The following is a 57,671-nucleotide window of genomic DNA, read 5'->3' on the forward strand; positions in this document are numbered from 1 at the left end:
CGACGGCGGTGACCGCCGCCCCAACAACGGAGGCGGCTACGACGTCCACCGCCCCGGCCACCCCGTCAGACACTCGGGCGACACCAACGAACCGATGGCACCGCGCTACCCTGCCCGGTTCCCCCGAGAAGACCTCGGGACCACCAAGCAGAAGCGCACCATCTATCGCCAGATCCTCCAAGACATGTTGCGGTACGCGCACGACAAACCAGAAACAGCGCGAGAGACACTGCAAGCCCAACTGGCTTTCTGCTCCGAATTCGAAGATGACTCCCTATGCCACGTAAATAAGGGTCTGTCGCTCCACGACGAACTAGACATCCTAGGAGCGGCAGGCGTCGACCAGGCCGACGCCGTCAATGCCTTGTACTACCTCGCCGAAGGAAACTGGAAGAACGCACTCCTTTCCGGAATTGCCATCGTCCCCTGGCTCGGTACGCTAGCCACCAGCAAGCGAATCGCGAAGGCAGCCAAAGCAGGAGCAAAAATTGGCTGCAATAGCTTCGTTCCTGGCACGCCTGTCCTCTTGGCGGACGGTACGAGCAAACCCATCGAAGACATCAAGGTCGGCGACAAGGTCCTGGCCACCGACCCCGAAACAGGGAAGACCACAGCTGAGCCAGTCCTGGCCACCATCACCGGACACGGAGACAAGAACCTCGTACAGATCACCATCGACACAGGTGCGCCACAGCCCTCCTGGACAAGCAAGAAGCAACCCAAAGACAGCGGCTCCCTAATCCGCACCAACACCGGGCAGAATCGGGGCGTGGTCGTCGCCACTGACCACCACCCCTTCTGGGTCGCTGGCGACATCAACAAGTGGATCGACGCCACCGACCTCAAGCCTGGCATGTGGCTCCGAACCAGCGCTGGCACCTACGCCCAGGTCACGGCCACCAAACACTGGACCGCCCACCACCAACGGGCCCACAACCTCACCATCGCCAAGCTGCACACGTACTATGTAGAAGCGCGCAACACGCCGGTCCTGGTCCACAACAGCGGACGGTGTGATCACATTGCACTCGGCCTAAGTGAGAAGGTTCCGGGTTTCAGCCAGCAAGTCGGTGCGAGGCATCTGATGGGATCAGAAAGTTGGATGACGGAATTGCAAACTGCTGCATATTTTGAACCTAATACCAGGTTCAGTGTCAGCCTCGACGGTGCCGAAGGTCTCGATACGGCCATCGAGCGAGGAGAGCTATACGCGGACGGCAATTTCAGAATTCGCAAAGGCGGTCGAGAGCCCAGTCCATTCGATTGGGAAATGTATACCTTGCGTGAGAGTGGGGCGATGGCTAGAACTACCTTCTACAAGAATGGAAAAGTCGTTCCCAACCCATTCAGTTAACGAAAGGCTATCTCGATGCGACGAATTCCGCCTCGACCAACGGTGGATAATTGGGAGCTGCCGCTGGTTCTTGATAGGCAATTCTATGTCGACTCGCTCGTGAGTACTCACAAGCAACTGCTGCTGAAGAGCCCAATGGGCGATGAATATGGAGATCGTGTAGACGTCCTGTTTAAGGGGGTGCGCGCAGTTAAGCTCGCATTTGACCTGCCGACGCTTAAGGTGCGCCTCCCGACAGACCGCGAACTTGCCGGGGTCATCGCTGAATGCGGCGAAGAAACCATTGGGGGTGGGCGGCCGGCAATGCAGGCATATGTCATCTCAGGGGGTCGCGCAGACGGATATGTGGTGGCGGTAACGGCATTCTTGGTTAAGAATCAAGAGCACGGCGCCAATACTAGCCAACTGCTATGGGACGTTTACAGAACTCCTCCTCCATCAACGATATACCGGCTGGTGTGAGGCCCTAAAGAGGGCTCTCTAATGTGAGGGCGAGAGCGGATGATCAGGGCCGGTCGGGACGAGTGGGTGCCGGTGTTCACCGGCCTGTCGGTGTGGCAGTTCCGCCGCCTGGTGCGGATCGCTGCAGGTCGGAGCGGTGAGCAGACCGGCACCGGACCGGGGATGGCCTGCGGCCGTTCGCCGAACTCAGCGACGGCGTGCTCAGTCCAGGACACAGGAAGCACGGTGAGGCCAACATGGCGGCCAAGGTTGAGGTCCCACTGGCTGATCGTCTTTCGGGTGATCGCCATGTCCTCGATGGGTACGTCCCCGGGTGCCGAGATGAGTAAGTGGAGCGCCAGGGTGGGATAGGCCATTGAGTCAGGATCCCTCTGGTTGTCGATGATGAGCGCCGAGGCCGGGGCAGTGCCCGTCGGTCGCTGCGCTGTAGGGAGAGAGGTCAGTCGCTGCCGATGAGACGCAGCACTGGGCGCTCGTCGGCCTCGCCCAGCAGGTTGCGCACCTGCGCGGCGCTGATCTTCAGGGCCTCGGCGAGCACGGGCACCGGCGCGCCATGGTCGCCAGCGAGCTCCGCGGCTTTCCTCAGCAGCGTCGGCATCTCGCCCGGGTAGGCGCTGGTCGGGTCCGCCTTGGCGTCGTAGACCGTCAACAGACGCTGGTAGGCCCGGCGCGCCGAGGACTCGGTGGTGCGACCGCGCTCGACCATTCGGCGGACCAGGGACGTTGGTGAGACGCCCCACGTGCGGCCGAGCCGGTCCAGTGCCGCCAGGTCGAGCCGCTGCGGGAGGGCTGCGTCCATGGACGCAGCAGGGGTGAGGAAAGCCGCGGCGAACTCGTCGGCCTCCTTCTCGATAGCCGCGCTGTGCTCGCCGGAGTCGGCGTGCAGCAGCACGTGCCCGATCTCGTGCGCGATCGAGAACCGGTGCTTGAACACGTTCTCGGTCCGCCGCGGCGTCGTGATGATGATCGGACGGTCGACGATGATGACGGAGAAGGCATCGACGGCGTCGATCTCGCCGAGAGGACGCACTGCCAACACGATGCCGTGGGACTCGGCTGTGGTGGCAAGGTGTTTGACCGGGCCGTCGGGCAGGTCCCAGTGCCGGCGCAGGAGGGCAGCGGCCTCGGCGGGTGAGCTGCCGGGGCGGATCTCTGGGAGGTCGGTCTCGGGGAGCCTGACGTGTCGCTCGAGTGCGAACGTCAGCTCCCACACCAGCGTCGCCGTGGCCAGCGCCTTCTGACGATCACTCACGCGGGCCGACCGCAGGCTCCGGAAGTGCGCGTTCAGGGTGTCGATGCGCGCCAGCGGCCGTCCGACGCTGAAGAAGCCCGGCTGGACGTCCAGCGCCTTTGCCAAGCGCTCGAGTACGTCGGGGCGGGGCGAATTGATGCCAGCCTCGTACTGGCCGATCGCGGCAGCGGACACGCCCACTTCGGTGGCCAAGTCGGATTTGGTCACCGAGCGGCGGACGCGGGCCTGCGTCAGCCTCGCCGGCTCGAAGCGGCCGTGCCTCTGCCCGGAGCCGGAGATGTCGAACAGGCCCGGGGTGTCATCGCGCATCCGGATCCGTGCCCTCCTGCTTCCGCGGCTCGATGGCGGGCGGAACCGGGGTGCCGCTGTCGAACGACTCGCCGTCCGAGCTCGTGTCGGCCGTGACAAGTTCCGGCTCCCAGATGGCCTCGTGCCCGGTCAGCTTGACCTTGCCCTCGTCGTCAAGATCGGCGACCGCCCACTCGATCGACTGCAACTGCCGCGGCGAGGAGTGGACCATGACGAGCACGACGGGCATCGAATCGCCGACCGCCCTCACCAGGCGCTCGACCGTCACCTTCTCGGCCTCGCCCGAGGCCTCGTCGTCCGGCTCGGGCTCGTTCCCAAAACCCGGCTCGAACAGCATCGGGTCGGGTGGCCGGGCAGAAAAGCCGTTCTTCCGTGTGGGGCTCGACGCGAACCGGCTCACCGCGTCGGGAGTGCCCGGCACCCGCCAGACGTAGATCAGACTGTCGTTGACGACGGGGAGTTCATAACCCGCCGGTGCCAGCTTGTGCGACTGGTAACCCCGGTCGGCCAGGGCCTCCAGTGCGTCGTCGAGGAGATCGCGCCACTGGCTGCCGAATCCCATCGAGTAGCGCGATCCCTTGGCCAAGTGCGCCTCGGCCTCCCGGCCGTGTCTGGACCGGATGACCTCGACGAGCAGGTCGCGGACACCGGGAGCATGGGAGCCGAGAGCTTCGGCGGGCGAGAGTGAAACCATCGTGGACCTCCTGAATCCGCGTCCGGAGCCGCAGATTCGGCCAGGACGGCGACTTTAGTATGGCACACGTTTCGCGCAAAGATGCTTCAGCTTCGTGTTGCACCGTGTCGTTAACAGGCCTGCTTCAGCCGCCCGCAGCGACCACGACAGGTGGGATCCTTGTCGAACCCCTCAAAGCGTGGAGACGGTGTTATGCCACTTCGGCCCTGTGCTGGGCCGTGGATGCGCTCCGCGCTTCTGCCGCCCGACGCTCGAACGTGATCGGGGCGAGCCCGTCGTTGGCGCGGTCTGTTGGCGTTGTAGAAGTCGGTGATCTAGGTCGCGACCTAGATGCGCGCCTCGGCCCGAGGGGCGAAGTGCCGCCGGTGGACAGACGGTGCTCACCAGGGCGCGGATGCCGAGGATGAACGCGGTGATGCCAGCGGGTCGTGTAGACCACCGAGTTGCACGGCGGGGTCGGTGTCGCCGAGGTGGGCGGTCGGTGTCATCTGGGTCCCGGTACTCGAACTCGGCCTGATCGAGGCGGATGGTGGGCGCGCCCAAGCCGCTGAGTGCCCGGGTTCTCGGCCAGCGTATCCGCATGCACTCGTGGGAGGACGTGGCGCCGGTTTCCAGATCCCAGGTGCTCATGGTGAACGCCGGAGGCGGGGAACTGGCAAACACGTGCTGGCTGTGACGTTCCCCGTAGCCAATCCGGCCCAAGCGGACAGCGCTGCGTCGTCCAAGTGCGAGGAGACAATGATCGCCGAAAGGCTCGCGGAGCTAATTTAGGTCCTCCCCCTTGTGGTTCGGTCTGGACGATGGCGCGCTCGGGCCGTGCTCGACCCTGCACTCCACTCGGACCGGATTCGATGAAGCGCTTGTGTCACCGAGGTCCCTGTGTCAAGCTACTAATCGCCAAGGCATCCGCGGAAGCACCCGGATCACCAGCGAATCCCTTCAGATCACCGACAAACTCATATCGGGTTACCCCCGGCTGACATCCGTTCGAGGTGTCAGTTGTAGCCCTTACGTGCAAGGAGAAGCCATGACCTCCTCCGTCACCGCTGCGAACATCTGTGCATTCGTCCCGCAGCATAACCCCAGCAAGAGCAGGGTGTTTGCGCTTGTAAGGGAAAAGGAGCGCCACAGCGGCTTCGCTGGACTCGAGGCTGTCGCCACCATCAGCGAAGCTGCTCGCGCCGATGCTCTCTCCGCCGCTTTAAACCAGTACATGTACGACAGGGACGAGGCGCTCGGCTTCCGAGTTCGCCTCCGTGCTGTGCTTGCCGACGAGCCCGAGAGCGTGAACGCAGCAATCCAGCAGGTCCTTGACCGAGTCAAGGCTTCCGAACCTGTGAACGCGGACAGTCCGGTAAGGGGTATCAGTCCATTCGGGTCATTCCCCATCAGTGCATGCCCTGCCGATGGCTGTCCCGCCTGCGGCGATTGTGTTGACTCCTGTAGGGAGTGCAGGGCCTGCGATGAGTACGCTGACTGCGACTGCAGCGTTCCCATGCCTCCCAGAACTGCCTCGCTGATCCATGCGGCAGCTGAAATCTACTGCGACGAGGTTCACGATCGGGCAGATGAGATCTCATCCGGTGCCCCGCTTCGACCGCACGGCGAGCTCTGGCCTATCCCTCATGTCGCGTCTTGGCAGAGCCGAAAATTCTATCGGCGCTTCGCGCGCGCATTCGAAGACATCGCTCGTGACATCGAAGGCGGAGACCTTCCCGAACCGCATACCATGGCAGAGGAGATCGCCCTGCATCTCGCACTCGATCGAGCGGCCGAGATGGTCGCCGAGGAGGGCGACGAGTTCGAACTCTTCGCGGGTGGTATGCCGGAGTCTCGCTTCGACTTCGACTTCGATATGCTTCACGATTCCTTGTTTGAGGACAAGGACTATGAATACGCCTACCTTGCAGGCCGAACCACTGTCGCGAAACCCGGTGATCTCGACGAGTGGTTCGAGGACTTTAGGTCCTCTGCGCCTAGATCGAAGTACAGAGGATTCCATCGCTGATGGCCTCCTCAAAGAAGGAGGCGTCACTCCCCAATGAATAGCTCTGTCTTGTAAAGATTCGGCGGATGATCTGATGATTGACCCTGAACTAAATGGCGCCTGGTGCGGGCTCGGATCTTGTCCGGGGTGCGCTGATCGGGCAGTTGGCTGGGGTGGCGAGGTGAGGGCTGCTGGATTGCTCGCTGGGTATGCAGGGAGCAGCGCATGCAGGACTGCGGATTCGCGTCCGCGGTTGCCCGCTCTGGCCGGCTCGGCTGCCGGTTGCTGCGAGCGATGCGCCCGATCTTGTGGGGCCTGGCGGTCCCGCTTCTCGGGCATGGGCGGGATGGTTGGAGGCCCGGAACGAGCCGCCGAGCCAACATCGAGCCAACGAGGGAACGAAGCGGGGCATCCCAGGCGGGAGGCATACCAGGACAATCTCGCGTTTGCCCTGGTCAGGGGTGGTGGGTCGCGTGGGACTCGAACCCACAACCTACGGATTAAAAGTCCGAAACTGCTGTATCGGAGCGGCCTGCTCGGTGTCGGCTGGTGTCGATCCGTCCGCATCGAGCCCGATTCGCGTGCCGCACGGTGCCGCCGCGTGCCGATCCGGTTCGGAACCGCCGAGCCGACAACGAGCCGACGGGGCCCATTGCCGGCTCCTGCCTGTTCGCTGTCGATCGTGCCACGCGCACAAGACGCCGGCCTCCGCCGCTGTGTGACACCCGCGCGCGGTGGCGTAGGTCACACCAAGGGCTGTCACGGGAAGCGAGTCGCCAGCTTCTCTTGGTCGAACCGCTACGGCAAGGAGCATGTGATGACCGCTCGCTCCAACCTGTTCGGCAACCTGACCGCGACCGCGGTCAGGGCCGCGGGGCACTTCGGCGCGGCGAGCAGACGATCCTGCCGACCCCGGCCACAGCCTTGTTGATCTTGGCTGCAGGCCGCGATCAAGGCCACCGATCCAACAAGTTGGATACCTCTCTGCTCACCGCCGCTTGACAGAGAGAGGTGCCGAAAACCGTACGGTCCCGACCAGTCTCCCCAAGGGAGCTGCACCTGTGTAAGACGAGCGAGGTGCCGTCGCGGTCGAAGTAGAAGTCAACGGTCGCCCACGCTTGGTGAGGTGGGCCACTCGTGCGGTCCAAGGTTAGTGGTGGGTGATCCACCAGGTGGCCAGACTGATGACGGCGGCGCCGGCGGCGGTGGCACTGCCGCGCACGAACGCGGTCAGCGCAACGCGGCCGAGCCGGGTACGAAGAGACGGGGCGGTCATGGGCGATCTCCTTCTCGGGGTGGTTCCGAGCCCTCTGAGTGGGCCGGGACAGCGACTCGATTGCACCTGTTCGATGGGTTTTCTGGCGTGAACCCGTCTGGTGTAGGACCGTGGTGACCTGGCCTCGGCGGGTTTTCTGTAGGGCTGGCGATCAGATCTGATCGCCTCCGTCTACAGCCGCACGACCGCCAGCAACCAGGACCCAGGCGTCACTTGGGGGAGCTCATGATGAGGAAGGCGCGGTGACGGAATCGGTGAGCGCGATCGAGGCCTTCGCCCAGCGGCTGCAAGAGCTGCATCAAGCGGCGGGGGCGCCGACCGGGAAGGCCATGGAGAACCGGGCGAATCGGCGCCAGCCGACGGTGCCGTTCAACCAAAGCTCTTTCAGTGAGTGGCGACGTGGCAAGCGGACCCCAGGCAGCCTGGACACCGTGCACTGGCTGGTGGAGGAGTACCTGCGACCGTTGGCTAAGGAGAAGAGCCCCGACACTGTCATCCCGCCGCCGGATTGGTGGCGCGACACCTGGACCAAGGCGCGCGCCGAAGCCAACGCTGGCGGCCGCCCGCCTACATCGCACCCGCCCGCACCGGCATGGCAGTCGCCGCCGCTGGTTCAGGTGGGACCGATCCCGCCCGAGGCTGACTGCTTTCAGCACCGGGCTATCGCTGACCGGCTGGAGCAGCAGGCCACAGCCGTCGGGACGGGAGTGGTGTGCCAGGTGTTGGCCGGCACGGGCGGGATAGGCAAGACCCAGCTGGCTGCCGCCTACGCCCGCAGCGCCCGCCAGCGCGGCGTGCAGGTGCTGGTGTGGGTCACCGCCTCCACCCGCGCTGGAGTTGTGGACGCTTACGCCAACGCCGCCGTCCGTTTGAAGCTGGCTGACCGCGACGACTCCGATTATGCCGCCCGGGTGTTTCTGGACTGGGCCGCCACCACCGACCAACGCTGGCTGCTGGTGCTGGACGACGTCCAGGCCCACGGCGACCTGCGCGGACTGTGGCCGCCGGCCTCCCCTGCAGGCACCACCATGGTGACCACTCGCCGCCGCGACCTGTCCCCGCCCGGACTGCACCCCGAAGTCGTGGAGGTCGGCCTGTTCACCGGCCAGGAGGCCGATGCCTACCTACAACACCGACTCGGCGGTCTGGCCGCCGACCCTGTTCAGCGGGCCGCGTTGATCAGCGAGTTGGGACATCTTCCCTTGGCTCTGGCCCAGGCCGCGGCCTACATGCTCCAGCAGGACTTGGACTGCGGCCACTACCGCCAACTGTTGCTCGGCAAGCTGCTGGCCGACACCGTCCCTGAACCCGACGACCTGGCTGAGGATCAGCGGATCGTTTCGGCGGTGTGGGACATCTCCGTTGACCGCGCCGATCAGGATCGCCCACGGGGGCTGGCGCGACCCCTGATGCAACTGGCCAGCGTCCTGGACCCCAACGGCATTCCCACAGCGGTGTTCACAAGCAGCACCGTCCGTGACTACCTCGCCTCCCACCTACCAGACCCGAATGACCTCACCGAGCAGACCATCGACCAAGGGCTGCGGTTGCTACACCGCTACAACCTGATCGAATACAACCGCGCCGCCGCCCATCACCAGGTTCGCGTCCACCAACTCATCCAGCGCGCCACCCGCGAGAACCTCCACTCCAAGCCCGACGACGGCCCAATCCACTTGGCCCAGATCAGCCAAACCGCCGCCGACGCCCTGCTGGATGCTTGGCCACAGATCGAGCGCGACGACCGCGGTCAGGTCCTGCGTGCCAACACCAGCGCCCTGCAGCGAGCCGCCGGCAGCGCTTTGTGCACCACCGATACCGGCGCCCACTTCGTGCTGTTTCGCGCCGCCAGCAGCTTGGGTGAAACCGGGCAGCCCATCGCGGCTAGCACCGCCTACACCAACCTGCACGCCATCTGCCGGCAAGAACTGGGACCCGACCATCTTCATACCCTGGGCGCCCGCGGCCACTTGGCCTCGTGGCGGGGCGAGGCCGGGGACGCCGCCGGAGCCGCCACCGCGTTCGAAGACCTCCTGGCCGATCGAATGCGGGTACTGGGCCCCGATCACCCCGCCACCCTGAGCGCCCGCACAAACCTGGCCTTCTGGCGAGGCGAGGCCGGGGACGTGAACGAAGCCGTCACCGCATTTCAGCGACTACTGGTCGAGTTCCTGCGCGTGCTGGGTCCCGACCATCCTCACACCTTGAGCGCTCGCAGCAACCTGGCCATGTTCCAGGGCAAGGCCGGTGACAGCGCCGGAGCCGCCGCGGCATTCGAGGAACACTTGACCGAACTCCTGCGCGTGTTGGGTCCCGACCACCCCCAAACCCTGACTGCCCGCAACAACCTGGCCGCATGTTTGGGCGAGGCCGGGGACGCTGCCGCCGCCGCGGCCGCGTTCGAAGAGGTCTTGGTCGAGTTCCTGCGCGTGTTGGGTCCCGACCATCCTCACACCTTGACCGCCCGCGGCAACCTGGCTGCCTGGCGGGGCAAGGCCGGGGACACCGCCGGAGCCGCCACCGCGGCCGAAGAACTCCTGGCCGATCAACTGCGGGTACTGGGCCCCGACCACCCCCAAACGTTGGCCACTCGCAACAACCTGGCCTTCTGGCGAGAGCAGGTCGGAGACGCCGCCGCGTTCGAAGAAGTCTTGGTGGAGTCTTTGCGCGTGTTGGGCCCCGACCATCCCCACACCTTGACCCTGCGCGGCAACCTGGCCGTGCGGCGAGGCGAGGCCGGGGACGCCGCCGGAGCCGCCACCGCACTCGAAGAACTCCTGACTGATCAGTTGCGGGTACTGGGTCCCGATCACCCCGCCACCCTGATGACCCGCGGCAATCTTGCCTTCTGGCGAGGTGAGGCCGGGGATGCTGCCGGAGCCGCCACCATATTCGAGGAGCTCTTGGTCGAGTTTCTGCGCGTGTTGGGTCCCGACCATCCCCACACCTTGACCCTGCGCGGCAACCTGGCCACGTGTTTGGGCAAGGCCGGGGACACTGCTGCCGCCGCGGCCGCGTTCGAAGAACTACTGGCCGAGTCCCTGCGCGTGCTAGGCCCCGACCACTCCCACACCCTAGCCACTCGCGACCACATGACTTATTGGAAGAAAGCGGCGAAGGGTGCGTCATGAACGGCGGATCCGATGATCAAAGAGATGCTGGTGGACCGTGCTGCCCTCCGGCGCCGAGCTGGACGAGCGGTGGCGCGCCACTGTGATCCCTTTCGGCCAGGTTGCCGCGGACTACTGCTGACCGATCTCCCGGTGAGCTTCCCCCCGGTTCCAGTGCCAAGTGCTGGGCTTTTCGCGCGCGCTCGTCACCGTTCGCTTCGAGGATGCCGACGTGCTCTACGACTCAGCGACGTCGAGGAGGTCTTGGTAACACCTTCCTACGTGGGTGCTCTGAGCACACGCCCGCTTGACGTCCTTGTCGGACCCAAGCTCGGTGAGGACCGTCCCGGCGATATCCGGGGCGTCCTGGATGATCGAGGCGATGAGCGGGGCTGTGCTTGCCGAAAAGTACGTCCGCACAGGTGAGAGCCCTAATGTCCGGCGGGTGGCGTCGCAGGTTGGGAACCGGCGCGGGACATGCCACGACGCTGCCATCGCCCGGGATGATGGCGGTTGTGCTGTTGCGACTGGCCTACTTGACCGTGGCGAACGCGTCCGCGGTGCTGTGTCCGCTTCGATGACCGACCGGGAGAAGGACGCCGGGATCTTGGTGCTGCGGCATCAGATCACGGTGATGGAGCGCCAATTGGACGGGGCGAGGGTTGCGGTTCACCGGTCCGGATCGAGCGCTGCTCGCGGCGATGCTGCACCGGCTGCCTCGTGGCGTATTGCGGCAGACGCGACTGCTCGTGCGGCCGGACACAGTAATGCGCTGGCACCGGGACCCTGGACGAGGGCACCGCGGTGATCTGTCGTCAGTTGCAGTCGAGGGACGGGCGGCTGATGGCATGCCCGCCCAAGACCACGCACAGCACCCGGGTGATCGCGCTGGATCGCACCACGATTGCCGTGCTGCGCGCGCACCGCTCCGGGCAGCTTGCGGAGGCGGACGCCTACGGCGGGCGCTATCGCGACAGCTATGTGTTCACCAACCGCAACGGCGACCCGATCTCTCCGGGCTGGCTCACCCATATCTTCCAGCGGCTGATCGCCGCGCACGGAGTGCCGCCGATCCGGCTGCGCGACCTGCGGTATGGCGCTGCCACTCTGGCGCTGGCGGCCGGGGTGGAGTTGAAGGTGGTGTAGGAGATGCTGGGGCATTCCAGCATCGTGCTGACCGGCGACACCTACACCTCCGTGCTACCCGAGGTCGCGCACACCGCCGCGGAGAAGACCGCCGCGTACTTGCTCCGCGCGGCTGGTGTAGTGCCTGGCACCACCCAGCGCCGGGGCCGTGCTCCGGCCCGGCGTCGACGGCTGGCGGCGTGCCATACCCGGGCGGGCCTGGTGCGGCGCCGGTCGACCGGTTCGCGCCGCGAACCGGCGTGGCACCGCATCCGGGCTCGGCCTGCTGTTCGGGTTTGCGTCGATAACACGGCTTCTGCGGCGTAATCGAGAGCATCCGCTCCCTGTCCTTGCCCGGCGACCTGCGAAGGGACTAACCGCATACCGGAGGCGCGGCGGCTGCGAGCAGCTCGGCGCGGGAACTCGGCCTTGCTCCCCGCCAGGATTGGGCGGACACGGGGTGTTCGGCTTGGCCTGTGAGCAAGGCGGCCTCAGCCGGGCCCTAGGCGTGATCACCGACGGTCTATAGAAACGGTGTTTTCCCTGGTCGGGGGTGGCGGGTCGCGTGAGACTCGAACCCACAACCTACGGATTAAAAGCAACTCCTCAAGGAGACCCGATGTCTGCCCTCCCGACCGTCACGCGCGGTGTGCCTGCGGTGGTGCAGATGTCGGCTGCGGTCGCCGGCTGCGGTCGCAGCGGCTCGTCGGCGCAACCAAAGCGTCGCGCTCGCCATGCGGGGCTGGCCAGTGCGCCGGCCAGTGTGGGGTAGGGGAGCGTGCAGGAGGGCGTAGAGGGCGGCCTTGCCGGTCGGAGACCCCTGCGCTGCCGTACCCGCCCGCCACCAGTCCTCGCCGTCGAGATCGTGCGGGTGGGAGGAAGCCGGAGACGAGGACGAGCCGGACTGCGTAAATCGGTGCCGCCGCCGACCAGCGACGCGCTATTTTCCGATAAGACCAATGGTGAAGCCAGCAAACATCCTTGCGGAGACCAAGTGACCATCGCTGACCTTGTAGCCGCGCCGGGCTCGCGGCAGGCGCCTTTGAGGACTTTGGCCCATGTTGAGTTCCAACTGCGGGTGCTGGGGCTGTTGTGCGCGGCCGTGTCGGAGCCGCCCTCGGCGGTACCCACACCGGGATCTCTGGATGTCTGGTCCCGCTACGTCAAGTTGCAGCGCATGTCCCTGGACTGTCGTCCCTGTCAGGACGCCGCGCTCCGGGTTGCTGAGTGCGTCGACGTGGAGGTAGCGACGGGCATGTCGCTGCGGCGGATGCGCAACCAGGTGTTCCACGGCGGTCCGGACCCCGAGGGAGTGGATCTCGACGTCCTTCACCGGCTGGTCGCGACCAACGCGGAAGAGATCTCGTCGATCTACGAGCACGGGCACGTCACCTTGCTGAAGCCGTTCTTCATCACGGTCAATGGCGACTTGGCCGCACTGAACGACTACTCCGAAGTTTCAGCTACCTACTGGCCCCGGTCCGGGCCGGCGACCGACGTCACCGACCCCGATATCCTCGACGCACTTGAGCGGTCAGAGCCACGCAGAGGTTACCGGCCGTTGGAGGACTTCGCGGTGGACATCGAACGAGACCTGCGAGGGTTCGCCCAGCCCGGTTCAGTCCAGGTTGTTGTCGAGCCGCCCGAACCGATCTTGGTTCATTGGGACCTAGTCACCTCCACGGGCACAATCCACCGCGTCGACCGGTTCGAGCTAAGTAACAACCACGCCCGCCTGTGGCAGTCTGCATCCGTCCAGCGGCCGTACCCGGAATTCCTCGCCGATGTCTGCAATTGGGAACTCCTCAAGGAGCGCCTGCTTATGGACCTCGAGGAGCAGGTCAGGAGCGAAGGTGAGCTCAGCCATGAGTTGTTCCCCGGGCTCAAGCGCCACCTGTCGAACGTGTCGACCAGGGTGCGTGTGAACAACGGCATTTCCGGTGACAACGGCGATGTCACTATCACCGAAGCGCTCGATCAGATCACTGCCGAGACCGTGATTTACCGGTCGTACACGAACCTTGTCACGCTCACCGGTGAGGCCGGAGCAGGCAAAACTCACAGTCTTCTGCAGTTCGCCAGGCAGACGTTGTCTCCTGGAGGCGAACCCACTCCTATTGCAATCTATCTCTCATCGAGCGGGGAGACCGCCAACAGTCTGGAGACGCTACTGGAGGCCCGTGCTGGGCGCACCAAGATCATCAATCGCATTTCCGCGCTAGCGCTGTGCCGCGCTGGCCTGGCGATCCTGGTTATCGATGGATTCGATGAGCTTATCGGCCTTCGCACCTACGACAATCCGCTGACTGGACTGAGTAAGATCCTGGACCCGTTGCGAGGTCAGGGAACGGTCGTTCTGGCGGCGCGGTCGAGTTATGCCGAGGCGAAACTCCGCCGTCACCTAGCCTCGCACAGCACGCTGGATTGGCCGCCATTCGTCACGACGATGGAGTTGCTGCCGTGGCGATCAGGGGAAATGCAGGAACTCATGGACCAGTTGTCGGTCATAGTGCCCGAAGACACTACTCCCGAAATTCGGCAGTTGTTGATCACACCCTTCTTCTGCTTGGCCTTCGCTGCCTGGGTCCGATCGGGGGAGCAGGCGGACTTCCTCCAGTTCGTCGTTGAGAACTACTTGCGGCGAGAGCGGCGCAAGTTGACCGACAAAAAGGGGGTGCAACTCTTCGACGGGCAATCACTGGCCGACGTCCTGTCAGAGGTCGCCGAACTGGCCGCCCGAAATGCCGTGCCCGAGATCTCACAGGAGTATCTGGAGATGGCGGCCTGTCAAGCCCTCGAACGCGAACTCAGCCCCCAGGAGCGGCGCCGACTGGGTTCACTGTGCGGCGTAAGCGCCGAGTGGGCGGAGGATGACCTGTCTTTCAAGTTCACACACCTCGCCATCGCCGAGCAGTTCCTTGCCCGGCAAGTCACCCGGCTGCCCATAGGCCTAGCCGCCGCTTTGCTGCGCGACGTATCGATCTCGACGTTGTGCGCGCAACTGATCGTCTCCAACTGGCGGACCGTTTATAGCGAACCGCCCACCGAACTGATCACAGCGCTGCAACGGGCGGTGGTCGCGGAGACGCCGCGCGCCGATCTTCCAGGTGCGATCAGCCTCGGTGAGCTGTGGGCAAAGGTGTATGGGACAGCGGACGGCTCGCGCGTTGCACGTCAGATCACCGTTGAAAGGCTCGAGCTTGGTGGCAGCGGGCGTGTTCGGCTCGTCGACGCGAAGATTCAGCGCCTGGTTGTGAGGCCGGGTGTCGAGTTGGAGCTTGTCTCTAGCCGAGTCAGACATCTGGACCTGACGGGCTCATCACCGGACGTACTTCTGGGTGACTCCTACAAGAATGTGGATGAGTTGATGACGCAGGGCATGTTGGTAGTCGGACAGCCAGCGATCAGGCGTGTGCTCGGGCTAGCCGTGGACACCGACGACAGCCTCCGCGAGAGGGATGACTACTTCAAGGCGCGTGTCCAGGATTTCTCCGGGCCGGTTATCGTGAGTTCACGTGACTTCGCTCCTGAAGAGAACAAGAAGCTTAACTGGATTCGAGAGTACGGCCTTGGTGCATGGCAGGATTTTGTTCGCAGGATGCTTGAAGAAGGAAAGTTTACTCGCAAGAAGATGAGTACAGCCGGGCGGCCTAAGGTACTGCTCATCCCGACTGAAAAATTTTTCGAATAGATATTTCGAGGGGCAATGAGCATCGATCTAGACGGAGGCGCAGGTTGGAGAATGCGGGCGGCCCCTGAAATTCGTTCGCGGAGCTTAAGGGCGTTGACTGGTGGGCACCGCTCCTAATGCACGGCCGCAACGCTGTGCTTGCCGAAAACTACACCTGATCCGCGACCGGGATGGCAAGTTCCCTGAGGTGTTCGACGCCGTCATGGCCGACGCTGGCATCCAGACGGTGCTCACTGGAGTGCGGATGCCGAGAATGAATCGCAGTGATGGAGCGGTGGGTGCAGGCCTGCCGCAGCGAGCTCCTGGACTGCATGTTGATCTGCCACCAGCGGCATCTGCTTCACGCGCTCCGCGAGTTCGAGACCTTCTACGACGAGCACCCGCCTCACCAAGGCATCGCCAACGCGCGCCCCTTGAAACCGCTGCCTTCAGTGATCGCCGAACCGAACCAGACCGCTCACCCGAACAATCGGAGAACGCAATGCCTGGTCAGGATCCTAAACGAGTACGAACACGCCGTTTGACCTGCTCGGACGCAATTTCCGGCAAGCGCAACGCTCAGGAAAACCAGCAGAGTCACCACTTGATGTCGTAAAAATCAGGTGAGACTCGCCGGTGTGTCCTCCGGCTCTTTCGTTTCCAGCGGCGCTTTTGTGTTTCGCTCCGTCGAGGGCGTAATGAAGGGATGCCCTGAAAGCGTCTTGTGGACCTCGTGGCGCCATCCATCCTTGAGATCGCCAACTTGCAGGAACATGTCGGCGACGACGCTGAGAAACCGTCGTTCGTCAGTTAGCGGGATGTCTGGAGCGGGATGGGGCCGGTGTTGCTTGACGACCGCCGGTCCGGCCGGAACGAGGTCGAGCATGAGGTCGAGGGTGCAGGCTCGCACGCCGCGCTTTGCGTGGTCGGTTTCGTTCTCACTGTGCACAATCTCGCAGCCCGCGGCGCGCAGGCCGGCGCTTTGCAGCGCGCCGAAGACGGCGGCCCAGGCGCGTGGGCTTCGGTTGGCGTAGCTGAAGATGAGGTGTCCGTCCGGTCGAAGTGTCCGGCGAGCCTCTCTGAAGATGCGGCCGAGTAGTGCCTCGTAGGCGCCGTCGTCGACGAGTTGGCCGGTGGCGCTGTTGACCACGGCTTCGCCGGTGAGTGCCTCGTTGGTGAGCTTCTCGTTTGCTAGGCGAGCCCACGCGCGCAAAGGGCCGGACAGTTCCGCGTACTGGACGTCGTCGTGATATGGCGGATCGGTCAGCACCAGATGAACCGAGTGCGACGGCAGGACCATTTGTTCGCTGCTGCCCTCGACAACCCGTACATCCCACTCGTTCATGGGGGTAACCGGTGTGTTGCTGATGAGGGGGCCTTGGACGTGCAGCTCGCGGCCTGTTTTCTCATGGAGCCAGGTCGCGGATTTGACGAGTTGGTTGAGGCGTCGCAGGACGGTTCCGCGGCCGCGGCCGACGCCGCCCCAGACGTTGGGCTCGACGGCGAGGGTCGTGAGGTTGAATCGATGGCCTGCCATCGATTCGAAGCTCTTGAGGTAGAACCGGTCCCATCGCGATAGGTGCCCGGCCATCTCTGCGCTGCCAACGATGGCGAGTTCTGCCGCACGCACGACTGCGGGATCTTCGGAACAATGGCTCGCCAGGTCGAGCATTCGCTCCAGCATGTGGCGCTGCCGGTTCGGGTACAGATCCTGCCAGCGCTGGAAGCCGTGACGGATGAGCACGCTTGTTTCTTGACCGGGTGGAACTGGCCCGAGATCGTGAACCGGCCGCCATTCATCCGAGTCGGCCTTCTCTCGTTCGGCGTCGGTGGGAATGTCGACCTCACGGGCAGTACGGCTAGATCGATCGACGAGGATGATTTCCCATCGCCAGGTCTTAGCGCGATCGGCGAGGCGGTCTGCCTTGCCGCATTCGCATGTGATCGTTCGCATCGGCGTGTAGATGGCGGTCGGCTCGACGAGGACGTGGCAAGTCGGACAGCGTCGACGCTTGTCGGACTTGGCCGAGAAGAGATGGCCCCGCCGACACGCCATCCACGCGTCGGGATTCTTGCTCTCTTTGCGGACCCGCAAGGACACGAGCGCATGGGGGAACATGCGTGCCCGCCTGCCGCAGCCGGTGCATTCGCCCGTCGCCACCCGGATCGTGTGGGAGACGACTCCTCTGGTGCCATCGGTGAGAGTTGTGCCGTAGGCGGCTTCAACCTCGGTGTGGATCCACTGCTCGATCGTCGACGCCGCCTCGCGGAGTTTCTCCGGCGCGGGAAGGCCGAGCATTGCTGTGAGTCCGGCGGCCGGCCAGGGGTTGAGGTCCTGTGCGTAAACCTGATGGCCTCTCGCGACGGCTGCCAGCGGGATCACACCACCGCCGGCGAACATGTCAGCCACGAGGAGTCGACCGGGCGTCATGTCGTTGAACGCCTCGATGACCGCACCATTGACGGCGCTGGTCCGCCGTGCCCACCAGCGGTAGGTGCTGACCGGGGGAAGATGGATTTCCCGGTTGCGGCTCTCGGCTCGCGCTTCCGCGCTGACCTTCAGGTAGTCGAGCCCGCCGAGAGGGCTGCGAAGTGGTTCATGCTCCGGAGAGGACGGGACCGACGTTGGCGGGTCGGTCGTTGGGGCCGTCATCGCGGTCATGGTCCTATGTTCGCTCATTCAACCGTCGGTGTGCGTGTTTCATGCACGTCCGGGAACGCGTGTCGTGTACCCGGACAACCGATCATGTTACAGCGCTGTTTGCCCGATGGGGAGTCGTCCTAACGGCCTACCGGTTCAGCCTGGTTCGTTCGGTCTTCTCAGCGGCAGGCCGGGCCGCAGACACTGGGCACTGATCGTGATCCGACATGACGTCCAGCGGCCTCGAAGCTGGCCTCCGTCTACTGGCGGGTCTTTGGGAAGTGCCGCGGCGAAGTCGCTGTGGGTGAGCCAGCCGGCGACCCGCATGAACGGTTCACCGATAGTGGGGTCATAATCCCGCCGGGTGACCACCAGCGACCAGCGCGGATCACATTGGGCGACAGTGGCCTCGTTCCGGCTGATGAAGAACTCGACCCAGTCCGGTGGTGCCGAGGTCGCCTTGACCTCGAGCCGGTGACGCTGGCCGGTGGCGTCGGGACTGGCAATGTCGTAGCCCAACGTGTCGTCGATCAGGCTGACCTGGGCTACATCGGGGAGCATGTGCGTCATGCCCGCGCTGCGCAGGTGGGTCCGGCATGCCTCGAGTACCGCCTGCTCACCTTCGTCCCCGAACTCCTGCAACACCTGGAGATCAACCTTCCGGGCGGCGGCAAGCAGCAACGCGTCGCGTTCACGTACGTCCTCGAAGGTCGAGGCAAGCGTCGTGGCGACGTCGTACGGCACGAGTTCCCAGCGGACCTCGTCGGTTGTCGCCATTTGAGCCAGCCACACCTCGCGCTGGTCAGTCAGAATCTTGAAAAGCAGAGCCTCTACAAAAGTGTCCACCGGCAGCTGGGCCATGGCCAACAGATCACCGGCCGGAACGACGAGGTGTCCCTGCGTTGCGAGCAAGCCCGCGCGGGTGAGCAAGCGTTCACCCTCGGCGAGACTGCGGTGGTCGTGCAGTGCGCCCGTTGGGAGGCTCCGGTAGCTCCGGTCAAGGGCGTGCCGGGGCTCGCCGTCCCGCTTGATTAGCCGCGCAACATAGAACGCCGCCTGGAGATGACGGTGACTCGGATGGGCCGGTAGCGGTTCGGGCGGCACCGTTGCTCACTGTTCCTGGCCGCTGATATGGGCAAGCAGTGCGGCCATGTCCGCATCGGTCTCGATCGGTGGTCCGTAGTCTTCGTCGTCAGGCAAGGACATCCGTACAAGTTCTTTGTCGTCCAGGGCGCGGGCAAGGTTAGTGGCCTTGTCCCGGATCCGGGTGTCGACGACCTGATCGACGGTGTCACCCGTGATCATGAAGAGTAGCGTCGTGCGCTGGTTAGGATCCATACCGAGCCGATGGATGCGGTCGATGCTCTGCAGATAGTGGCCGGCGTTGAAGGTTCTATCGAAGTAGACCGCGTCATGGCAGTCGTGGTGAAGGCTGACGCCCTCGCTCATCGCTGCCGGGTTGGCCAGGAGTACCTTGCAGTTGTCATCCTGCCGGAAGCGCTGCAACTCTGACTCGCGGGTGATCGTCGCGTTCGGTGCGCTCGTGACGGATGGAATACCGCCATGAATTATGGCCGGCTGGTACTCGGCCAGCCACCGTTTCAGGCCTTCCAAGTTCGAGACGAAGTTCGACCACACCAGCGTCTTGCGGGGACCGGATGGTTCGGCGACGTTCTGAGCGATGATCTCCCGCAGGCGGGTGAACTTGGGGGGTGTCTCATAACGGCCGTAGCCGACGATCATCTCCCACAATCGGCTCCCGGGCTCGACGGGCAATGGTGGATGGGCGAACTCGCCGGGCAGGTCACGTGATCCGACCGCGAGCAATTGGGGGTTGCTCGCCGCCTCGAGCAGGTACATGACTACGGTGCCCATGCGCGCCAGTTCGACGCGGTCGTTCATCGACATGCGCAGCATGCCGGCATAGCGATCGCGGAGACTCGAGTAGATCTCGCGCTGCAGACCGCTCAAGGGGACCACAACTCGTCGCAGATTAGGCGGCAGTAGCTCGAGTTCCTTCTTCGTCGTGCGCACGAAGAGCGGCCGGATGGCCCGGTTGATTGCGTGGAGCGCGTCCGGCTGAGGGTTCGTCTTCAACGCCTCGGCCGGAAGGATTCGCCGTGCCTGCCCGGGCCATAGAAACTCGTACAGGGCGACGAAGTCCTGCACCGACTGCGGGGCGGGAGTGCCAGTCAGGACGTCCCGCCGGGTGGCGGAGAACGCAAGGTCGAGACACGCGCTGCCGTGCTGGCCGACACGGCCCGCCTTCATCCGGTGTGCCTCGTCGAGCAACACCAAGGTCGGCCGTTTCCGGACCCACTGTGTAAGATCTTTGAGGTTCCCCGCCAGGCGGTGATAGTTGACCAGCAGGATCTCGGCGTCCTGGCTGTTGGGCGTCCCGAACACCTTGACGAGTGGTGCCCGGCCCGGCGCGAAGCACTCCTCGACTTCGGTCTGCCAGGCGTCGAACGCCGATAGCGGGGCCACGACCAAGAGTTGGTCGATCTTTCCGGCGTGGTGCTCTGCCTCGTAGACGGCGTATGCCACGGTTGTTTTGCCGGCACCGGGCACAGAGAAGTTCGCGCCGTGCGCGAGACCGAGCAATTTGGCGGCGTCGCGAAGCTGGAACCGCTTCAGTGACCTGGCGAAGCGACTGCCGTCAAGGCAGCGCTGCAGGTCATTCTCGGACATCCGTGCGTTGACCTCGCGGCGCGCATGATCCAGCTGCCTACGTTCCAGCTTGATCATGGAGATGATCGCTTCGGCAGCAGGCTCCCACGCGATGGCAACGTTGTAGCGTTTGCAGGCCGGACCCAGCCACCCGATGTTTTCGCGGAATCGTTCGAGCGGCACCCGGACAGAGCGCGCAGGATCGCCGTCGTAACCCCACTCGACCCGCAGTTGGCCCCAGAACACGTCCGGGACGGTGCCGACCTTCTGGGCGACGACTACGTTCGCCGCTGGGTCGAAGTCGAGAGAGATGGCGGGGCCGTCGGTCACCGTCGATTCTCCGCGGCGGCGAACCCACGTTCTGCCAGATAGTGCAGTAGTTCGTCGTGCGAGCGCAGGTAGGCCTCAAGGGCCTGTTCGAGTGCCGCCCTATTAGGCTGGTCGCCGTCGTCGTCAAGCTCGTCGTACGCACGGCGTACTCGGTCGCATGCGGCGCCAGCAGCGTTCAACTGTCGCCGTGGGACGTCCAGGGCATTCTGGCCCTGATCATCTTGTGCTTTGCTGTCGGCCGCCGTCTGCATCGCAGCCTTGACCGCGTCGAAGAATGTGTTCTTCGGCAATGTCGCCGTGCCCTCGCCGGTCGGCACCTCCACCTCTGCATCCCAGTCGGTGTCACCGTCAGCCTTGCCATAGCGGACGAGCACGTCGAACAGCGGCTGAAGAGTGACCTCACCATGTTGATCAACAGGCGGGTCCTCGTCGAGATCATCGAGGATGGAAAGCCCTCCCAGGTCCGCGCGGGGAGCCACCTGTTGCCCAATCGCCAGAGCCTTCGCGGCAGCGCGTAGGTTCGGCTCTTCCTCGAACGCCGGGAGCACGTAGTCGTCCAGATACGACTCATCAATGTGCCGTACCCGGCGGTACTCCAACCCCGCGAGGAGGCCGGCGAGTTTCGCCTGCTTGACGCGGCGCGCTGCATCTGGTCCCTTGCGCGCCACCATCGCCCGGTACGACTCGTCGATCTCGATAAGTCTCTGCCGGTCGCCGTCGAAGTCCGGCCAGCGCAGCGCTCCGCTGCTTGCGGCGATCAATTCCTCGATGATCTGCCGAAGCCGGTCCTCAGCCTCGACCTCCTCGGCGGCTGCACGTCGATCCTTCGACGATGTCGGATCGTAGTGCGGCTTCATCTGCACCCCGATTTCGTCCGGTTTGAGCCCGGAGTCCAGCAGGTCCTTGATGAACAGCAGCTGATTCGTGAATGAGTACGGCTGCTGGTAGTTCAGACGCATCTGGAAGTTGAACTCGAGCTGCATGATCTCCGTGCTGTCGGCGTTATCCGGCAGCACTTGGACCTTGATGAATGCGAAGGTGCTTTTGTGCGGAAACTCCTCATGCAGGTCCCGCAGCGCGACCGCCCGCGTGTTGGCGTTGACCAGCACTCCCTCGTGCGTGATTAGCCCTGGCTCGCGTTGCGTCTCATTGCGGATCAGGGCCTTGACGTCGTGGTACCCGCTGGTCTGCCGAATGAGGTCAGCCAGCAGCCGCTGTGCCTCGTCGCTGTGCGGATTGGTCTCGATGATGGCGCCGCGGGTCCCGAGGCTCTCGACTTGGGCGCGGACGCGGTGCGTGCGGTGGTTGAGCAGTACGTCCCCTACCGGGATGGCGACCACTGGCAGCATAATTTTCTCGCCGCGCCAGTCAAACGGTCTGCGCTCATTTTGGTCGGTGACTGCCGCCTTCGCTGCGGCAACGATCTCCCGCCGGGCGTGCTGGGTCAGCGGACTCATTAGCGGACCTCCAGTGGATCATCACCCGATGCGGCTGGCTGTGCATCGCCATTGTGACCCGTGGGTATGACACTTTCGCCCGACGCGACCATCGCGCTGAGAGCGTCGGCCAGCTCAGGGACTGTCCGCTCCGTGTAGATTCGCCCATGAAACGGACGAACGAGTTCGGCCGTGGTGTTCCGTTCCGCCCACCCCGGTCCCACCAACACGACACTGCAGGCGATGCCGAGGCGCGCCGGAAGCGAGCCAAGCCTCGCTCCGCTCTTCCTGGCCGTTCCGCCGTCGCGCGCGACCGAGACGGCGACCGCGTGTGTCAGCGTTGCCGACTCCACCAGCACAGCGAGTTGCCCGCCCTCGTTGCGTCCATCCTCCGCAGCAGCGGCGGGGTTGGCACCCACTCGTGTCAACAACTCCCGGGATACCGCGTTCATCGAGAGCCGGTGATAGGGCACCGACCGCTCGTCAAGTAACTCACACAGCGAGGTCGTTACGGCAGCTTGTAGCTTCTTGCCCGTGCTGCTCCTGTGGGCAACCCATGCACTGCCTACCGCTCGCTGGGTTAGCAGAAGCTCATACGGGACGCCGTGGACCCGCATCTGCTCAACCAACGCCCAGCCGCGCTGCCGTCCCGGCACCTCGTCGACGTCAGGCAGCAGGTGTTCGACCGGCCGGGCCGGCTGGGCAGCCGGACTGCTTGCCGTCACTCGACCGGTGATGACCGCGTCGATGACGTCGAACACCGCCTTCAACTGGTCGTTCTTCCACTTGCCGCGTAGGTCGGTGGGGACCGACGCATCGCGGACCCTGGCCCGCAGATCCCGGTAGGACAGGCCCGCTGCTGCACAGAGTGCGGTCACGACGTTGCGGTCGTCCTGTTGCGCAGCAATGACGGCGGCCAGCGTCACGCTTGCTAGGGTCCGAGTCGCGGTTCTGCTCGCCAGCGCGTCGAGGGCGGCCCTGTACTGCGCCGGCCGCAAGATCTCGTCCAGCCCGAGAAGCTCCTGACTAGGATCGAGCTCCGACACCACCTCGGCTCGGCAGACCTGCCGAATCACCCGGCCAGCCAGCCCTTGGACGTCGGCCGTCGACGCCTGATCCTCGATCGTCAGCAACGAAGCCAACAGGTTCGGCAGATGGATCGGCCGAGACACGGCGCGTTCCTCGCTAAGCCACGCTAGCGCATCCTTTGTCGACGTTCTGCGGGTGACATGCCTGACGTACGCCTCGGCATCTTGCAGCTCCAACCTAGATCCTCTCAAACGCACGAGACGGCCACGAAGAAGCCCACCCGACAGCACGGCGATCGCCGATGTGAGGATGACGATCGACAAGGCCGCCCGGCGTTCTCGATCCTGCCGTACGACGGCGAATACGTCTCCCACCGAAGGAAAGCATCGCGCCAGTCTACGAGTCTGTCCAATTAATGGCACCTCTCTGTGTCAAGCGGCGGCGAGCAGAGAGGTAGCCAACTTGTTGGATCGGTGGGGTTGATCGCGGTCTGCCGAGATCAACATGGCTGTGGCCGGGCACCCCTTCTTCGGCTGCCTGCAACTGCACCGTCAACTTGGTGATCTGTGCGCGGAGCAGGTCGGTTTGGGCGCCGGTGTGGCCTTCGCGGTCGGCCAGATGCCGCACCAGTTCACCGGGTACCGCCGGCTTGGCGCTGGGCCGGCCGATCCCGTCGCCGGTCACGCCGCCAGGCCCGGCTGCGGGCTCGACCGCTACGACGGAGTGGCGGTCCTGGTGAGCCGTCGGGCCATCAGGCCGGTCATCGACCAGTAGACGGTTGACTGGGCTCATGAGGCTTCCCTGCTAACAACTCCGGGCAGTATTAAGACTCGCGGTAACGAGCCAAAAGGCTCGTATCGAGCCTAATCTTACCTATTAGGCGCCAACTTCGGCGTTCATAAACGAGATCACCCGTGATCGTGAGGGGTAGCTTTCGACGATAGGCTAAGATAGCCCACTCGTGATTTTCGCCACTCAAGTCAACGTGGACGTTGCGGAGCTTTCCTTTGACGTCCGCAAGTATTGTTACTGATGCGTGTTCTCCCTCTTCTGTGTCGTCGTTCTCTCGTGAGAGGGATTTCACTATTCCAACGAGAGTTTCGCGCTGGCGGGTCCCTTCTCGTCGGATGAGTTGCTCCCGCACGTCGGCCAAGGTGTCAACGGCCGAATGCTGTAGCTTGATCGGGCGAGTGCCGACTTCGGGCTTTTCTTCAGCGGCAGCCCACTCGAAAGACAAATCAAGCGAGTGTAGTGTGTCCGGTCGAGTTAGCTCTTCGAGGGACTCGATGAGTTCGGCACTCAGCCCCCATTCTTCGGGGAAATTCAGTGCTGCATTTCGACGCCCTCGCGTAAGTTCTTGAGTTGTCTCCAGGCCCTTGGCAAGAGTTTCCATCACTTGCCGCCCAAAAGCCTTTTCGATCGGACTTTCCGGTTGCGCGTCTGACGGCATGGCGTTGCGATCCCCAAATCGGGAGACCACAGTGAACACGAAGCTTCCACGCTTCGTATGCCCCAGGCGCACATCCTCGTCCAAGTAATCAGTAACAGTGGACGGTCGTCGCCCTCGATGAGAATGGTTCGGGTTGGCTGCTGATGTGGCAGCGGACCTCAACATCTTTTTGATGGCCGAAAGAGAAGCTTCAGCCTGCAAGAGGGGAATTGTGCCATCGGTCATATCCTGATCGAGGCGGATAAAGAACAAGTCGGCGCGTACTGCGCTGATTTGCTCTTGCAGTTGCTGTGCATCCCAATCATTGATCTTGCCAATGGCTCGAAGTGCATCGTAAAAGCGCTGTCTAAAATCTTCGAAGTCCGTGGCGAGGGGTAGCATAATGCGCCCTTGAAGACGGCCGTGGTCATCGAAAAGGCGCCAGATTTCCCTGATATGGTCGCGCCTGGACTCTAGTTCCCAGTGTTGAGTGGCTAGGTACTGAGAGACTGCCGTCGGCGCTAGCGTGTCGACTACTTCTCGGTAGGAGACATCTTGAGTGAACCCGTTCACCAGTCGCCTCCCTCGCCCAGCGTCTTCATGATGCCAAGGAGCTGGGGCACGTCAAACAGGTTACTCCTGGGTACGCGCACCGTCTTGCTCTGAGCATCCTCACCTATCGTCTCCAACGCTGCCGCGCTCTGCCAGTACAGAGCGCTACGCGACAGGAGGGACTGTTCGTCCTGCTCCAGCCACAGCGATGGATCTTCCGGCACTACCAAGATGCCCAGAAACGCCGGCAGGTATCGCTTCGGGTTCGTGAGCTTCCTGTACGGCTTGCCTTCCATTGACCACGCTATGTGATCGTCGCGGACAACGTTGCGCTGTGAGGTGCACTTCAACTGAAGCTCGAACTGGGGGCCAAAGAAGAGTTCGTGATCCTCAGAGGAGGCCACTGTGATGTCCACGCCGTCGTAGTCAGTTGTATGAGGCTTCAGCCAACAGCCTGCGGCTGCGGCGACCATGTGGACGTAAGCAAGGCTGACCTGCTGCTTCATCTCACTCAGAGGTAGCCCGAACTGCCAGGCGCCGCTTGCTTCCTCGCGGCCGCCCCGCCTTGCTTCGTCAGACATCAGACTCCCTCGCCGACCGCGCGGCGGATTGATCTGCGACCCCCCGCCGACGGTATCGCGATCACCGCCGGGACGTGACCACTTCGCCTGACAATGCCCCTTTCGGGCGGCCTGATCCGGCCGTCAGAACACAGGGCGTGCCGCCTTGCTCCTGGCGTGGAGAGCCGCTACGCCATCCGACTTCCAGTCCGAGCGACGTACTGTAGGCATCCAGATGCGTCTGCGGGCCCGGCGGCTCCTGTCTGTGTATCCAGTTCGATCCTTGATGCCGTCGACGAGGGGTGAGAGCTGGCTCTGGCATACGGTGTGTGATCGTGTCGGGCGGTCAGGTCACGGCTCGGATGTTCTTGTAGCGGCAGAACTGGCGATCAGGAGGTCGCCGCTGTGTCGATCAAGGGTCTGCTGATCGTTCCGGTCCCCCGCACCTGGCACGCGCGTGCATTGGCGGGGTGTCCGGCTCCAGGGCCTGTGTGCGACTCAAGTCAGAACTGCCACCGCTCAAGGCGGTATATCAAGTTATGGGAGCCCGTTACGGCGCAGAGTGGCGGTTACGAACAACATCTGTATGAACGCGGCCAGCTTCACCTGCAGATTTACCTGTAGGTTCACCATCTCTTCGGCCGCGACGGCTGCGACTTAAAGACGTTCGTCGAGCAGGTCCCTGGCTTGACCGTGCGCTACGACCACTCGGCAGTGGTGGTTGGTGAAACCCTGGGGGCAATCGCGCTGGCGCTGGCCAACCGCCCGCTGGCTGAGGGCCTGATGATCGCAGCGTGCCGAATGATGCTGTTGCTGGCCGCACCCTGCCAGATCTCGAGCTCACGATCACACGCGTGCTGAGCATGGGCGACTTCGCCCTGCGTCGCGGCAGTATCTATGCCTCGAGCCCTTATCGACGTCACCATCGACAAGCCCCATGGATCTTCTGCTCAGGGTCGGCCAGTGGGCGACCGCCGGGCGGGCGACGCCGCCGGGTGGGGCTTGATTCTTGTCAACTGTGGGCCGTCATGCTGCGTGTAGGAGGCCACCGAAGACCCGCTCCATGGCTTCGGCGCCACCGCGTACCAGTGGTCGGATCTGGTGTCGGTACACCGTCTCGGTGATGTGGGTGGAGGCGTGCCCGACCAGGTCTCTGATCGTTTCTGTGGTGACGCCGTGGTCGCTGAGGATCGACACGAACGTGTGCCGCAGCTCCCGCGGTACCCACACGGTGCCCAGGCCAGCCGCGGCGGTGATCACCCGGAAATCGTCTCGGACGTTCTGGCCGGTCAGCGGACCTCCGTCTGGCCGGCAGAACACCAGCCCGTGATCGTGGTAGTTGCCTCCCGCAGCGGCCCTTTCTGCCTCTTGCTTGGCTCGGTGCGCTCGCAGTACCGCCAGCCCTCCCTGGGGTAGTGCCAGGCCTCGCCGACTTCTAGGTGTCTTGGTGTCTGCGGTGTGCCGGGCCGCGCGGGTGACGTACACCGCGCCGACCTCCAGATCGACCTCGCTCCACTGCAACGCCCGCAGCTCTTCCGTGCGCAGCCCGGTCAGCAACCCAAGTACCGGGTACGCGCCGAGCCGGTGACCACCATGAGCGGCCTCGGCCAAAAGGGCGGCCGCCTGCTGGACATTCATCGCCTGGGACCTTCGCCTCGGCAGGCCATGGGGAGTGTCCACGAGGGCGGCCACGTTCCGGCTGACTTTGTCGTGCCGTTGAGCCCGTCGAAGGGCACGCTTCAACAGCCCATGGACGATGCTCAACGAACTCGAGGACAGGTGCCCGGCGCGGTCGTGCAGCCACGCCTCGACATGGTCAGCGGTGAGGGCCTGCACCCGTATGTGTCCGAGTTGGGCGATCAGGTGGTGGCGTGCCAGGCCTCGATAGGCCTGGATCGTCGATGGCGCCCGTCCCTGCTTGGCCAGCTGGACGAGGAACTCTGTGACCGCACGCTCGATGGTGTAATAGCGATCGGCGCGGACTCCGCGGTTCAGGTCGTCGACGGCCTGGACGAGCTTGCGCATCAAGGCCTTCTCCGAGGAGGCCTTGCGTTTGAGTCGGCGCCGCGTTCCGGTGGGAGAGCGGCCGAGCGAGATCGCGCCGGTCCACCCGTCTCCTTCCCGGTAGATCGACGCCCGGTACTGCCCCACCCACACTCGCACAGCAGCCTCCTCATTCAGCAGCGATCGCGTCGCCGATCATTCATTCCGTGCGAGCACCAGTCCGGGTGCCGTGACTGGGGAGCGGCGTCAGATGCCTCGACGGCGTGCCGCTGACACCCCGCTCGTTCGACGCCTCCTCGATCTGGCCGACTACACCCGGCTTCTCTCGTTGAAGGGTGAATGAGCTTGAGTCAGGCCATTAGGGGCTCTGGTCGATCAGCCCTACCAGTTGGAGCGACTGTGCGGGATGCGCCCAGGTAGGGCGCCGGGGGCAGTGGGTCACGGTCGAACCGTAGGGACCTCTTGCGCAGGGTGTGCGCAGGATGTAGCTCCGTGTATGCACTCTGCTATGGCGGTGTGGCTTGTCGGTTGGCTCGTCTGTCGACCTCCGTCCAACTCCTGGTTCTGACGGATTTGGCGGTCAGAACGGCATATCCAGAGGGAGCCTCGCGCTCCGCCGGGGGTCGGGAGGGACGATGCATCAATGGGCTTGGGAGTGGGTTGCCCCAGTCGTCACCGGCGCCTCCGGTGCGATCGGAGTTGGCTTCATCTGGCTGGCCGGCACCTAGAGCCGCAGCCACGTCGAACGTGTGGTCGAGCTGAGCCACCTCGGTGAGGAGCGGGCGTGTGACGCTGGGTTGATCTTGGTGCACCTGCGGCGTACTCCAGGGGCGGCCGGTTGCTCGCCTTCGATTCTGAGCCCGTAGGAGCGCGGGGGACCTGGACGGCGGCTCCGCCGTCCAGGCGTCACGCCCTCCCGTCCACGATCGCCCGCAGGCCGGGGCCCCGCCCCGTATCTGGGCGGACGCTTGAGGGGAAGAGCCCCCCTTACCCCGGAGCCTCCCGACGTCGCGACCGCGATGTCCCGAAACTGCTCCGCTGGCTCGCACACCCGAATCCGCCTGATGTGGCCCTGCTACTACGGCAACTCCAGGCGCCCTGCACATGGCGAGAAGGCGCTGGTGGCCCGCCTCTTTCGGGGCCCGGGGGACCTGAGGGACGAGGCAGCGTGCCGTAAGGAATGATGATATCCCGGCCTCGTAGCGGGGATTGGGGGCCAGTGGCTCCGTTACCTGGCTGTTCTTTTGCTCAGGGTGTTGAGGCCGATGAGTCAGAAGAGCAGGTAGCGGAGCCCGGTGATGAACAGCGTGCAGATGACGCCGCTGGCGACGCCGGCGACGATCGCGCCGGGCATTCGGGTGACGTCGGTCCAGTGCGTGCGCTGAGCCCACTGGACGATCCTCGAGTTGCTCACGGGCTCGCTTTCTCCTTTCGCGTGTGGGTGCGTGTGCTGTTTCGCGGGCCGGGGGAGAGGCCGGGCGGGCCGGGCGGCAGACAGAGGCCACTCACTTGGCAGTGCCCTTGCCGCCGGTTGTGCGGTCCGGGCGCTGGCCGGCTGGGGGACGGAGCCACCGCTTGAGGTTGTACTGGTGAAAGAGTGTCGACCCGGTGGGGGTGAGGGGCGCCTCCTTGTAGGACTCGCGCCGCTCGGCGAGACCGAGCGTGAGGAGCTCGCGCAGGCCGCGTTCGGTGGTGTCGGCCGACCAGCCGTACCACTGGGGCGTGCGTTCGGCCGGCAGGGACACCCAGGGCTTCTCGGCTAGGAGAACCAGGAGCATCGCCAGGCCGGGGAGCTTCAGCTGGCCGTAGGCCTTGCCGTTGGTCCAAAAGGCCGTCGGGATTCTCAGGTACCGGTCGGCGGTTCCTTCGTACTCACCCGGGGGCGTGTAGTCGTTGCCGGAGCCGTCTTCCCGCAAGAGGGTCACCCGGATCTTGTTCGGCTCGCCGGAAACGCGAGCGCACAGGACCAGCTTGCGGGGGTCATCGAGCCGGGCCAGGGCGCGCCACGCGCCCCGACGAGCTGCGGCCCGGGTCGCGTGCAGGTCAGCGTCCATCAGCGCGCCCAGACGAGGGAGTCCAGGGTGGTGCTCCATCCGTCTTCGTTGGCGCTGCCCGTCGCCGCGACGGCGATCAGGTACGCATTCAGGCCGCGCACGTCGCCGTTCACGACGAACTCGCGCAAGGGGCCGGCGCGGTTCTCCGATCCGGGCAGCGCCTGCACGAGCGACTTGCGGAGAGGGACGGTCTGTCGAACGTTGCGGTTCAGCAGGTACTTCCGGTCCTTGGCGCCGGATGCCGCCGGACGCTGAATCGTCCCGCTGGTCTGCGTATGACTCATGCGGAGCATCCTGCACGAAGCACCCGACGCATGCGCCACGCACAGGCTGGAGAGGCAGTCACCACAGCGGGTGCTCTGAAACAACCATGTAATTCCCTTATGTAAGGACCAGGATGCAAGACCAAATGAGAGCACCCTTGAAACCGGTGGGGCAGGGACAGGGCGTCAATCGAGCGGGCCGCCTGACATGGCCGAGAGCTTCCGCCGAACCTCTTTGCCGCATCCCCCCCCGCCGCTGCCGGATATGCGGTATTTCGCGTCAATATTCGCATGTGACGGCTTCGCTCCGGTCGCATCCGGGGGTGTGGTTCTATGCCAGGGCACGGACGGCGGCCACACGAGTCCACCACGTGTCCTCCGCGATCGCGTCGGAGGCTGACCGAGGTGAACGGGCCAGCGCAGCGCGGTCCGGTTGGCAGGATCGCTCCCGGTTGCCCGCAACAACCGTCGGCTCCCACGCTCGTGCCACTCGACGGTGCCGGCCGGGCGGCCGCGATGGCCGATCAGGCGGTAGCCGCGGGGGTCCCGCTCAGCAGCATCTGGACCAGATGGCATCCCGGTAGGTCCGGCGCCGCGGCGTCGGTGGCTGGGATGCGCTCGCGGTACCGACGCACCGCTCGGCGTCCACACCCCTCAGTCGACGTGGACGCCGTAGGCGCGGGCCAGTCCGTCCAGGCCGTCGGACCAGCCTTGGCCTACGGCGCGGAGTTTCCACACCGGGGCGCCGTTGGCGGTGTGTCGGTAGAACTCGGCCATGACCATGGCCTTGATGGTGGGGTCGGCGGGCACGGGGAAGTGCCATGCGGCGCCGGTGATGCAGCTGGCTTCGAGGTAGGCGTTGGTGAGGGCTGCGCAGGTGAGGCCGGTGTCGACGTCCATGTTGACCGAGACCACCACGCGGTGGATGTGGGGTGGCAGGGCCGCCAGGTGCAGCGCGGCTCGTTCAACGGTCTCTGGGGCGGTGGTGTGTTTGCCGAGCAGGCGGGCGGCTCCGCCCGCGGCGGTGGGTTGGTTGTAGAACACGAAGTCCTCGTCGTCGGCGACGAGGCCGTTCTCGCCGACGAGCAGGAGGGTCAGGTCGGCGTCCGGGCCGGTGAAGCCGAACGTGACCAGTAGTCCTTGGTGAGCGGCTTCCGGCAGCACCACCGTCTGCCCTGGTACCAGCGCCGCCGGCGGTTGCGGCGCGGGTGGCTGCGGCACTTGAGCTTGCGGCGCTGGAAGCTGCGGTTGTGCGAGAGGCGGCAAGGGGCTCGGCGCCGACGGCATCGGGGAGGGCTGCGGGTGGGGCGGTGATGGTGGTGTCGTCTGCTGCTTCCACTGATGCCACTGGTCGAAGGGGGTGAGCTGGTAAGGGTCGGCGGGTGGCTGCGGCGGTGCCGGCGTGGCGGCCATGTCGGTGTCGATGCGCGCCAGGGACGCGGTGGCGGGTTCGGCGTCGTCTTGGAGGCTTTCCAGCAGGGTGCGAAGTCCTGTCACCTTGTCGGTGTCCAGGGGCTTGACCTTGGTGGACAGGTTGCCGGACGCGGTGGTGGTGATCGAGCAGGCCACGTCCTGCCCGATGTCCAGGAACCGCAGTGCGTCTTGCGGCTGGTGCCAGGGGGTGGTGTCAACGGCGTGGCGGGTCCAGCGGCCGTAGGCGATGATGCCGAGCCGTTGGGTGTCGGGGATGCGGGTGAGGGCGGCCAGGTCGATGGCGGCGATGGCGGGTGCGGTGGCGAAGGCCTCTTTGAGTGTGGCGATGATATTGGAGCCGAGGGTGGTCAGCCACCACAGCATGCGGTCGCGCTGGGTCAGCTTCCTCAACGTGGGCCGCCCGGCGGGCGTCACGGCGGGGGTCTGGTCGGGCAGGGAGTCCAGGTCCGGCTGACGTATCACCACCGACAGGGTCCCGTCCTGGACGCCGACGGCGCAGCCGGCGGCGGGGTTGTCGGCGAACGCGGTGTTCACCGCCTCGCACACGGTCGCCTCATCGTTGTCCAGCAGCGCCTGCCACCAGTGCGCCGCCTCGGCGGACATCTGCTGGTGCAGGTGCTGCAGGCGAGCCTGCTCGGCGGCCAGGTAGCCGGCCGCGTCCTGCTCGGCGGCTTGTCTGGCGGCCGCGCGTGCCCCTCGGGCGAGCCGGCCGATGCCCTGCAGATGGAACGCCAGCGCCTCCGCGCGCGCCCAGGCGAACCCGAGCTGTGGGGGAGCAGGGACGACCGGAGGCGCAGCCTTGGGGAAGTCCTGCAGGTGGACGCTGGTGGATTGACGCCGCAGCTCCTGCAGCTGCGCGATCGCGGCGTCCCGCTCCGCCTCCTGCTGAGCGCGTTCGGCTTGCCGCCGGGCCCGCTCCAACTGCGCCGCGGACGGGACCGTAGAGCGGCGGGTCGGCGCACGCCGTGTCGTCGTTGCTCGCTTCCGCCCGCCGCTGAGGGAGGTGGAGGCGTAGAACGGGCCCATGCCGCTGGACAGGCGCGTCCCACCGCTCCCCATGCTGACCCGCGCCGCCCGAGGACCGACCGACGTCCGCACCCCGCGAGTCGACACCCGCACACTCATCCCGGGCACACCGACACGAAAACCGAACCCCATGATCCCCTCCCGCACCGGAGTCTCCCACCACCTGACCAGGCGGATCGCCCCATGGCCACAACCTGCCGCAGGACATCAGCTCACCTCAACACCTCTAACGGGGCACAGGTTGAGAACCAAGCACCACCACCACCAGCCCGGCGTCTGACTGCGTGGCTCTGGGCCTCGAGTGATGAACGGATGACGTGCCCGAGGCACGGGTCTGGCCGAGATGGCGGTTCGACAGAAACTGACGGCTTCGAACAGGCCCAGAGGGCGCCCTGATCTCTTCAGGATCGTGTTGCCTCAGGGCCCGTTAGAATGGTTATCCGCCGGATTATATATGACTGTCCGACTTGGTTCGCTTTCCAGCGAACTTGGAAGTGAGTCGAGTATTTCGCTGCGGGAAGATAAGTGACACTCGGATGGAAAGAAAAGTGTTATGTGATTGGAGGTGGGTAAATCGTTATGGTGATCCGTTTCTTGGCATTTGGGTCAGGTGGCCACATTGGAAGTTGCAAATTCGATCACGTCGGCTCGAATGAGCTTGCGGGTGAGGGGCGATGACCGAACGAGGCATTGATCAAAGCTGCCGCCCCGAGGGGGCTTCGCCCGTGCCTGAGCAGTCGGGCAGTGCTGACGTTTGCGGCGGTCTTCAGTTCGAGTGGGAGATCGCCGCTGCCGATGGCGAACTGGCCGTACATCTCGGGCGCGCGCAGGAAGAGGCAATCAAGGAGGTCCTGGAATGGGCGCAGGGGCGACACCCCCCATCCCGCTCGATGTTCTCCCGCAAGGCACCTGGAGTGGTCGACGAGGCTGGCTGACCGGCTTCAGCTATGAAGATCGGTCGCGCGAGCCGTTGCGTGCCGCGTTCATGGGCCGGACCTCGACTGAGGACCGGCAGGATCCGACCCTGTCCATCCCGCGGCAGGTCGACAGTTGCCGGGCCGCCCTGCCAGAGCAGGCCGTCATCGTCGCGCATTACTACGACATCGAGTCCGGCCGCAAAGCACTCGGGGCCCGTGGCCGCGGCCACGGGCATGAAGGCTTCGCCATCTCCGTCCCCCGCGAAGGCGGCATCCAGGACCTACTGGAGCGGGCCGCGGGACCGCGACGCGGGTTCGACGTGGTGATCTGCGAATCGATCGAGCGGATCGCTCGTCGCACCTATATCGGCACCCTCATCGAGAACAGGCTCGAGGAGGCGGGTGTACCGCTGCTGGCCGCCGACGAGCCGTTCACCCTCACCGGCAGACGCGCGACCCAGGTCCTGACGCGGCGGGTGAAGCAGAGCATCGCCGAGTGGTATGTCTTGGACCTGCTGGAGAAATCGTGGGGAGGCCTCCAGACTCACACCGAGCAGGGCTACAACGTCGGCAAACCGCCCTACGGGTATCTCGCGGAAAAGATCCCGCACCCGGTTCCGGCGCGTCGGGCTGAAGGGGCCTGCAAACATCGACTCCGCCCGGACCCGGTCCGCGGGCCGGTGGTGACCCAGCTGTTCGCCTGGCGGGTGGCCGAACGGCTGGGATACAAAGCACTCGCCGAGCGGCTCAACCAGGACCTGGACCGCTATCCACCGCCGATACCGGTCGACCCAAGCCGCGCCCTCGGACGCTGGACCCCCTCGTCGATCCGCGATGTCCTCACCAATCCCAAGCACACTGGTTACATGGTGTGGAACCGCCGAGCCACCACATCTGACACGGGCAGAAACAATCCACCCGAGGCGTGGGTGTGGTCCAGCGCGCCCACCCACGAACCCCTGGTCACCAAGGACTGCTTCATCGAAGCCCAGAAGGTCGCCACGCTCCGGCAGCGCTCTCGCAACGTCGGCGGCGTCAGCTCTCACCCGGACGCCAAGCGCACGTACAGCCTGCGCTCCTTCCTGTTCTGCGCCTGGTGCGGACGGCGGATGAACGGCAAGACTCGCCGCGGCACCGTCTACTACGTCTGTGCTCCGCCCAAGGGGTACGCGCCTGAGGGTCATCCCAACACCATCTGGCTCCGTGAAGCCCTGATCGTCGCTGAGCTGTCCGACCTTCTCGCCGCCAATGTCCTCGGTCCTCAGCGCAGCCGGCACTTGGATTCCGCGTCCGGGGATGCCGTGGCCCGCGTCGGATCGACCAAGCCGACCAGCGACCGTGCCAGCCCTATTCCCCACCGCTCCGTGGCAGACCAAGACCAGGCCGCCCATCAACCAGAGCTGCCCGACGCGCCGACATCCCGCCGGATCCAACTCGATCTGGTACCCGATGCCTACCGCCGGCGACTGTTCGAGGCCCTCCGCCTGAAGATCGACTTCGATCAGCGCACCAGAACCTGCCGCGTTCAGATCACACTCGCCTGAGCGACTGTGTAAGCACGGTGCGACATCGGCCAGCAGTGCCCCTGAGGCAAACCGGACCCGGCACTTGCCGCAAGTTTCAGCACTGCGCCGGTTGACTGGCCGGGGCCGCGTCACAGCGACATGGCCTGGGTCCCTCGGCGGCGGTCGTGTCCGTGGTGGCCGATCGGCCGTACCTGGTCAGCTGGTGAACTCCTGTGCGTGCTCCAGAGACCGAGCCTTAGCAGTGTTCGGGGGCTAACGACGTGCAGTGACCTCATGTGGGCTCTGTGTGCCCTACAGGAGCCTCCCGGGCGTCCTTCAGTGCATCCGATGGTTCTGGAGGCTGATGATGCGTGCGCGTGTCTGGGTGGCGGCGCTGCTTGCGGTGGTGGCCCTGGCGGGCTGCGACCCGGACGGAGCTACGGGAGGCGCTGCGAGCCCGACGGTCTCTGCGGACGATTCGCCGGCTGCTGAGGCGTCGCCGACGACGCCTGCGGCGAGTCCCAGGATCACCCGGGAGCCGGTTCTGACCTTGTCACCGAGTCACAAGGTCCACCGGAGCAGCCCGAATGCGCCCAGGGTGCCGCGCCCGACGACGAAGCCACCGAAGAAGGTCGCCCCGGCCAGGCCGTCCTATCCAGCCGGGGCGTCTGCGGTGTGCCGTGACGGGACGCTGTCCTATTCGGCGCACCGGCGCGGTACCTGCTCGCATCACGGAGGGGTCGCCCGTTGGCTGTGACTTGAGCGGTGTCGGCGTCCGCCCGGCGTCTGCCGGGCGGACGCCAGTTCGTCGGCTGCGGCCAGCGAGCCGCAGCTAAGCCGACATGGACATTGGTGATCTTGTGGCTTGCCCGTCGGCGGCCTCGCCTGACCAGCACAGCATGGATGGAGTTCTCGGCAGGCGCAGCGTTATCGGGCGTCATTGACCAGGGTGGGCTGTGTGGCCCCGTGCCCCGGTGTCGCGGGGCACGGGGGGCGGAGGTTACGGAGTGATGATCACTTGGTACCACTCGTGGTCGATGATGCGGTCGGCTACGACGGCACGGCCGAGTTCGCCTCCCGCGCCCGTGTTCTCGTTCAGGGGGACGTGGGCCCGTATGCAGGGTGCGTTCAGGGTGCCCCGGACGAGTTTGACGCTCCATACGCCGCTGTCCTGCCGGGGGATGATCTCCGCGCACAGGGAGCCGTTCGTGCCGCCCTGGGTGGACTTGGCGAAGGGGAACTCGTCACATGAATCGTCTGTGACCGTGGGGTCTGGCTTGAAGGGCAGCGGGCCCAGCGTGCAGGACTGCGCGCGCCTGTTTTTCGCGTTCGTATCGTCGGCGTCACGTTGAAGCGGTTTGTCGGCGGTGCCGAAGTTGTTGGTCGTCAGGTTCTTCTGTGCCCACTCGTAGGCGACGGCGGCTGCCCCGTAGACGGATTTGGGCAGGGTCACGTTGGCCAGGTGTCCCATGACGATGCAGCCGGGGCCGTTGCCGACCTGCGCGTCGCAGCGCAGTTCGGGCCCGGACCAGCTGCCGTTGACATGTCTGGGGATCGCGCCGAGGATCTCCCCCTCCACCTGGTAGGCGGGCTGGATGAACGAGACGGCTCCGCCAGAGACGGTGGAGTTGTAGGTGAGGGTGCCCTCCTTGGTCTCGTCAGGGCCCAGGACCACGGGTGCGCCACCCCAAGCCGGTGCTCCGGCGATGCACTGACCGCTGCAGGTGGAACTCAGGGCCAGCGTCACGCCGGGGATATTGGGGGTCATCTCGGCGACGAGGACGGTGATGTCCTCGCGCCATTGGGCGTTCGAGGAGCTGAGTTGGGCGGGAGTCACGATCGCGACCAGGGCGTGGCCGATCTCCTGATTCTCATTGGTGATGAGCGAGTACCTGACGGCCTCCCGTGTGCAGTACGCGTGGCGGGTGGAGACGACGGGATCGTCGGAGGGGTCGGTGCACAGGTCCGCGGGGGCGCGGTCGGTGGCGCCGGCACGGGCGGGGCCGGCGGCGTGGGCGCGAGCGGGGCCTACCACCTGCAGGCAGGACCAGGCCGCGCCCTGGCGGCGGAGTCTGGAGCCGGGGGCGGTGGCCGTGCATGCGCCGTGGCCGTGAGGAGTTGCCCGGCTTTCGGCCGGTGCGGCGGCGGCCGGCGGAGCGCCCAGGGCCAGGAGGGCTCCGGTGAGGGCGAGTGAGGCCATCGCCGCCAGGAGGCGTCTGACGCGTTTCACAGGCGGCCCCTCTTTTCTTTTCCGAGTCATACAGACATGATCGTCTATTAGGACTCGTCGACACCACCGGCCGGGCCCGCCCAGCCGGTGGAAGAAGGAAGGGCAACGATGCGCTCCACACGACCCGCCAGGCGCACCGGCAGAGCACTCACCGCGGCCGCCGCCGCGGCCACCTGCGCGGTCACCGCCTTAGGGTTGGCGGTCTCACCAGCCGCCGCCGCGCCGGCCAAGCCCGCCGCCGGGCAGGTGGCCGAACCCGGTCAGGGCTGTACCGCAGCCGATCTCGGCCAGCGCCACCCGATCATCAAGAGCGTCGAGGTCTCCCCGACGATCACCCACTTCACGGGCTGGTACGTGACTCAGGGCACGACCGGGACCCAGACCGTCACCACCACCACCCAGACGACCATCTCGGTCTCCGTCGGGTTCAACGGCAGTGTCCAGGGCAGTTTCGCCACCGAAGCCCTCGGCATGGTCGGCGCGAGCGCGGGCCTGAACGTGCAGGTGAACTACTCATCCACCAGCACCGCTTCGCAATCGATCACGTGGAACTTCCGCGAGCCCGGCTACTACGGCCTCTACAAGGGGACCAAGAAGGTCACCGGCACCTACGGAAGCCTCAACTGCAACCGCGTCCAACAGGACGACGGCAGTTGGGCGTTGAAGTGGATCGAGGGACCCGACAGCGGCAGCTACACCACCTACACCACCCTCCAAGAGGGCGCCGTGCGCTGCGAGGACCAGGTGCCCGCCAACAGCATCATGCGCAAGGCGCAAGAGCTCCTCGACTGCACCAGCGCCGCCGCGAAGACCGAGCACCCGGCGGGCGCGGTGGCGCCGACAGCGAAGCAACTGCGGGACCGCCGCGCGCAGCGCCCGGCGCCCAACCGCGGCACATCCACCGAACAGCCCAAGGCCACCGGGCGTAGCGCGCAGGCCGCGCTCGCCTGCCGGCCGGTCTCCTACAAGATCGCGGTGCCCGGGCAGCCGCTGTCCTGGGGCGGGCCACTCCTGGCCGACGACGGTGTCCGCCTGCGCCCCTCATCGATCTTCAGCGCCCACCTGGACAACTGGCGGCTGTGCAACGTCACCGAGCACAACGGGGTCCTCGAGGCGTCCCTGTGGAACTGGGGCAACGGCGGCTGCGCGACCATCGCCCCGCAGAACGCGTCCACCGAACAGGCGGTCCTGATGACGGTCCCCTGCACCGAGGACGACCTCCAGCGGTTCTACATCTACCGCGACGTACCCGGCTCCGACAAGATCGGCGTCCAGAACAAGTACACCGGCTCCATGATGGGACACGACCGGTACGCCGACGGGGAGTTCATTCGCCAATACTCCAGCGGCAGGCAGGACGGCACGGGCACCTACTCCCTGATCGGAGTCTGACGGCCCGCACCCCGTGAGCGGTCCCGCACATGAAGCGCCGGCCTCCCGGTTCACGTGCGGGACCCCTCCCGGCCTACTCTGTGACCGGCTTTGAGGACCAGGGAGCGGCCGAGCGTTCTTAGCGGCGATGCAGGCGGCGGAAGCCGTTCAGTTCGGGGCCATAGTCGATGACCTGCACCGACGCGGACGCTCAGGAAACCCCGTCTCGGACCGGCCAGGACATCGGTGGTGATGCCGATGAGATCCAGCAACGGCGAAGGGGACGTATCGTTTCGGTGATGGCGACGATCCCGACAGCGCTGGCCGAGGCGATCGTGCGTCGCGAGGGCGAGGCGGGACGCCAATGGATCGCGGCACTGCCGACGCTGGTCACCCGCTTTATCGCGCAGTGGGGGTGCGAGTCCGCGGGAGCGCCATGGCATGGCGAGATGGCGATTGCCCTGCCCGTGGTGAGCGCACACGGCTCGGGGGTGCTCAAGATTTCTTTTCCGCGTCGGAGCAGCCAGGCAGAGGCTGCCGCGTTGCGTTGTTTCGCAGGCCGTGGCGCTGTGAGGGTCTTGGAGTCCGATGACGACGCGGTCGCGCTGCTGCTGGAGCGGGCGGGACCGCAAACTTTGGCCTCGGTACCGTCAGTCGAAGAGACCATCGAGATCGCCGGCGGATTGGCGCGGCGTCTGGCACTACCGGCTCCGGCGGGATTCCCCTCTCTGGCGAGTGCGACCCACCTGTGGGAGCGGCAACTGCTGCAGCAGGCCGCGGTAGTGCCTGGACAGCTTCCGGTAGGCGCTGTCGACCGGGCCCGGGATGTCATTCGCGAACTCGCCGCCGATACGACTCTGACGATGCTGCACGGCGACCTGCACTACGGCAACATCCTGAAGGCGTCACGCGAGCCTTGGTTGGCCGTCGACCCTCAAGGCCGGCGCGGAACTGCCGCATTCGATGCGTTCACTGTCATCGCCGAACGATCCTCCCGCCTCGAGGGCAACGCCGATCCGCGAGCGGCGATCCTCGCCCGCATTCGTCGCTACAGCATGGCAGCCGACGTCGACGCGGAGCTTGCCCTGGCCTGCTGCCAAGCACGTGCGACCAGCGCCTATCTGCACCAACGCGCTAGCAACGGCGACTGGTTCGATCTCGACTTCCTACGGCACCTGATCGCGATATGACGTGTGCGACCGCGAGGGGATGGACGGGATCGCTCAGCCGGCGGCGTGTTCGCGGGCGCGGGTTTGGGTGAATCGGTAGACCGCATCACCCTGAACTGCAACCCGACTACCACCTCATCCGCAGAGGACGATATCGGCTCCGACGGCTCTTACATGGTCAGTCCCGCGGCGGCCGAGATGGGAGGCGACTGGTACGACTCGTTCGTGCTACCCGACGGTGCGACCGTGGTGGCCATCGGCGACGTCGCCGGCCACGATCTGGCCGCCGCCGTCGAGATGAGCCAGCTCCGCAACATGCTGCGCGTGCTGACGGCCGACCGGCTCACCCCGCCCGGCGAGATCCTTCGCCGCCTAAACAACGCGATGGAGACGGTGGCGCCCGAAGCGGCGGCGACTCCGACTCCTCTGCGTCCGGCATCATCGGAGACTTGCAAGGGTGTGCGGGATCGTGGCTGAGGCGGATGAAGTAGCCCGCGGTGAGCTGGACGTTCCGGTAGGAGCCGAGCTTGTTCCCGCCGGACGGTGAGGCTACGGCGGAGGTCTCGTCGTCGTTCGGCGACGGGGCGGCGGCTGGATGATCAGCTTCTGAGCATCACCAGAATCAAGATGATGACGATGGCCGGAGCGAGCAGGCACCCGGTAAGAACGCCGCCGGAGATGCCGAGTCCTTTGGCGAACCCCTTCCCGCCGACGCCACTGGGCGGCGGTTCCGGCGCCCAGGGAGGCATGGGCGGCGGTGGCGCATACGGTGCACGGCCGGCCTGCGGCCCCGCTCCGCCGAACCCGGACCGGGGCGGCACGCCCATGTTGGGGGGCGCCGACTGCCACGGTGGTGCGTTCGGCGGCGGGGCCGTCCCGGGACCGGCTCTGCGGTCTGCTCCGACCTGGGCGGTCAGGCTCGAGACGGCCGCAGCCCATACGTGCGCTCCGGCCTGGGTGAGGAGCCGCATCATCCGGTCGAGCGCCTCGCGGGTCGCGGCGTCACTGAAGGCGCCGGCGCCGAAGTCGTGGGAGTAGGTGTTGCCCGTCTCGCGCAGTTCGGAGGCGAGCGACAGGCCGGGAGGGCGGAGCCGCTTGCCGAAGACGTCCCGTTCCTCGGTGATGACGCGGAGCAGGAAGCGCGCGTCGTTGAGGCTGTAGCTGCGCTGGCCGCCGCCGTACCTGTCGGTGTCGCGGCGCTGCTTCTCGGCGATCCAGTCGCGGCCCCACACGTCCTGCATCGTCTTCTCGACGAAAGGGCGCAGGCCCTGCACCAAGAGTTCCAGCCCTTTGCCGATCAGGTCGCGGCTGCCCGTCATCATCACCTCGCAGGTCGTTTCGATCTCGCCCTGGGATAGGACGGAGCGCACGTGCCGGATGTTCCGAGCATGATCACCGGTTCCGGACCTCGAAGTCCATCGCACCCGTTGGGCTGGGGTGTTGCGACGACCATTAGAAGGCGAGTTCGGTGGAGGCGGGACGCCTACGCATCCCGCCCCCGGTGCGACCTCGGCGCGGGTGAACGTGGCCGTCACCTGCTCGACCTTCGTGTGCGCGTCAGCATGCTGGTCCAAGATGAGCTGATCCATCGCCGCGGTGAAGACGCCATGCCCCACACACCGATCGTCATCCCAGCCCGGCCATGGCAGGACGCCGCCGAGCGCGCCGATCGGAGCCTCAGCGATCACTACGAAAAGTTTGACGCCCTAGGCTGACGCGACCCGACGGCCGGCAGTCGCCGCATGCGCGGAAGGGTCCTCACCCGCCACCACAACACCCGATGAGCGACAAACGACCACCGGCTCCGGAACCGGTCACCGGCTAGCACGAGCACCCCCAGCCTCGCTCACACCAGACCCATGACCTGTGAATTCAGGAGATGGTCGATCTTCATTGAGGCAGCCGGCCGTCGGCGGGTGAGACGTTAGCGCCTGTCGGCGGGCCGGACGGCGGGCATCGCCTCGACGCCCTTGTCCCTTAACGCCGCTGAACACTGTGCTTGCCGAAAACTACGTCCGTGGCAGGTGAGGGACGTAGTGCCTGGCAGGAAGTGGTGCCGGGCTTGGACAGTTCCGGGGTGGGCCAGCGGAGCCGGTGCAGGCAAGACGTCGGTGATGGAGGTGGTGTCAGGGATCCGGCGCCCGGAGGCGGGCGTGGTGCGGGTGAAGGGTGCCGACCCCTACGGCAGGCCCGACGGCTTGGGACTGGGCATCGTCCGCCAGGAGGGCGGCCTGTTCCCCGGTCTCACCGTCGCCGAAATCGTGGACACCTGGTGCCGCTGGACGCTCGACTCGCTGACCAGAGGCGACGTCCTGCGCCTGACCGTGTGGGGCTTCAATATCCGGATTCTGGCTTTGGCCTGGGGCTCGGTGTCGCTTCAGACGTGGTGATCGCTATGCGGCGTTGCGGTATTCGTTGATCACACCGCCGAGGAGGCGTGTCCGGCGGATGGCGGCGTTGCTGCTGATAGGAGTCGGTTCGGGCGGCGGAGCAGGCGGTCGTTGCCCCAGGGAACGATGCGGACGATGACCATTGAAATGATCGGCGTAGATCCTGAGCACGGCTTCCAGATGGCGTCGGGGGGAGATCAGTAACCGGTCGGTGCGTTCGCGGCGGACGCGACCGACCCACCGCTCGGCGAAGGCGTTTGCTCGTGGGCTTTGCGGTGGTGTCCGCAGTACGGTGATCCCGGCCGATGCGAACACGGCGTCGAAGGTGCCGGTGAACTTGGTGTCCCGGTCGCGGACGAGGAAGCGGAAACGCTGAGCGCTCTGGTCCAGGTCCATCAGTAGATTCCGGGCGTGTTGCGTCACCCAGGCGCCCGTCGGGTTGCGGGTGGCGCCCAGCACGTGGACCCGGCGGCTGGCGATCTCCACCACGAAGAACACGTAGATCCGCTGGAGGAAGACGGTATCGACGGTGAAGAAATCGCAGGCCAGGACACCGGAGGCCTGGGCACGCAGAAACGTGGTCCAGGACGCGTCGGTGCGTCGCGGTGCCGGATCGACACCGGCGCGGCGCAGGATCCGCCACACCGTGGCCGCCGACACCTGGTAACCGAGCCCGATCAACTCTCCGTGGATGCGGCGGTGGCCCCATCCCGGGTTCTCGCCGGCCAGTTGCAGCGCCAGCCGGCGGATTTCCCGCTGGACCGGTGGCCGGCCGGGCGCCTTACGCGGATAGGTCCACTTCCTGGCGACCAGCTCACGGTGCCACCGCAGTAACGTCGCGGGCGTCACCATGAACGTGTTCCAGCGTGCCCGGGGTAGCAGCCGCGACAACGCGGCCAGCAGGACCCGATCGGCTGGTTGGAAAGCAGGACGGTTCACCTGCCGCTGCAACACCGCAAGCTGGTGACGTAACACCAGGATCTCGACGTCCTTGGCCGCGTCCCCGCGGAGCCGAAGCAGCATCACGCCCAGCGAGTTACGCGTCAGGTCGTACAAGAGCGACCACACCATGGCAACACAGCCTGCCCGACCACAGCATGATCCCGCCCGGGAAACCAGCAGGTCAGACCCCGAACCGGGATAATAAAGCCCCGCAGGCGCGGCCGCGCTGGGGCTCACGCTCCTGTTCGGCAGCCGGTCGCTCTCCCTGTGGCTGACCACCCACGGCGGCTACCTCGTGGTGCCGTCGGCGGTCGGCGTCCCGTACGGACTCCCCGGCCTGCACGTCACCGAGTTCGGCGACCTCGGCTGGACCTGGACGATCTGGGAGACGCTCGCGGCGGTGCTCCTGGTCGGGCTGGTCACCGTCCGCCTTCACCGGCGCGCCGAGCGCCTTGCGCGCTCGCACCGCGTCCGCGTGCTCCTGTGCGGCTGGTGGTCGTGCGCCCTGGCCGCCGCCGCCGCGGGCGGCGTCCGAGGCGCCGTCACCGCGGGGTTCGCCTACTCCGGCGCAGGCGGCTACCTCACCTATGCCCTGTACGGCGGGTTCTTCGGCCTGCTGTGGGGGCTGTGCCTCGGCTGGCTTCCCGGGAGCGTCGCGCTCATCGCCCGGCTGTCAGGCCCGGCCCGGCGCCGAGCGGTGTCCGCGGCCGTGTCGTAGACCTTCGCTGCTGCGGTTCCGGTGTAGGTGAGCGTTCCGCCAGGTGGCGGCCTATCCGTAGAGCATGAGGCCGCCCCCCGCCTGCATGCGGGGCTGCTGTTGGTCCGACCGTGGTGCTACGCCCCGGCGCGGTTTTCCGTCCGTGGTCGGACGGCCGGGAGCCGCGCCGTCCATAGCGTCGGACCAGTAGCCCGCACGCAGTGGAAGGGGAATCCGGCATGAAACGACGAAGCGCCCGAACCCGAAGGAGGGCGGGCCGGTGATCGAAGCTCACGGGCTCACCAAGCGCTACGGGGACAGGACCGCGGTCGACGACCTGACCTTCACGGTCCGGCCGGGGACCGTGACCGGGTTCCTGGGCCCGAACGGCGCGGGCAAGTCCACGACGATGCGGCTCGTCCTCGGGCTGGACCGGCCGACCGGCGGGCGGGTCACGGTCAACGGGCGCGCCTACCGCGACCATCCGGCGCCGCTGTGCGAGGTGGGGGCACTGCTCGAGGCCCGCGCGGCGCACGGGGGCAGGTCGGCGCGGAGCCATCTGCTGGCGCTGGCCCGCAGCCACGGCATCCCCCGCCGCCGGGTGGCCGAAGTGATCGATCTCGTGGGCCTGCGCGAGGTGGCCGGCAAGCGGACCAAGGGCTTCTCGCTCGGCATGGGCCAGCGGCTCGGCATCGCCTGCGCGCTGCTCGGCGACCCGGGGGCCGTCGTCCTCGACGAGCCCGTCAACGGGCTGGACCCCGAAGGCGTGCTGTGGATGCGCAACCTCCTGAAGGGGCTCGCGGCCGAAGGCCGGGCCGTCCTGGTCTCCTCCCATCTGATGAACGAGATGGCCGTGACCGCCGACGAGGTGATCGTGATCGGCCGCGGCCGGCTGATCGCCGCGACCTCGATGCACGAGCTGACCCGGCCCGCCCGCGTCAGGGTCGTCTCGCCGGACGCCGCGCGCCTCGGCGAGCTCCTCGCCGGCCCAGGCGTGGAGATCTCCAGCCCGCGGCCGGGGGAGCTGGAGGTGCGGGGGCTCGCGTGCGAGCCGATCGGCCGGACCGCCGCCGCCCACGCCCTCACGGTGTACGAGCTGACCCCGCGTGCCGTCGGTCTCGAGCAGGTGTTCATGGAGCTGACCCGCGACAGCGTGGAATACGCCGGTCGCGCGACGTCCGGGGGAGCCGCCGCATGACCGCCGCGGGCACCGCCGCGCACCGCGGCGGCCTGGACACCAGCGGGGCGCGGGTCACCTTCCCGCGGGTGATGCACGCGGAATGGACGAAGCTGTGGTCGCTGCGTTCGACCTGGGTGTCGATCACCGTCACCGCGCTGCTGATCGTCGCCTTCGGCCTAGTGCAGAGCCATCTCACCGCCCGCCATCTCGCCGAACCCGGGGGAGGCGGGGGCCGTGACGCGGCCGGCGCCGCCCTGAACGGGTTCGGGCTGGCCCCGTTCGCCGTCGGTGTGCTCGGCGTCCTGGTCATCGGCGGGGAGTACGCGACCGGGACGATCCGCGTCACGCTGTCGGCCGTACCGCGGCGCCTCCCCGTCCTGTGGGCCAAGGCGGCGGTGTTCGGGGCGGTCGTGTTCGCGGTGTGCCTCGCCGCCGCCGTCACGGCCTTCCTCGCCTCCCAGTGGCTCTTCCTGTCCGGGACGCGGCTGTCCGCCTCGCTCGGGACGGCGGGCGTGCCGAGGGCGCTGGCCGGGGCCGCGCTCGACATGGCACTGATCGGCGTGCTGAGCCTCGGAATCGGGGCGCTCGCGCGCAACACCGCGGGCGGGATCACCGCCACGGTCGGCCTACTGCTTCTGGCTCCCGGCCTCGTCCATTTCCTTCTGCCGGACTCGTCCGTCGCGGCGTACCTGCCCTCGGACGCCGGCCAGGCGCTGATGTCGCTCGCCCGCCCCGCCGGTGCGCTGGGGCCGTGGACCGGCCTCGCGGTCCTGTGCTGCTACCCGGTGGCCGTGCTCGGCGCGGCCGCGGTCCTGCTCGTCCGGCGGGACGCCTGAGGCGGAGATGATGGGGGCGTGAGCAGGGTGAAGGCTCTGACGAGGCGCCGGCCATGGGCCGCCGACACCGTCCTCGCGCTGGCGGTCGCCGTGTCGGGGCTGCCCAGCATGGTGGGTCCGCACCCGGCGCAGGCCGGCGTCTCCCCCTGGCAGCTGCGGCTGCTCCAACTCGCGCTGGCGGCGCCGCTGGTCTGGCGGCGCCGCGCACCGACGGCGGTGCTCGCCGCGGTCGCGGCGGTCGCGGCCGTCCAATGGACGCTGCCAGGCGGCTGGCTCCAAGGCGACATCGCCGTGCCGATCGCGCTGTACACCGTCGCGGTGCACAGGCCCCGGGCCTCGGTGGCGGCGTCCTGCGGCATCGTCATGGCGGTGGCGGCGCTGGCCGCGGTCCGCTGGAAACCCGGCGACTGGCCGGCGGCGGTCCTGCTGCTGTGGGCGGTGAACGCCGGTGCGGTCGCACTCGGCGGCGCCGTCCGGTTCCGCCGCGAGTACCTCGCCGCGCTGATCGACCGGACCGTCCGGCTGGAGATCGAGCGGGACCAGGGGGCGAGGCTCGCCGCGGCCGCCGAACGCACGCGGATCGCCCGGGAGATGCACGACATCATCGCGCACAACCTCTCGGTGATGATCGGGCTCGCCGACGGCGCCCGCTACGCCGTCGCGAAGTCCCCCGGGCACGCGGAGGAGGCGATGGAGAAGGTGTCGGTCACCGGCCGCCAGGCATTGGGCGAGCTCCGCCACCTGCTCGGCCTGCTGAGACAGGACGGGCCGGCGGAGGAGTTCAGCCCGCAGCCCGGCCTCGACGACCTCGGCGACCTGGTCGAGCGGGTCCGCAACGCCGGCCTCCCCGTCGGCCTGCGCACCGAGGGCGACGTGCGCGAACTGCCCGCGGGCGTCCAGCTCGCCGCCTACCGCATCGTCCAGGAGGCCCTCACCAACACCATCAAGCACGCCGGCCCGGGCGCCACCGCCGTCGTCCGGCTCCGCTACGGCCCGGACGGCGTCGAGATCGACGTCACCGACACCGGCCGGGGCGGCGCGCCCTCCGCGGACCGGGGCCGCGGGATCCATGGAATGGTGGAACGCGCCGGAATCTACAACGGCACCGTCGAGTCCGGACGCGGCGCCGACGGCGGATGGCGGGTCCGCACCCGGCTGCGCACGCGGCCCGCCGGGCCGGACGCGCCGACGGGCGGATGAGAGGCCGATGACCACCGTACTGATCGTCGACGACCAGGCGCTCCAGCGGATGGGGTTCCGCCTCGTCCTGGAGAGCCAGGACGACCTGAGCGTTGTCGGCGAGGCAGGGCACGGTTCGCAGGCCGTCCGGATGGCCGCGGACCTGCGACCCGACGTCGTCCTGATGGACGTGCGCATGCCCGGCATGGACGGCATCGAGGCCACCCGCCGCATCGCCGGGTCCGGCGGGCCTTCGCGCGTCCTCATCCTCACCACGTTCGACCTCGACCGGTACGCCTACGCGGCGCTTCGCGCGGGCGCCGCCGGTTTCCTGCTCAAGGACGCCCAGCCGGCGGAACTGCTGGCGGGGATCCGCGCGGTCGCCACCGGCGACGCGGTCGTCGCGCCGGCCCTGACCCGCCGCCTGCTCGAGCGGTTCGCCCCGCACCTGCCCGACCCCGACCGTCAGGCCGGCGCCGATCGACCCGCCGGCCGCGACCCCCGGCTCGCCCGGCTGACCGGCAGGGAGCGCGAGGTGCTCACCGCGGTCGCCGGGGGCTGGACCAACGGTGAGATCGCCGAGCGCCTCGTCCTCGCCGAGTCGACCGTCAAGACCCACATCGGGCGGATCCTGGCCAAGATCGAAGCCCGGGACCGGGTCCAGGCGGTCATCTTCGCCTACGACACCGGACTGGTCCGGCCCGCTTGAACGCGCTGCCGGGCGCGGGGCGGCGGGCGAGGCGCACCTCGCGTACGGACTGAGCGGCCGGCACCCGACGCCCGGGACGCGCGCGGCGGGCGAGATGTTCGGCGCGCCGGACTTCCTCCGTGCGCCGGCACCGCACATCACCGTCAGCGGGTCAGCGCTGGGGCGCCAGGAGGCTTAGGCCGCCCGTCAGTTCGCGGAGGCAGCGCACGACCAGTTCGGCGGGGGACTCGGTGGGCTCCGTCGTCGCCCAGGCTTCCAGCGAGACGCGGATCGCGCTGGTGGCCGCGGCGGCGACGAGGCGGATCTCCAGCGGGTCGGCGTCCGGGCCGGCCAGCCGGCCGAGCACGGGGAGCAGTTTCTCCTCGGAGTCGGCGTTCACCTGGCACCAGACGGCCCGCAGGGCGGGGTCGTCCTGGGCGGCGCGCAGCAGGCCGCGCGTCCAGCGCAGCCCTTCCCCGGCCACGCCGTCCCCCGCGGACAGGGACGCGACGGCCGCGGACTCCAGCGCCCAGGCCAGGCCGAGGCCCGGGTCGGTCTCGGCGAGCAGCGCGCGCCAGCGGTCGCCGCCGGCCGACAGCAGCGCCAAGGGTCTTGCTCAGCGGCAGCCTCCGGGCCGGATATGGATCGGGGGGTCAGCCGCCTTGTTGGGTTGGTCGCTCGGGGAGCCCGCTGAGGGTGGGGTGGTCGAGGATCCAGGTGTAGAGGATCTCGTGGAGGCGGCCGTCCCAGTGCGGGCGGTTGTAGATGCCGGTGGTGGTGCCGGTGTGGCCGAGCAGGCGGCCGACGCGGGGCTCGTCGACGTCGGCGGCGCGGGCGGCGGTGCCGATGCCGGCGCGCAGGGAGTGCGCGGCCAGGGCGTCGACGACCTCGGGAGCTTGTCCGGCGTCGGCGGCGGCGTCCTTGACGGTGGTGGCGACGTACCGCTCGGACAGCGCGGTGGCGCGGACGTTGCCGCCGGCGGTGATGCCCGACAGCAGCGGCGGCGCGGCCTGGCCGGTGCGGACCCGGCGGCGCCGGGCGAGGATTTCGATGGCGCGGCCGGCGCCCTCCTGGTCGGTCTTGCTGTGGCCGAGGGTGATCCGCAGGCCCTGCTCGAGGAGCTCCAGGTCGTCGACCCGGATCGCGGTGAACTCGGTGCGGCGGACCCCGGCGAAGAACCCGAGGAGCAGCAGGCAGCGGTCGCGGAGCGCGATCAGGTAGGCGCGGCTGACGGCGGCGCGGGCGGCCGGGTGCGGGCGCGGCGGGACGGGCCGAGCGCGGACCATGGCGGCCAGCAACGGCAGGCTCACGGCGTCCTTGCCGGTGGTGTGCACGCCGTGGGTGCGGCGCATGCCGCGGCTGATCTGCCGGATCCATGGATGGTCGGTGGGGGTGGGCAGCCCGGCCTCGGCGTGCACGTGCCGGATCGCGGCGATCCGCTGCGCCACGGTGCGCATCGCGATGCCGGTGCGGCCCAGCTCGGCCAGGTACAAGGCGACCACCTCGACGTCGGTGGGGCGCGCCGGCACCCCGACCGGAAGGCCGAACCGGGCGCAGAACCCTTGGAACTCGGCCCAGCCGTGCGCGTACTTGCTGCGGGTGGCGGGCGCGTGCCCGGCGGCCAGGTACCCGGCGACGTCGGCGGCCAGCGCCGCCAGGTAGGCGGTGTCGGCGGCGCCGTCGGCCGGGACGCGGGCGCGCACGAACCGGGCCAGGTCCGGGACGGCGCCGCGGCCACCCGGCGGAACGGCGGGGACCACCTGGCCCTGCAGCGGCTCGGACGGGGGCTCGGGTGGCGGATCGGGCGGGGGAGTGGGGGAGGCAACCAGGTCGGTCACGCAGGTCCGTCCTTCGGTGAGGGGGCGGGAGCGGAGTCGGCGACCGCCGCGCGCGGGCCCGCGCCGGGCTCGCCGGCGGGCTGCTCGGCGGGAGCGCCGGTCCCGGAACCGCCGGCGGGGTCGGCCGGGAAGCCGGCACGGGCGGTGCGCGGGCCGTCGGGCCGGGCAGCTGGCCGAGACCATCGCTACGGAACAAGACCGACAGAGGACCACGACGCCGGACGCAGGTCCGGCGCCAACGGCCGTGTGCAGGTGCGTGAGGTGCGTGAGTCGCTGCCGGGTGGTAGAGGGGAGTGGGCTGCTGCAGAGCAGGCGTGGCCCAGGGCGTTTGTGGCAGGGGCCGGGCGGTTCGGTGGTTCCGGGCGGCTCGTAGGCTGCGGGCCATGACCGAGATCAAGACCCCGACGCCCCATGAGGCTCTGGAATTGCTGCTGGCAGGCAACCGGCGTTTCGTCGCGGGCACCCCGCAGCATCCGAACCAGGACGCGGCCCGCCGCGCCGAGGTCGCTCCGGCCCAGCAGCCGTTCGCGGTGCTGTTCGGGTGTTCCGATTCCCGGCTGGCCGCGGAGATCATCTTCGACCGCGGTCTGGGCGACCTGTTCGTGGTGCGTACCGCGGGCCAGGTCATGGGGCCGGAGGTGCTGGGCAGCATCGAGTACGGCGTGGACCTTCTGGGCTGCCCGCTGGTGGTGGTGCTCGGCCACGACTCCTGCGGCGCGATCGGCGCGGCGTGCGCCGCGCTGGAGGACGGCATGGCACCGGCCGGGTACGTCCGCGACGTCGTCGAGCGGGTCACTCCCAGCGTGCTGGCCGCGCGGGCCGCCGGACGCATCGAGCCGGAGCAGATCCTCGCCGAGCACATCCGGCACACCGTCGACCTGCTGCTGGACCGCTCCCGCCTCCTGGCCGACAAGGTCACCGCCCGGCAGACCGCGGTGGTCGGCCTTCGCTACCGCCTGGCCGACGGCGGCGCGGAGATCATTGCGGCCCGCGGCCTGGACACTGCGATCCCCGCCCTGCCCTGACCACTCGCTCCTGACCACCCGCCCCTGGCCGCCTGGTGCCCGGCTCACCCGGTGTCCCGATCAGGCGGGCCGGGCGCCTGGCCTCAGGTTCGGACCTGCCGGAACTCCTCGGCCGCGCCTTGAAGTTTGCGCACCGCGTCGGCCAGTCGGCCGCGGACCGACAAGGCCTGCAGATGCGCCATCTCCGGTCCTGTGGTGGCCAGCTCGCCGATTCGGCGGGTGGCGTTCTCACCGATCGCCTCGCACCACCCGGTGACCTGCCGCAGCGCCAAGTCGGCGGCTTCCCATGCCTCCTCGAGCGCCTCGGCCGCCCCTTCCTGCTGGTCCGCCATCTCGTCCACCTTGCCCTGTCTCTCCCGATTCGAAAGTGTCCGCCCATTCGCGGTGGTCCGCCCAAGACGGTCCCGCCGCCTGCCTACCCGGCAACGTCCTCAGCGCGGCTCTGCTCGGCCGCGGCGTGGTCGAGGTGCTCGGCCTGGCAGCGGGAGCACCGTCCGGCCCAGCCGTAGCCGGTACAGGCGGCGTACTCCACGGCGGTCATCATCTGCGCGCAGCGCCGGCAATGGCGGCTCGCGCTGCGGGTGACCGCGACGACCGGGATCTGGTCGGTCGGCGGCCAGACCCGCAGCCGCGTCTCGCGGCACGGGCGGTGTTCGGTCCGGTAGCCCGCGCCGGCCAGGACCGCGGCGGCGCGCGCCAGAGCCCGGGCCGGGCGGGCCGGATCGTCAATGTCGCCGCAGACCGACACCAGGTAGCAGGAGCCAGCGGCACAAGGGTCGGTGTTGCAGGGGTGGGTGCTGTCCACGGTGAACCCGCCATTCGCCGGTGCCTGCGGGCATCCCGCATCTCGAAGCACGATACGGATCTGCTCGGCCGCCCAGTCCCGCTCGGTCCACAGCGGCCGCGCATCGGCGGTGTAACCGAACTGCGGGCCCTCGCGCAGGTCGGCCATCAGCACGGTTGGATCCTCTCGGCCAGCGCCGGGCGGCGCAGCGCGAGCGCGCAGGGTACGCTGATCAGGAGAAAGCGGCTCCTGTGGCCGGGCTGGGCGGGCACAACACTATCCAGCCCGGTGGAGGCCGGTCACGCGGTGGTGCGGGGTCCTGCGGCGCGGCGGAGCCGGTTGGCGATCGCCAACCCCAGTCCCCTCTCCTCCGGCAAGCAGGCGAGGACGAGGTCGCAGCCCTGCTGGTCGAGTTCGCGCAGGAATCCATACAGCCCGCGCGCATGGGCGGCCATCGAACCGGGGACCGCCACCATGGCGTGGGCCTTCACGGGCGCGCCGGCCAAGGACGGGGGCACAAGGACGCCCACCCGGTGCCCCTGCTCCTGGGCGAGTTCGGCTTGGACGATGACCTGCTCGGGGTCGACCAGGACGACCCGGGCCCGCGGCGCATAATGCGACGGATGCTGGCCCGGCACCCGGACCCGAGCGGCCGCCGGGACCTCCAGCGGGTGTCCCAGCACCTCCTGGAGATCCTCGCGTGTCACTCCGCCGGGCCGCAGGATGCTCGGCACATCCCCGGTCGCGTCCACGATGGTCGACTCGACACCGACCCGGCAGGCACCGCCGTCCAGCACGAACCCGGCGTCCTCCCCGAACTCGGCCCGCACATGGCTCGCCGTTGTGGGGCTGACCTGGCCGAAACGGTTGGCCGATGGGGCGGTGACACCGCCGCCGAAGGCCGACAGCAGCGCGAGCGCGACGGGATGGTCCGGTACCCGCACGGCCACCGTCTCCAGTCCGCCCGTGGCTTGGAGAGGCACCCGGCTGCTGCGCGGCAACACCAGCGTGAGCGGCCCCGGCCAGAACCGTTCGGCCAGCAGCCGCGCCGGTGCCGGCACGTCGGCGACCCAGTCGTCCAACTGCTCCGCGCCGCCGAGGTGGACGATCAGCGGGTGAGAGGGCGGCCGTCCCTTGATCTGGAAGATGCGCGTGACTGCGGCCGGATCCTCGGCGTTGGCGCCCAGACCGTAGACGGTCTCGGTCGGGAAGGCCACCAGGCCCCCGGCACGCAAGACACCAGCCGCTTTCTCGATGTCACCCATCGTTGCCGTCACCCGCGCAAGCTTAGGCGTCCTAGAGGACCCGCCGATGAGTGTTCCCGCGCCTGGCACCCCGAACGGGCCCGGGCCGACCTTGGGTGATGCCTTCGGCCGTCTTCGGATCGGCCAGAGGTGGGACCTCGTCGGCCCTGCCAAACACTCCGGGATCCCGGCGTACGGCGATGCGCGATGCCATAGCATCCGATAGCATCGTTGGTCATGGGTGAGGCATCGCGGACCGAGGCAATCTCAGCGACCGTTCCCGCCGACGTTCTGGCGGGCGCCCGCGACCTGGTCGCGGCGGGCAAGGCGCCGTCCTTGTCGGCTCTGATCTCCGAAACGCTGGCGGCGCGGGTCGCGCGTGAGCGGAACGCCGAGCACGCTCGCACCTACCTGGCCGAGCACCTGCTGGGAGGTGAGGAGCTCACCGACGCCGAGCTCGCCGCAGGCCAGGAGATGCTCGCCGGGGTCAAGGCGCGGGCCTCGGCTCGGCGGGCGGCCTCGGCCGCGTGAACGACGGCATCGTTTTCGATCACCATGCCGTCCTGGCGTTGGGGCGGGGCCACCGGGCGCTGTCGACACTGGTGCACGCCGCGCACACCGACCCCTACTTCGTGGTGTCGGTGCCGGCGGTGTGCCTGGCGGCGGCGGTGAGGCAGCGCCCGGAGATGTCGGTTCACCTGGCCCAGCTCGCCGCTGTCGAGGTTCCGGCACTGGACCGGGTCGCCGCCGACGAGACCGGCCGGATGGCCGCCCGGCTCTGGCCCGCTGGGGGATGGCCCGTTCTGCACGCGGTGACGGTGGCGCTGCTGACCGGCTGGGAGATTGCTACCGCACAGCCGGGGGACTACCGCGGTTTCGGAGTCCCCCTGCTGCCACTAGACTAGCCGCCCCCAGCCTGTGATCCACGCCCTGCGAGCACCCACTTGTGTTCGCGAGGGTGCCCTGCCGTGGCCCGAAGCGCCGGTCGGCGAGAGACGGATGTCGAGCTCGGCGCGGTGGGCGCGGCTGGGGCGGTGAGTGAGCTCCTCCACTACAGCGATCTCCTCGGCGGCGGCCGGGCCGCCAGTCTCCCACCAGCGCAATCTCGACCTGCGCCGACCGATAGCAGCGGCGGGAGGCGATCGCTGAGTGAGGTCATCGGGGGCCTTCCCCGAGCACGCCTGGGGCGAGGCGTCGGCCGAGCCGCGGCCCGGCAAGAGACGCTATGGGGAGGGCGCCGTGGAGCTACGCGGCCAGAACGCGCGCTACCGTTCGCGTTGTTTCCCATGTTCTGGTGATCGGAGGCCGGTTAGCGATGCAGGACGGCGAAGACCAGGGCGTGGTTCATCAGCACCCGCCGGTTCGCAGCCCTTCCAGCGCGAAATCAGGTGTGCACACCGAGGACGGCGGCCTGCCACCCGGCAGCATCGCGCGCGCCTGGACGCTCTACCACGGTGTCGCGCGGAGTGCCTTCGCAGCCGCAGCGTCGGCACCACTGGTCGGGTTCGACAAATCGAACAGGAGAGCACAGCACGGTCGAGTTGGATGCGCTGGCCAGTGACGAGGAGGCCGAACTCGTCGAGGCGGCAGAAGTCGGTCAGATCAGGGCAGGCGAAGCCCGCCTGAAGGGGAGCGTTGGGCACGTCGAGGTCTTCCGTGTGGGGCAGTGTGAGAGCTTCCATCGTCCGGAGATCCCGACTCCTACCCGGCGCCGACGCGCCGGCCACCTACGCGACGACGGCTACGTACTCACCTGCGAAGACACTGCAATGAACCCTTCCCGGGAAAAGCCCTACACGCCCGTGGATGATGCTTCACATGACGCCTGAGCGCAGCGCGGACACCCATCCGCTCGACCGGTACCGCGACCCGTCCGACGCAGCCCGCGTCCGAGAGTTGGCCGCCGAGTTGGCCGCCCACTTTGGCGGCGAACTCAGACGGATGCGGCGAGCAAACGGGTACTCGAACGCGACATGGGTCGGTGACGGCATCGCCGTGCGGATCGCGCACACCCCCGTCGACATGGCTCGCGAGGGCGCGCTCGTGCGTGCTCTACCAAGAGAGGTCGGGCACCCAGAGATACTCGGGGAGGGCACTACCGAAGGCCACGGCTGGATCGTGACCAAAGAAGTTCGCGGCCAGAACCTGCACGAGGCATGGCCGACGCTGACGCCTGCGGAGCAGCAACAGTCGATCCGTCAATTGTGGACTCGGGCCCACATCGCGCACGAGGCGAGCCCGTCTCTCAGGACGTACGTCGCATCGCACGGGGGCTTCGTCCCGGCCACGCTCGGCGATGCCACCGCGGCAGCTGGACGCGCCGCCGTTGCGCTCGGACTGTCCAGCGCCCAGCAGTCGCGGCTCCACGAAATCATTGAGGGCTGCTTTCGGACTGCACCCTTCGTCGAGCAGTGTGTCAACCACGGCGACCTCGCCCTGATGAACGCGCTATGGGACGGCGAGGTCATCGCCCTGCTGGACTTTGAGTTCGCCGTGCTCGGTCCGGTCGAGCTCGACCTATGCCGACTGGTATGCGAGGCCCGCGTATCCGAGGAAGGCCAACACGAGGACTCGGAAGCAGGCGCAGCCGCGCTGGAGATCGCCGCTCGTCACATGGATCCGATTCATGGTCGCGCGCTCATCCACGGCGCCGCGGCCCTCGACCAACTCCGCGACCTTGACATCTGGCTCGCCCATGACAGCGCAGAAGAACGGGTCGAGGACTGGCGCCCGAGCCGCCTACTCACGGACCTACTCGACGCCGAGGGCGGTTACCTCGCGCCCCTGCTCAGGTAACCGGCTCTTGCGCGGTGTACGAGGGCGCGGCCGGGAAGCCGGATTGACGCGAACTCGTCACTGCTCGAGACCGGCGGCTTCAGACCCAGCTGCTACACCCTCGATTGGGAGTGAGCCGCTTTGGCTACGCTCTGTCCTTCACCGACCTGGACAGCGATGGGAAGGCCGATCTGAAATGAGCGAGAGCGCCAAGCGCAGGCGGGCGCCCGCTAGTGCCGCATCATGGAGCGTTTGCCCTGTTGCGATGACGGCATCGCACGCCCCGGCGTCAGCTCGCGACACGTACCTTGGCCGCGAGTGGTATCGCTGGTGCCCAGAATTCGATCGATGACTGCCGCACCAAATGCGTGCGTATGCTGGTGTTTCCGTAAGTGAGGAAACATGAACGAAGACGAGCTTGAGGAGCTAACCGAGCGTCATGAACGAGAGGAGATCTGGAATCAAGTGCGAGCCGCGTTCGAGTCACGGGACCGTCCGAGCGAACCCCTGGTCTACGAGATTCACCCGTTGGCCGAGGACGTACAGTGTGTACTGTCTGGCAAGACCTGGGAGGACGTGACCGCCCACGACCTCCAGCAGATCCGTCTTGATCTCCATTTCTTGCGGCCCGAAGCTTTCTGGTATTACTTCCTCGCGATCGCATGGCACGCTCTCGTCGGAGAAGAACCAGTTGATGATCCGGCCGGATGGACTGTCGTAGTACTCACACCTCGCGAGAGCCAGGACGTGCAACTGCTCGATCGTTTCGTTGCCTCATTGTCTCGTGAAGAACGATCCGCCGTCAGTCGTTTCATAAGATGGCATTCCGACGAAGAGAGTTACCTGCCCAACCGGGAAAACCTTTTGGAGTTCTGGTCACGCTAGCACGTATTAGGCGACGTTCGCCTTGTTGACGATTTTGCGTAGGTGTTCGTCAGTGGCGTGTTTGTTCCGCCAGATGATGTAGCGGCGGATCATGCTGCCTTGTTCCTTGTGGCTTGCATGGTCAGTGCCGTCGAGGGCGAAGTAGCGCAGGGCGGTGAACTGGGCCTCGATCCGGTTGAGCCATGAGGAGTTGGTCGGGGTGTAGGCGATCTCGACGTTGTTGGCTTCGGCCCAGTCCTCGACCCGGCGGCACCGCTTGGTGGTCAGGTGCGGGGAGTAGTTGTCGCACACGATCTCGATACGTGTCTTTGGTGGGTAGAGGCTGCGCAGGTAGCGGCAGAATTCCAGGAACTTCGACCGGTTCTTGGTCTTCTTGACGTGCCCATAAAGTTTGTCCCTGCCCAGGTCGTAGGCGGCGAACAGGTGCCGGACCCCGTGAGGGCGGGTGTAGGTCGCCCGCCGACGGGGCCTGGGTTCGCGGCCGGGGTCCTTGTGACGGCCGCCGTGTCCGGCCCAGTGGCGGTCGGGGTGGGGCTGGAGGTTGAGCGGACCGAACTCATCCATGCACAACACCACCTCGGGCTCGCCGCGATCGGGGATGACCTGTCCGTCGGCGATCGCATACAGGTGCTCGACGCGCGCCTTTTGGCGGCGTAGTCCGGATCACGTGAGGTCTTCCAGGTCTTCACGCGTTGAAATGAGACACCTTCCTCGCGGGCAGGATGCGCAGGCCCTCGTGGCTGATGTCTTCGACCACCCCCTCGGCGACCAGGAAGTCGGCCAGCTTGGCCAGGCTCCAGGTCGAAAACGGCAGGCCGTGCTCGGCGGACTTGGCGATCTTCTTGAACTCCCGACGTTCGGGCAGGGTGAACTTCTTCGGCCGCCCGCCCTTGTACTTGGGACACAGCGAATCGAAGCCATCGGCGTTGAAGTTATGGATCACATCCCGGACCCGGCCGGGACTGGTGAATGTAACCTCGGCGATCTTGTTCACGCTCATGCCCTGGGCGGACAGCAGCACCATCTGCGCTCGCCGCCAGGTCACCACCGAACCGGCCCCCTGCGGATGATCCGCAACAACCGACGGCCTTCGTCCTCATCGATCTCACGGACCCGCACCCGTTCTGCCACCCGCACAGACTGACCGTGATATACCGCCGGGGCCAGCACCCAGACGGCGCGTCACCGCAACAGGGCGAACGTTGCTTGATACGGCACTAGAAACTCATACGCCATACTCATCGAACCGCCCATGACCGCCGCCCACCGCCCGGTCGCGGATCCTCTAGCATTCCACGACCAATGACGATACTGCAGGTCAAGTATCATCCGTCCCGCGAGGTCCAAAC

General features: G+C 67.0%; 53 protein-coding genes and 1 pseudogene (1 of these 54 cut by a window edge). 27 read left to right on the forward strand and 27 right to left on the reverse strand.

What is annotated here, in order from left to right:
* Nucleotides 1-1,354 carry the end of a polymorphic toxin-type HINT domain-containing protein gene (locus J4709_RS55495; protein WP_208239797.1) on the forward strand. 5,660 nt of this gene lie to the left of the window's left edge, so the window shows 1,354 of its 7,014 coding nt (coding positions 5,661-7,014); its start codon lies off the left edge, out of view; it ends in the stop codon at nt 1,352-1,354.
* Nucleotides 1,355-1,369: 15 nt separating this feature from the next.
* On the forward strand, nt 1,370-1,816 hold the full coding sequence (locus J4709_RS11055) for a hypothetical protein (RefSeq protein ID WP_208239799.1): 447 nt from the start codon (nt 1,370-1,372) through the stop codon (nt 1,814-1,816).
* A gap of 439 nt (nt 1,817-2,255) precedes the next feature.
* Here the strand turns inward: J4709_RS11055 and J4709_RS11060 are convergent, their stop codons facing one another.
* Both J4709_RS11060 and J4709_RS11065 read right to left on the reverse strand, forming a co-directional pair.
* Nucleotides 2,256-3,377, reverse strand: a complete 1,122-nt coding sequence (locus tag J4709_RS11060; protein ID WP_208239801.1) for a helix-turn-helix domain-containing protein — start codon at nt 3,375-3,377, stop codon at nt 2,256-2,258.
* Nucleotides 3,367-4,071 (reverse strand): hypothetical protein, encoded by a 705-nt coding sequence (locus J4709_RS11065; RefSeq protein WP_208239803.1) that lies wholly within the window; start codon nt 4,069-4,071, stop codon nt 3,367-3,369. Before J4709_RS11065 ends, J4709_RS11060 begins: the two co-directional genes overlap by 11 nt.
* Nucleotides 4,072-5,098: 1,027 nt before the next feature.
* Between J4709_RS11065 and J4709_RS11070 the strand changes: the two genes are divergently transcribed.
* The gene (locus J4709_RS11070; RefSeq protein WP_208239805.1) at nt 5,099-6,079 is read left to right on the forward strand and encodes a hypothetical protein; all 981 of its coding nucleotides are present in this window, start codon (nt 5,099-5,101) and stop codon (nt 6,077-6,079) included.
* A 1,129-nt stretch (nt 6,080-7,208) separates the two neighbouring features.
* On the opposite strand, the gene J4709_RS54635 is transcribed toward J4709_RS11070, so the two are convergent.
* Entirely contained in the window at nt 7,209-7,334 is a 126-nt protein-coding gene (locus J4709_RS54635) for a hypothetical protein (protein WP_269757141.1), read from the reverse strand.
* Nucleotides 7,335-7,576: 242 nt separating this feature from the next.
* Between J4709_RS54635 and J4709_RS11075 the strand changes: the two genes are divergently transcribed.
* The 4 genes from J4709_RS11075 to J4709_RS11090 all read left to right on the forward strand — a co-directional run bounded on the left by J4709_RS11075 (nt 7,577) and on the right by J4709_RS11090 (nt 15,784).
* Nucleotides 7,577-10,465 (forward strand): tetratricopeptide repeat protein, encoded by a 2,889-nt coding sequence (locus tag J4709_RS11075; protein ID WP_208239807.1) that lies wholly within the window; start codon nt 7,577-7,579, stop codon nt 10,463-10,465.
* Between the two features lie 858 nt (nt 10,466-11,323).
* Nucleotides 11,324-11,590: a site-specific integrase gene (locus tag J4709_RS11080; RefSeq protein WP_208239809.1), complete on the forward strand. Its 267-nt coding sequence runs from the start codon at nt 11,324-11,326 to the stop codon at nt 11,588-11,590.
* Between the two features lie 973 nt (nt 11,591-12,563).
* Entirely contained in the window at nt 12,564-15,260 is a 2,697-nt protein-coding gene (locus J4709_RS11085) for an NACHT domain-containing protein (protein WP_208239811.1), read from the forward strand.
* 266 nt (nt 15,261-15,526) lie between these two features.
* Nucleotides 15,527-15,784, forward strand: coding sequence for a hypothetical protein (locus J4709_RS11090; RefSeq protein WP_208239813.1), 258 nt, complete (start codon nt 15,527-15,529; stop codon nt 15,782-15,784).
* Nucleotides 15,785-15,858: 74 nt separating this feature from the next.
* Here J4709_RS11090 and J4709_RS11095 read toward each other — a convergent pair whose 3' ends face one another.
* From J4709_RS11095 to J4709_RS11115, 5 genes are all read right to left on the reverse strand, one after another.
* Complete coding sequence (locus J4709_RS11095; RefSeq protein WP_208239815.1) at nt 15,859-17,901, reverse strand: hypothetical protein; 2,043 nt, start codon at nt 17,899-17,901, stop codon at nt 15,859-15,861.
* A gap of 135 nt (nt 17,902-18,036) precedes the next feature.
* Nucleotides 18,037-18,810: a protein NO VEIN domain-containing protein gene (locus tag J4709_RS11100; RefSeq protein WP_208239817.1), complete on the reverse strand. Its 774-nt coding sequence runs from the start codon at nt 18,808-18,810 to the stop codon at nt 18,037-18,039.
* Nucleotides 18,811-18,990: 180 nt separating this feature from the next.
* On the reverse strand, nt 18,991-20,880 hold the full coding sequence (locus J4709_RS11105; protein ID WP_208239819.1) for a DEAD/DEAH box helicase: 1,890 nt from the start codon (nt 20,878-20,880) through the stop codon (nt 18,991-18,993).
* On the reverse strand, nt 20,877-22,337 hold the full coding sequence (locus J4709_RS11110; RefSeq protein WP_208239821.1) for a hypothetical protein: 1,461 nt from the start codon (nt 22,335-22,337) through the stop codon (nt 20,877-20,879). Before J4709_RS11110 ends, J4709_RS11105 begins: the two co-directional genes overlap by 4 nt.
* Nucleotides 22,337-23,719 carry a hypothetical protein gene (locus J4709_RS11115; RefSeq protein WP_208239823.1) on the reverse strand — a complete coding sequence of 461 codons (1,383 nt, stop codon included), beginning with the start codon at nt 23,717-23,719 and terminating at the stop codon, nt 22,337-22,339. The genes J4709_RS11110 and J4709_RS11115 overlap by 1 nt, the downstream gene beginning before the upstream one ends.
* 136 nt (nt 23,720-23,855) lie before the next feature.
* Here J4709_RS11115 and J4709_RS11120 point away from each other — a divergent pair, with 136 nt between their 5' ends.
* Nucleotides 23,856-24,119 carry a hypothetical protein gene (locus J4709_RS11120; RefSeq protein WP_208239825.1) on the forward strand — a complete coding sequence of 88 codons (264 nt, stop codon included), beginning with the start codon at nt 23,856-23,858 and terminating at the stop codon, nt 24,117-24,119.
* Between the two features lie 49 nt (nt 24,120-24,168).
* Here the strand turns inward: J4709_RS11120 and J4709_RS11125 are convergent, their stop codons facing one another.
* Together J4709_RS11125 and J4709_RS11130 are read right to left on the reverse strand one after the other, a co-directional pair.
* Entirely contained in the window at nt 24,169-25,347 is a 1,179-nt protein-coding gene (locus J4709_RS11125; RefSeq protein ID WP_208239827.1) for a hypothetical protein, read from the reverse strand.
* A complete protein-coding gene (locus J4709_RS11130) occupies nt 25,344-25,907 on the reverse strand; it encodes a DUF4365 domain-containing protein (RefSeq protein WP_208239829.1) in 564 nt (187 codons plus the stop codon). Before J4709_RS11130 ends, J4709_RS11125 begins: the two co-directional genes overlap by 4 nt.
* A 666-nt stretch (nt 25,908-26,573) precedes the next feature.
* On the opposite strand from J4709_RS11130, the gene J4709_RS11135 reads away from it, so the two are divergent.
* Nucleotides 26,574-26,747, forward strand: a complete 174-nt coding sequence (locus J4709_RS11135) for a hypothetical protein (RefSeq protein WP_208239831.1) — start codon at nt 26,574-26,576, stop codon at nt 26,745-26,747.
* A 165-nt stretch (nt 26,748-26,912) separates the two neighbouring features.
* On the opposite strand, the gene J4709_RS55500 is transcribed toward J4709_RS11135, so the two are convergent.
* The 5 genes from J4709_RS55500 to J4709_RS55505 form a co-directional block, all read right to left on the reverse strand.
* On the reverse strand, nt 26,913-28,049 hold the full coding sequence (locus tag J4709_RS55500; RefSeq protein WP_208239833.1) for a tyrosine-type recombinase/integrase: 1,137 nt from the start codon (nt 28,047-28,049) through the stop codon (nt 26,913-26,915).
* Nucleotides 28,050-29,160: 1,111 nt separating this feature from the next.
* Nucleotides 29,161-29,304, reverse strand: a complete 144-nt coding sequence (locus J4709_RS11145; RefSeq protein ID WP_208239835.1) for a hypothetical protein — start codon at nt 29,302-29,304, stop codon at nt 29,161-29,163.
* Between the two features lie 91 nt (nt 29,305-29,395).
* On the reverse strand, nt 29,396-29,944 hold the full coding sequence (locus tag J4709_RS11150; RefSeq protein WP_208239836.1) for a hypothetical protein: 549 nt from the start codon (nt 29,942-29,944) through the stop codon (nt 29,396-29,398).
* Nucleotides 29,944-30,228, reverse strand: coding sequence for a hypothetical protein (locus tag J4709_RS11155; protein WP_208239838.1), 285 nt, complete (start codon nt 30,226-30,228; stop codon nt 29,944-29,946). Before J4709_RS11155 ends, J4709_RS11150 begins: the two co-directional genes overlap by 1 nt.
* Nucleotides 30,229-30,861: 633 nt before the next feature.
* Nucleotides 30,862-32,754 carry a TerD family protein gene (locus J4709_RS55505; RefSeq protein ID WP_208239840.1) on the reverse strand — a complete coding sequence of 631 codons (1,893 nt, stop codon included), beginning with the start codon at nt 32,752-32,754 and terminating at the stop codon, nt 30,862-30,864.
* 769 nt (nt 32,755-33,523) lie between these two features.
* On the opposite strand from J4709_RS55505, the gene J4709_RS11165 reads away from it, so the two are divergent.
* Both J4709_RS11165 and J4709_RS56105 read left to right on the forward strand, forming a co-directional pair.
* Nucleotides 33,524-35,128: a recombinase family protein gene (locus J4709_RS11165; RefSeq protein WP_208239842.1), complete on the forward strand. Its 1,605-nt coding sequence runs from the start codon at nt 33,524-33,526 to the stop codon at nt 35,126-35,128.
* Nucleotides 35,129-35,456: 328 nt separating this feature from the next.
* The gene (locus tag J4709_RS56105; RefSeq protein WP_372442060.1) at nt 35,457-35,846 is read left to right on the forward strand and encodes a DUF3761 domain-containing protein; all 390 of its coding nucleotides are present in this window, start codon (nt 35,457-35,459) and stop codon (nt 35,844-35,846) included.
* Nucleotides 35,847-36,089: 243 nt separating this feature from the next.
* Here J4709_RS56105 and J4709_RS11175 read toward each other — a convergent pair whose 3' ends face one another.
* Nucleotides 36,090-37,319, reverse strand: a complete 1,230-nt coding sequence (locus J4709_RS11175; RefSeq protein WP_208239846.1) for a NucA/NucB deoxyribonuclease domain-containing protein — start codon at nt 37,317-37,319, stop codon at nt 36,090-36,092.
* 47 nt (nt 37,320-37,366) lie between these two features.
* Entirely contained in the window at nt 37,367-37,504 is a 138-nt protein-coding gene (locus J4709_RS53150; protein WP_232383287.1) for a hypothetical protein, read from the reverse strand.
* Nucleotides 37,505-37,514: 10 nt separating this feature from the next.
* Here J4709_RS53150 and J4709_RS11180 point away from each other — a divergent pair, with 10 nt between their 5' ends.
* The 3 genes from J4709_RS11180 to J4709_RS11190 all read left to right on the forward strand — a co-directional run bounded on the left by J4709_RS11180 (nt 37,515) and on the right by J4709_RS11190 (nt 40,336).
* On the forward strand, nt 37,515-38,711 hold the full coding sequence (locus J4709_RS11180) for a hypothetical protein (protein WP_232383288.1): 1,197 nt from the start codon (nt 37,515-37,517) through the stop codon (nt 38,709-38,711).
* Between the two features lie 167 nt (nt 38,712-38,878).
* Nucleotides 38,879-39,880: an aminoglycoside phosphotransferase family protein gene (locus J4709_RS11185; RefSeq protein WP_208239850.1), complete on the forward strand. Its 1,002-nt coding sequence runs from the start codon at nt 38,879-38,881 to the stop codon at nt 39,878-39,880.
* 45 nt (nt 39,881-39,925) lie between these two features.
* The gene (locus J4709_RS11190) at nt 39,926-40,336 is read left to right on the forward strand and encodes a PP2C family protein-serine/threonine phosphatase (RefSeq protein WP_307801157.1); all 411 of its coding nucleotides are present in this window, start codon (nt 39,926-39,928) and stop codon (nt 40,334-40,336) included.
* A gap of 122 nt (nt 40,337-40,458) precedes the next feature.
* On the opposite strand, the gene J4709_RS11195 is transcribed toward J4709_RS11190, so the two are convergent.
* Entirely contained in the window at nt 40,459-41,229 is a 771-nt protein-coding gene (locus tag J4709_RS11195) for a Swt1 family HEPN domain-containing protein (RefSeq protein ID WP_208239852.1), read from the reverse strand.
* Nucleotides 41,230-41,895: 666 nt separating this feature from the next.
* On the opposite strand from J4709_RS11195, the gene J4709_RS11200 reads away from it, so the two are divergent.
* Nucleotides 41,896-42,249, forward strand: a complete 354-nt coding sequence (locus J4709_RS11200; protein WP_372442055.1) for an ATP-binding cassette domain-containing protein — start codon at nt 41,896-41,898, stop codon at nt 42,247-42,249.
* 3 nt (nt 42,250-42,252) lie between these two features.
* Here the strand turns inward: J4709_RS11200 and J4709_RS11205 are convergent, their stop codons facing one another.
* Entirely contained in the window at nt 42,253-43,305 is a 1,053-nt protein-coding gene (locus J4709_RS11205) for an integrase core domain-containing protein (protein WP_208239856.1), read from the reverse strand.
* A gap of 181 nt (nt 43,306-43,486) precedes the next feature.
* Here J4709_RS11205 and J4709_RS11210 point away from each other — a divergent pair, with 181 nt between their 5' ends.
* The 5 genes from J4709_RS11210 to J4709_RS11230 all read left to right on the forward strand — a co-directional run bounded on the left by J4709_RS11210 (nt 43,487) and on the right by J4709_RS11230 (nt 47,792).
* Nucleotides 43,487-43,909, forward strand: coding sequence for a hypothetical protein (locus tag J4709_RS11210; RefSeq protein ID WP_208239858.1), 423 nt, complete (start codon nt 43,487-43,489; stop codon nt 43,907-43,909).
* A gap of 259 nt (nt 43,910-44,168) precedes the next feature.
* Entirely contained in the window at nt 44,169-45,086 is a 918-nt protein-coding gene (locus J4709_RS11215; protein ID WP_208239860.1) for an ATP-binding cassette domain-containing protein, read from the forward strand.
* Nucleotides 45,083-45,904 (forward strand): ABC transporter permease, encoded by an 822-nt coding sequence (locus tag J4709_RS11220; protein ID WP_208239862.1) that lies wholly within the window; start codon nt 45,083-45,085, stop codon nt 45,902-45,904. Before J4709_RS11215 ends, J4709_RS11220 begins: the two co-directional genes overlap by 4 nt.
* An 18-nt stretch (nt 45,905-45,922) precedes the next feature.
* Nucleotides 45,923-47,104 carry a sensor histidine kinase gene (locus J4709_RS53155; protein WP_208239864.1) on the forward strand — a complete coding sequence of 394 codons (1,182 nt, stop codon included), beginning with the start codon at nt 45,923-45,925 and terminating at the stop codon, nt 47,102-47,104.
* A 7-nt stretch (nt 47,105-47,111) separates the two neighbouring features.
* Nucleotides 47,112-47,792 carry a response regulator gene (locus tag J4709_RS11230; RefSeq protein ID WP_208239866.1) on the forward strand — a complete coding sequence of 227 codons (681 nt, stop codon included), beginning with the start codon at nt 47,112-47,114 and terminating at the stop codon, nt 47,790-47,792.
* Nucleotides 47,793-47,943: 151 nt separating this feature from the next.
* Here the strand turns inward: J4709_RS11230 and J4709_RS11235 are convergent, their stop codons facing one another.
* Together J4709_RS11235 and J4709_RS11240 are read right to left on the reverse strand one after the other, a co-directional pair.
* Complete coding sequence (locus J4709_RS11235; protein WP_208239868.1) at nt 47,944-48,378, reverse strand: acyl-CoA-like ligand-binding transcription factor; 435 nt, start codon at nt 48,376-48,378, stop codon at nt 47,944-47,946.
* A 46-nt stretch (nt 48,379-48,424) separates the two neighbouring features.
* Complete coding sequence (locus J4709_RS11240) at nt 48,425-49,609, reverse strand: tyrosine-type recombinase/integrase (RefSeq protein ID WP_208239870.1); 1,185 nt, start codon at nt 49,607-49,609, stop codon at nt 48,425-48,427.
* Nucleotides 49,610-49,992: 383 nt separating this feature from the next.
* Here J4709_RS11240 and J4709_RS11245 point away from each other — a divergent pair, with 383 nt between their 5' ends.
* Nucleotides 49,993-50,634 carry a carbonic anhydrase gene (locus J4709_RS11245; protein WP_208239872.1) on the forward strand — a complete coding sequence of 214 codons (642 nt, stop codon included), beginning with the start codon at nt 49,993-49,995 and terminating at the stop codon, nt 50,632-50,634.
* Nucleotides 50,635-50,717: 83 nt separating this feature from the next.
* On the opposite strand, the gene J4709_RS11250 is transcribed toward J4709_RS11245, so the two are convergent.
* From J4709_RS11250 to J4709_RS11260, 3 genes are all read right to left on the reverse strand, one after another.
* Nucleotides 50,718-50,966: a hypothetical protein gene (locus J4709_RS11250; protein ID WP_208239874.1), complete on the reverse strand. Its 249-nt coding sequence runs from the start codon at nt 50,964-50,966 to the stop codon at nt 50,718-50,720.
* An 83-nt stretch (nt 50,967-51,049) separates the two neighbouring features.
* Entirely contained in the window at nt 51,050-51,592 is a 543-nt protein-coding gene (locus J4709_RS11255; RefSeq protein ID WP_208239876.1) for a hypothetical protein, read from the reverse strand.
* Nucleotides 51,593-51,717: 125 nt separating this feature from the next.
* The gene (locus J4709_RS11260; RefSeq protein ID WP_307801158.1) at nt 51,718-52,695 is read right to left on the reverse strand and encodes an L-threonylcarbamoyladenylate synthase; all 978 of its coding nucleotides are present in this window, start codon (nt 52,693-52,695) and stop codon (nt 51,718-51,720) included.
* Between the two features lie 204 nt (nt 52,696-52,899).
* Between J4709_RS11260 and J4709_RS11265 the strand changes: the two genes are divergently transcribed.
* Together J4709_RS11265 and J4709_RS11270 are read left to right on the forward strand one after the other, a co-directional pair.
* Entirely contained in the window at nt 52,900-53,193 is a 294-nt protein-coding gene (locus tag J4709_RS11265) for a hypothetical protein (RefSeq protein ID WP_208239878.1), read from the forward strand.
* Nucleotides 53,190-53,567, forward strand: a complete 378-nt coding sequence (locus J4709_RS11270) for a PIN domain-containing protein (RefSeq protein ID WP_208239880.1) — start codon at nt 53,190-53,192, stop codon at nt 53,565-53,567. The genes J4709_RS11265 and J4709_RS11270 overlap by 4 nt, the downstream gene beginning before the upstream one ends.
* 488 nt (nt 53,568-54,055) lie before the next feature.
* Here the strand turns inward: J4709_RS11270 and J4709_RS11275 are convergent.
* Nucleotides 54,056-54,305, reverse strand: a pseudogene (locus tag J4709_RS11275) (ISL3 family transposase); the annotation flags it as partial.
* On the opposite strand from J4709_RS11275, the gene J4709_RS11280 reads away from it, so the two are divergent.
* From J4709_RS11280 to J4709_RS11290, 4 genes are all read left to right on the forward strand, one after another.
* Nucleotides 54,204-54,491 (forward strand): hypothetical protein, encoded by a 288-nt coding sequence (locus J4709_RS11280; protein WP_208240005.1) that lies wholly within the window; start codon nt 54,204-54,206, stop codon nt 54,489-54,491. The pseudogene J4709_RS11275 and the gene J4709_RS11280 overlap by 102 nt on opposite strands.
* Nucleotides 54,481-55,458, forward strand: coding sequence for a phosphotransferase family protein (locus tag J4709_RS11285; protein ID WP_208239888.1), 978 nt, complete (start codon nt 54,481-54,483; stop codon nt 55,456-55,458). Before J4709_RS11280 ends, J4709_RS11285 begins: the two co-directional genes overlap by 11 nt.
* A 110-nt stretch (nt 55,459-55,568) precedes the next feature.
* The gene (locus tag J4709_RS56110) at nt 55,569-55,637 is read left to right on the forward strand and encodes an FG-GAP repeat protein (RefSeq protein WP_372442061.1); all 69 of its coding nucleotides are present in this window, start codon (nt 55,569-55,571) and stop codon (nt 55,635-55,637) included.
* Between the two features lie 202 nt (nt 55,638-55,839).
* Nucleotides 55,840-56,322: a DUF6714 family protein gene (locus tag J4709_RS11290; RefSeq protein WP_208239891.1), complete on the forward strand. Its 483-nt coding sequence runs from the start codon at nt 55,840-55,842 to the stop codon at nt 56,320-56,322.
* 6 nt (nt 56,323-56,328) lie between these two features.
* On the opposite strand, the gene J4709_RS11295 is transcribed toward J4709_RS11290, so the two are convergent.
* Both J4709_RS11295 and J4709_RS11300 read right to left on the reverse strand, forming a co-directional pair.
* On the reverse strand, nt 56,329-56,886 hold the full coding sequence (locus tag J4709_RS11295; protein WP_208239893.1) for a transposase: 558 nt from the start codon (nt 56,884-56,886) through the stop codon (nt 56,329-56,331).
* Nucleotides 56,887-57,007: 121 nt separating this feature from the next.
* Nucleotides 57,008-57,346, reverse strand: coding sequence for a helix-turn-helix domain-containing protein (locus tag J4709_RS11300; RefSeq protein ID WP_208239895.1), 339 nt, complete (start codon nt 57,344-57,346; stop codon nt 57,008-57,010).
* Between the last annotated feature and the right edge of the window lie 325 nt (nt 57,347-57,671).

Origin of the sequence: Actinomadura violacea, assembly GCF_017573465.1 — a bacterium.
In the GTDB taxonomy this organism is placed as follows: domain Bacteria; phylum Actinomycetota; class Actinomycetes; order Streptosporangiales; family Streptosporangiaceae; genus Spirillospora; species Spirillospora violacea.

Coding starts and splice junctions, on each gene's coding strand:
- J4709_RS11130 (WP_208239829.1), bottom strand. CDS start 25,907: ATGTCTGACGAAGCAAGGCGGGGCGGCCGCGAGGAAGCAAGCGGCGCC.
- J4709_RS11090 (WP_208239813.1), top strand. CDS start 15,527: ATGGAGCGGTGGGTGCAGGCCTGCCGCAGCGAGCTCCTGGACTGCATG.
- J4709_RS11150 (WP_208239836.1), bottom strand. CDS start 29,944: ATGGACGCTGACCTGCACGCGACCCGGGCCGCAGCTCGTCGGGGCGCG.
- J4709_RS11185 (WP_208239850.1), top strand. CDS start 38,879: ATGACCTGCACCGACGCGGACGCTCAGGAAACCCCGTCTCGGACCGGC.
- J4709_RS11155 (WP_208239838.1), bottom strand. CDS start 30,228: ATGAGTCATACGCAGACCAGCGGGACGATTCAGCGTCCGGCGGCATCC.
- J4709_RS11300 (WP_208239895.1), bottom strand. CDS start 57,346: ATGGTGCTGCTGTCCGCCCAGGGCATGAGCGTGAACAAGATCGCCGAG.
- J4709_RS11070 (WP_208239805.1), top strand. CDS start 5,099: ATGACCTCCTCCGTCACCGCTGCGAACATCTGTGCATTCGTCCCGCAG.
- J4709_RS11295 (WP_208239893.1), bottom strand. CDS start 56,886: ATGGATGAGTTCGGTCCGCTCAACCTCCAGCCCCACCCCGACCGCCAC.
- J4709_RS11250 (WP_208239874.1), bottom strand. CDS start 50,966: ATGGCGGACCAGCAGGAAGGGGCGGCCGAGGCGCTCGAGGAGGCATGG.
- J4709_RS54635 (WP_269757141.1), bottom strand. CDS start 7,334: ATGACCGCCCCGTCTCTTCGTACCCGGCTCGGCCGCGTTGCGCTGACC.
- J4709_RS11220 (WP_208239862.1), top strand. CDS start 45,083: ATGACCGCCGCGGGCACCGCCGCGCACCGCGGCGGCCTGGACACCAGC.
- J4709_RS11060 (WP_208239801.1), bottom strand. CDS start 3,377: ATGCGCGATGACACCCCGGGCCTGTTCGACATCTCCGGCTCCGGGCAG.
- J4709_RS11065 (WP_208239803.1), bottom strand. CDS start 4,071: ATGGTTTCACTCTCGCCCGCCGAAGCTCTCGGCTCCCATGCTCCCGGT.
- J4709_RS11055 (WP_208239799.1), top strand. CDS start 1,370: ATGCGACGAATTCCGCCTCGACCAACGGTGGATAATTGGGAGCTGCCG.
- J4709_RS56105 (WP_372442060.1), top strand. CDS start 35,457: ATGCGTGCGCGTGTCTGGGTGGCGGCGCTGCTTGCGGTGGTGGCCCTG.
- J4709_RS11165 (WP_208239842.1), top strand. CDS start 33,524: ATGGGCGCAGGGGCGACACCCCCCATCCCGCTCGATGTTCTCCCGCAA.
- J4709_RS11110 (WP_208239821.1), bottom strand. CDS start 22,337: ATGAGTCCGCTGACCCAGCACGCCCGGCGGGAGATCGTTGCCGCAGCG.
- J4709_RS11285 (WP_208239888.1), top strand. CDS start 54,481: ATGACGCCTGAGCGCAGCGCGGACACCCATCCGCTCGACCGGTACCGC.
- J4709_RS11265 (WP_208239878.1), top strand. CDS start 52,900: ATGGGTGAGGCATCGCGGACCGAGGCAATCTCAGCGACCGTTCCCGCC.
- J4709_RS11290 (WP_208239891.1), top strand. CDS start 55,840: ATGAACGAAGACGAGCTTGAGGAGCTAACCGAGCGTCATGAACGAGAG.
- J4709_RS11245 (WP_208239872.1), top strand. CDS start 49,993: ATGACCGAGATCAAGACCCCGACGCCCCATGAGGCTCTGGAATTGCTG.
- J4709_RS11095 (WP_208239815.1), bottom strand. CDS start 17,901: ATGACCGCGATGACGGCCCCAACGACCGACCCGCCAACGTCGGTCCCG.
- J4709_RS11230 (WP_208239866.1), top strand. CDS start 47,112: ATGACCACCGTACTGATCGTCGACGACCAGGCGCTCCAGCGGATGGGG.